This is a genomic window from Photorhabdus sp. RM323S, assembly GCF_042879375.1.
Taxonomy (GTDB): Bacteria; Pseudomonadota; Gammaproteobacteria; order Enterobacterales; family Enterobacteriaceae; genus Photorhabdus; species Photorhabdus tasmaniensis.
In genome coordinates this window covers 1-57,671 of sequence record NZ_JBHFKZ010000026.1, presented here as the reverse complement: position 1 = coordinate 57,671, position 57,671 = coordinate 1, and the positions used below count along the sequence as shown (strand labels likewise).

Below are 57,671 nucleotides of genomic sequence, written 5' to 3'. Positions count from 1 at the left end.
CATTGTACCGGTAGCTGGGGAAGGCTTTGGCTACCCAATGCTAAAGGATTAAAAACAGGGCAAGTATTACAGGTAGGGTAATATGATGAAATTGATTCAGAAAACGGTTTTTCATTGTTTCCTGGTATTGGATGTTAAATTTTTATTTTTTAAACCATTTGGTTTATGAATAACGATTAATGAATGTTTTCATTAATGATTTTATTTGCATTATTTTATCATAGAGGGTTTTTCCGGTATTTTATCGGAATGGTTTATAGAATTACGGTTTCGTATACATCATGATTGCCACTTTTAATAGTAAAAAAGTGGCATGATGCATTTTCATATTATACTTTATATTAATGTTTTCTATATTTAATATTTTAATTCTACTGACTCGGTTTATTATTGATTTTATTTTTTACTGATTCCTGTTTTAGGTTACTTTACTTCCTATTAGGCTATCGGGAAAAGTAATTTAATAAAGGGCTTTTCTGATCGTTCAGCCAGGCCATAAAGCTTTTTACTTTAATAAATATAATTTAAGTTCTATAGAGTTCTTTCTAAAAGAATAAGAAGATAAATGCAGATTTATTTACCGTATTCCGTGATATTCAATTTGTTAAAATAAAGGATTATTATATGAACTTAATGTTGGTATATTGTCTATAAATAAGTAGTACGCAGTTGTTTATATTTGTTTGATTGGTTTTAATGTATTGATTTATAAAGTTATTCATTAAATCCTACCACTCGTTGGTTGAGAGTAAGACAGGGGTTATGGTTATGAATCAAGGTCAATTCTGGCAACGGCCAGAAAGAAAAAAACGTTATTTTGCAGTAATTTTGGCTTCTTTGCTGATGCTTGCGGGCTGTGACCAGTCTGACAGCGCTGATAATAATAAAGCTGCTCAATCGCAGTCCACAGAAATTCAAAGCGAGAAAGCACCTCAACAATCAAATACTCCACCAAAATCAGTAAAACAGAAAGATGCGACATCATTGGCTGAACTGGCAAAACGTTATGCCGGTAAAGAGGTGACAATTCTGGATGCCTCGGAAGTTCAGCTTGATGGTGCCAGCGCGATGGTGGTGACATTTTCTGTTCCTTTAGATCCAAATCAGAATTTTGCTCAAAATGTTCGTTTGGTAGATGTAAAACAGGGCAAGCTTGATGGTGCGTGGGAATTGTCAGATAACATGATGGAACTTCGCCTGCGCCATCTGCCGCCATCTCGTAAACTGCAACTGACCGTGGATAAAGGCGTTAAAGGCATTAATGAGCGTCAACTTGAAACGGCGTATGAGAAAATCCTGACAACTGAGACGATTTCTCCGTCTGTTGGTTTTGCCAGCAAGGGCTCTTTGTTGCCAAGTAAAGTCGCCGAAGGTTTGCCAGTGTTAGCACTCAATGTGAATAGTATTGATGTTAATTTTTTCAGGATAAAAGAGACGGCGTTACCCTCTTTTATTGCTCAGTGGCAATATCGCAATAATCTGAACTCCTGGGAATCTGAAGATATTCTCAAAGATGCGGAATTGGTTTATACCGGTCGTTTCGATCTTAATCCAACGCTAAATACTCGCGAAAAATTATTGTTGCCATTAAATAACATTAAAACATTGCAGCAAGACGGCGTTTATATGGCTGTCATGCAGCAGGCGGGTAAATATACCTCTACTAATCCGGCGACAATGTTCACACTAAGTGATATTGGTGTCTCTATGCACAGCTATCTGGATAAGATGGATGTGTTTACCCAATCTCTGGAACAAGGCGACAGCCTGAAAGGGGTCGAAATTCGTCTGCTGGATGAGAAAGGGCAATTATTGTCAAAAGCAATGACAGACGCTAATGGACACGCCAGCCTGGAGAAAAATACGAAAGCCAAATTATTGCTCGCTACCCGTGACAACCAAACCAGTATGGTTGATTTGGTATCACCGGCGCTGGATCTGTCTGAGTTTGATATCGCCGGTCCACAAGGATACAGCAAGCTGTTTTTTGTTTTCGGGCCGCGTGATCTCTATCGCCCCGGAGAGACGTTGATTGTGAATGGGCTATTGCGTGATGGTGACGGCCGTGCAATCAAAAGCCAGCCAGTCAAAGTGGATGTATTAAAAACAGATGGTCAGGTTGTCCGTAGTTTTGTTTGGCAATCTGAAAACGGGTTGTATCAGTATCGCTACACTATTCCTCAGTCAGCGGCTACCGGACTCTGGTCGTTACGTTTTGATCTGGGCGATAACAAACCTCGTTATTACAAGTTCAATGTAGAAGATTTTATGCCGGAGCGTATGGCGCTGGAAATTAGCAGTGAGTCGCAACCAGTGATGAAAAATCACAGTGTCGATTTTGCTATCAAAGGCCGTTACCTGTATGGCGCACCCGCTGCGGATAATCGCCTGCAAGGGCAACTATTCTTGCGCCCAGACCGTGATGCAGTCGCCAAATTACCGGGTTATGAGTTTGGGGCTGCCACTGAAGAAAATCTCAGTCGTACATTGGATGAATTTGATTTGACGCTAAACAGTGGTGGTGAAGCGGCGCTGAATGTCAGTGCAGACAACTGGAGTTCAGTCTCTTCGCCGGTAAAAGTGGTTGTTCAGGCCAGTCTGCTTGAATCTGGTGGCCGCCCGGTGACACGTCGGGTTGAACAAGCGGTTTGGCCGGCAGAAAAACTGGTTGGTATTCGTCCGCTGTTTAAGCAGAAAGCGGTTTATGACTATCGTACGGGTCGTGACCAAAGCCGTTACAATGTGGATGAAAATTCACTGGCTGAATTTGAGCTGGTCTATGCGGATGCCAATGGCAAAAAATATGCCGCGAAAGATCTGACCGCCCGTCTAGTTTATGAACGCCGCGATTACTACTGGCGCTGGTCGGATGGTGAAGGTTGGCAGTCAGGCTATGATCAGAAAGATCTGGTGATGGCGGATGAACATATCCAGATTGCACAGGATGGTACTGTAAAGGTCAGTTTCCCGGTTGATTGGGGTTCGTACCGTATTGAGGTTGTCAATCCAGAGAATCAACTGGTTACCAGCGTTAATTTCTGGGCTGGTTATTCATGGCAGGATAATACCGGTGGCACCGGTGCCGTTCGTCCTGATCAGGTGAAACTGTCTCTGGATAAACCGGCTTATCGAGTGGGTGAGAAAGTCAAACTACATATGGCCGCACCACAGGCAGGTAAAGGTTATCTGTTGGTGGAATCCAGTGAAGGGCCGCTCTGGTGGCAAGAGATTAATGTACCGGCACAAGGTCTGGATGTGGAAGTTCCGGTTAATAAAGAGTGGCGCCGTCATGACCTTTATTTGACTGCCGTAGTTGTACGTCCGGGTGATAAGTCCCGTCAGGCGACACCAAAGCGTGCCATTGGGGTGTTGCATCTGCCGTTGGCGGACGAAGGCCGTAAGTTGGATCTGACGTTATCCGCGCCGGAAAAAATGCGGCCAAATCAGAACCTGACAGTTAAAGTCAAGGTTACACCACAGCAAGGGCAGCAATTGCCTAAACAGATTAATGCGCTGCTTTCTGCGGTAGATACTGGCGTACTCAATGTCACTAACTTCAAAACCCCGGATCCCTATGAGGCTTTCTTTGGTCGTAAACGTTACAGCGTTGATCAATATGATGTGTATGGTCAGTTGATTGAGGGTGAAGGTCGTCTGGCAAATTTGCGCTTTGGTGGTGATGGTGATGAGAATGCACTTGATCGCGGTGGTAGAAAGCCATTGACCGAAGTAAAGATTATCGCTGAACAGGCACAACCCGTGACATTGAATGAAAAGGGGGAAGGGGAGATCATTTTGCCAATTCCTGATTTTAATGGTGAACTGAGGCTGATGGCTCAGGCGTGGAGTGAAGATGAGTTCGGTCATGGTGAAAGTAAAATTGTCATTGCCGCACCCGTGATTACTCAGATGGCGTTACCTCGCTTTATGGCGGGGGGGGATCGTTCATCGTTGTCGTTGGATCTGACCAACTTAACCGAACAGACGCAAAACTTGACCTTAAACTTTATGGCTAATGGACTGATTAAATTAGAAGATGCGGCCAATAAGGCAATAACCTTAGAAAAAGGTAAACGTACAACAGTGGAAATTCCGGTCACGGCTGATCAGGGTTTTGGTCAGGGAGAAGTTTCCCTGACAATTAATGGCCTGAATTTGCCCGGTGAAGCGCTGAAACCGTATAAAAATAGCTGGAAGATAGGGGTACGTCCGGCACAGCCAGCAGAAACCAGGCTGTTTGCTGAGGTTATCCGCCAGGGAGAAAATTGGCAGTTGCCGTTAGATGCCATATCGGGTTTAGCGCCAGCAACGCTTGAAGGCCAGTTGCTACTGACCAGTCGCCCGCCGTTACAGATTTCACGCTATATCCGTGAACTATACGCCTATCCGTATGGCTGCCTTGAGCAGACTATCAGCGGACTTTACCCGTCGCTCTATTCAAATGAAGCGGAGTTGAAAAAACTGGGTATCAAAACCGACAGTGATAGCAAACGCCGGACCAGTATTGATGAGGGGATTACTCACCTGTTGAGTATGCAACGTCATGACGGGGGTTTTGCCTTGTGGGACCGAACCGGTGATGAAGAGTACTGGCTGACGGCGTATTCCACAGATTTCTTGTTCCGTGCAAGCCAGCGAGGTTATAGCGTACCCAAGGAAGCGCTGAATTCTGCCAATAACCGTTTGCTGCGTTATTTACAGGATAAGAATGTCATTAACTATCGCTACAGCCAGAATCAGGAAGCTATGCGGTTCTCGACTCAGGCTTATGCTGGTCTGGTGCTTGCCAGCCAGCAGAAAGCGCCGCTGGGTGCTTTAAGACAAGTTTATGAGCGTCGTTCTCAGGCAGGAAATGGTTTGTCGCTGGTACAACTGGGGGTTGCATTGAAGCTTATGGGTGATAATACCAGAGCAGATGAAGCTATCCATTTGGGGATCAATAAAAACCGTAATGATGATGTTGGGTTGGGAGATTATGGCAGTTCCATCCGTGATAATGCACTGATTGTCGCGCTGTTGACGGAAAACAAGATGTTGCCAAAAGATCGTGATGAGAAATTACTGGCTCTATCTGATGAATTGATATCCCGTGATTATTTCTCAACTCAGGAGAGTAATTCACTCTATCTGGCTGGGCGTTTCTTTATTGATACCTCAGAACAACTGTGGGAAGCGGTGGTTAATCAGCAGGTTCCACCGTTGAGTCGTGACAAGTCATGGGATCAGGTGATGGATGCAGAACAGATTTTGCGAGGCGTTGGTATCAGCAACCGTGGCAACAATACGCTCTATTCTCGCCTGAATGTCGTGGGTTACCCGCTGCATTCGCCGAAACCTTACGCTAATGTGCTGAACATTCAGCGTAGCTATCTGGATATGAAGGGTAATCCGGTTTCCATTGACCGTCTGAGAAGTGGCGAAATGGTGGTGGTGAAGCTGGTGGTCAGCTCAGATAAATCGGTACCGGATGCGTTGGTGGTTGATTTACTGCCTGCCGGTTTAGAACTGGAAAATCAGAATCTGGCTAACAGCAGTGCCAGTTTGAGTGAGAGTGCCGCTAATCTCCAGGAATTGATCGGTGATATGCAACAGGCGACGATTCGCCATACAGAATATCGTGATGACCGATATGTGGCAGCAGTTGCGGTTGATCCATCTCGGCCTGTGACGTTGCTCTATCTGGCTCGTGCTGTGACACCGGGTGTCTACACTATTCCGGCTCCACAGGTTGAATCTATGTACGTGCCTTACTGGCGTGCAGTAGGTGCGACCCCTGAAAAACTGGAAGTTGTCCGCTAAACCCAGTCAGCCCTTATGCTAAGGCGTAAGGGCTGATTGCTCGTCAGGTATTCTTGCATGAAAACTTGCATGAAAAAAAGGCATCACCTTATTTGGCTGATTGTGCTGTTGCTGTTTCTGATCCCGGCGGGTTTATGGCTGGCAGATAAAATTTGGCCTCTGCCACTGCGTGAAGTCAAAATGGCGCGTATTGTCGTCGGTGAAGATGGGACTCCGCTTTGGCGTTTTGCCGATGATGAAGGGGTTTGGCGCTATCCGGTGACATTGGATCAAGTGTCACCGGAATATATTCAGGCATTGCTGACTTATGAAGATCGCTGGTTCTATAAGCATCCAGGGATTAATCCGATTTCGCTTGTCAGAGCGGCATGGCAGGATATCCGAGCCGGTAAAATTTTGTCCGGGGGGAGTACGCTTTCAATGCAGGTGGCTCGGTTGATTGATCCGCATTCACGTACTCTGGGCGGGAAGTTAAAACAGATTTGGCGCACTTTACAGCTTGAGTGGCACTATTCCAAAGATGAAATTCTCGGCATGTATCTCAACCGTGCGCCATTTGGTGGCACATTACAAGGTGTTGGTGCGGCGAGTTGGGCTTATCTGGGCAAACCGCCATCTGAACTTTCTGCGGGGGAAGCTGCTTTGTTGGCTATTTTGCCACAGGCACCCAGTCGTTTGAGACCGGACCGTTACCCTGAACGCGCACAGGCTGCCCGTGACAAAGTTATGCAACGGTTGGCGAAATACAAAATCTGGTCGGAAGAGAAAGTGGCTGATATTCGTCAAGAGACGCTGTGGCTGGCTCCCCGGCAGGTGCCACAACTTGCTCCGCTTCTTGCCAGGCGAATGGCTAAAGGTCAGCGTCAGGAAATTATCAACACAACCATTGACGTAGGATTACAGCGCCAGCTTGAGGATATGGCGGTGAATTGGAAATACCAGTTACCGGAGAAAACCTCGGTTGGGGTATTGGTGGTTGATCACACCGATATGGCGGTGAAAGCCTATATTGGCTCGCTGGATTTTCGGGATGACAGCCGTTTTGGTCATGTGGATATGATAAGTTCATGGCGTTCACCGGGATCAACTTTGAAGCCTTTTTTGTACGCAATGGCGTTGGATGATGGGTTGATTCATGGGGAATCACTGTTACAGGATGTGCCTCGTCGTTTTGATTATTACCGTCCGGGAAATTTTGACAGTGGCTTTAACGGGCCGGTCAGTGTCAGTGAAGCATTGGTTCGTTCCTTGAATTTACCCGCAGTGCAACTGCTCGAAGCATATGGTGCCAAGCGGTTTACAGCCAATATGCGTAATGTGGGAACAGTATCGCGTTTTCCTCCCGGCAGTGAACCCAATTTATCATTGATTCTTGGGGGGACGGCAACCCGGATGGATCAATTGGTGGCGGCTTACACCGCGTTTGCCCGTCAGGGGAAGGTTTCCCCCCTGAGATTTACACCGCAGCAGAAATTGCGGGACAGGCAGCTGTTTTCCCCTGGTGCCGCGTGGATAGTGAGGCGGATTATGGCTGGAGAAGGTCTTCCACAACCCGATGATATATTGCCGGCACAAGTACCACTGGCCTGGAAAACCGGTACCAGTTATGGCTATCGTGATGCTTGGGCTATTGGCTTAAATGCCCGCTATACTATCGGTGTTTGGGTTGGCAGGCCGGATGGAACGCCAGTTATCGGACAGTTTGGTTATGCCACGGCGGTGCCGATAATGTATCAGGTCAATAATCTATTGCTGGCAAATATGCGAAATGGGGCTCAACGTATCCCCTCTGATCCACGTCCGGCAAGTGTGAGTCAGGCAACCATTTGCTGGCCGGGAGGTCAGAGTCTGCCAAAGGGAGACAGTAATTGCCGCCAGCGTCGTCTGAGTTGGATCCTGGATAACACCATTCCGCCTACGTTGCCTTCGGTGGGGCAAGAAGGCATTTCGGGTATTAATGAACAGGTATGGCGGGATAAACAGGGGTTGCGTGTCGCGCCTGATTGTCCTGATGCTCAACCAGAAAATATTGCTTTATGGCCGATTAGCCTAGAATCATGGTTACCGGCGGAAGAGCGACGGGCACAACGCTTGCCTCGGGTTAACCCTCAGTGTCCACCGCTGAAATCAGATGAAGCTCCGCTGTTGATCGTCGGCATTCATAACGGAGATGTATTGAAACGGCTCCCCGGTCTTGGCAACCTTGATTTACGTATTACGACGCAGGGCGGTAGTGGTGGGCAACAATGGTGGTTTCTCAATGGAGAACAGATTATGACTACAGAAAATAATCAAAAGCTTGTCCAGACATTGACTCAACCGGGGAAATATCAGCTTAGTGTTTTGGATTTGGGTGGGCAGGTTGATTCTGTTAATTTTACCTTGAAGTAAACGATTCAGGTAAAAGTGTGATTTGTACGAAAAAATGGTAATTTTCGCTAAGAAAAATTTAATGGAATGTTATGTTTTCTGTAGGCAACTGCTATTCAGGCCCCTATAATCAACGCCTCTTTTATCCCCGCTAGGGTTGCGGGATAAGTATTAGCCGGTTAACTTATCGGGATAAAAAATTAAAATTATCAGTTGCTGAAAGAAGAACCAAGAGGTTATCCATGACGGTTGAACGTACTTTTTCGATTATTAAACCTAACGCAGTGAAGAAAAATGCCATCGGGTCTATTTATGCCCGTTTTGAAAGCGCCGGGTTTAACATTATTGCCGCCAAAATGCTTCACTTGACCCGTGAACAGGCTGAAGGCTTCTATGCAGAGCACAAAGGCCGCCCTTTCTTTGATGGTCTGGTGGAATTTATGACTTCTGGCCCCATCGTGGTTCAGGTATTGGAAGGCGAGAATGCAGTACAACGTCACCGTGACTTGATGGGTGCAACCAATCCTGATAACGCATTAGCAGGCACTCTGCGTGCTGATTACGCAGACAGTTTTACTGAAAATGCAGTCCACGGCTCTGATGCCGTTGAATCTGCTAACCGTGAAATTGCGTATTTCTTCACAGAAGATGAAATTTGCCCCCGTAATTGATTTGTCGTTACCCGTAGCATCATCGCATTAAAGTTTGTACAATGCCGCGCCCCGTTGTTAACTCAACGGGGCGCTTATTATTTGTCACTAGGCTAAACTGATAGTGATACCCGAATTGAAACTTCGTGCGTTGAATTCATCAACGCAGAGCCGAAAGTGTAACAACGAGGCGATATAAAAAAATGTCCCAACCAAATACTGTGGCACAATTTGCTGCTGCTGTCGTGTCTGAAACCCCAGAAAAGAAAAGCGGGAAAATTAACCTGTTTGATCTGAATCGCAAACAAATGCGTCAATTCTTCACCGATATGGGGGAAAAACCCTTCCGTGCCGATCAAGTGATGAAATGGATGTATCATTACTGCTATGACGATTTTGAGCAGATGACGGATATTAACAAAACCCTGCGGGCAAAATTGCAGCAGGTTGCTGAGATCTGTGCGCCTGAGGTAGCAGAGGAACAACGTTCAGCTGATGGCACGATTAAATGGGCTATCAATGTTGGCGATCAACAAGTTGAAACGGTTTATATTCCGGAAGATGATCGGGCTACGTTGTGTGTCTCTTCTCAGGTAGGCTGTGCACTGGAATGTAAATTCTGTTCTACCGCTCAACAAGGGTTTAACCGTAATTTACGGGTTTCTGAAATTATTGGTCAGGTTTGGCGGGCAGCGAAAATTATTGGCTCACTGAAATCCAGTGGTCGCCGCCCGATTACCAACGTGGTTATGATGGGAATGGGTGAACCTCTGCTTAACCTGAATAACGTGGTTCCTGCAATGGAAATCATGATGGATGATTTTGGTTTCGGTTTGTCCAAGCGCCGTGTAACGCTATCCACATCCGGTGTCGTGCCTGCGCTGGATAAACTTGGCGATATGATTGATGTCGCTTTGGCGATTTCCCTGCATGCGCCGACAGATGATGTACGTGATGATATCGTTCCTATCAACCGCAAATATAATATTGAGCAGTTCCTTGCGGGGGTGCGCCGTTATTTGACGAAATCTAATGCGAACCAGGGGCGTGTGACAGTGGAATATGTCATGCTTGATCATATTAATGATAGTGTGGAACAGGCGCATCAATTGGCTGAATGTCTGAAAGACACACCCAGTAAAATCAACCTGATCCCGTGGAATCCGTTTCCGGGCGCGCCATATGGCCGCAGCTCCAACAGCCGGATCGACCGTTTTTCCAAAGTGCTGATGGGATATGGTTTTACAACTATTGTCCGCAAAACCCGTGGTGATGATATTGATGCCGCATGTGGTCAGCTTGCGGGAGATGTGATTGATCGCACAAAACGGACATTGAAAAAACGTCAGGCAGGTGAACCTATCCAGGTAAGAACAGTCTGAATGTTGCTATGTCCTGTCATGCAGTAACTGAAATTATTGCGACAATTACGTATCCTTGATGAAGTGGGGATGGAATGATAAGGAAATCGTTATCGGGAATGCTTGTTGCCGCTGTATTATTGGCTGGATGTTCCAATCAACCGGTAAACGGAAATAAACAGCGAAAAGTCGCAGCAGAAACCCGGATCCAACTGGGGATGGCCTATTTGGCAGAAGGTCATTTACCGGCTGCCAGATATCATTTTGATAAGGTGTTACAGGCACAGCCAGACCATTATCAGGCTCAGTTGGGTATGGCGCTGTATGAACAATATTCCGGCCAGCCGGAAGCTGCTCGTCAGCGTTACAAAATGGCGATGCAGTATGCGCCAGGAAATGATACGGTATTGTATCATTACAGCGTTTTTCTCTGTGAGCAGGGGCAGTATGAAGAAGCCAAAATTCTGTTGACCGGGAATAATGCTGACAGGCGTATTTGTTATCAGTGATTTGCCGCTAGTAAAATAGCAAATCTATTTCGCCGCGCAGGCCATTGTATAATGTAAGGATTATAGCAAAGAGCCAGCGCGAAGTTTTTCACAACTTGGACAGTACCGCGTCTTCTTGCTAATGAATACTGAAACGACTCCAGAACAAGCTCATTTGACAGCAGGTCAGCTCCTGCGTCAGGCTCGTGAACAGCACGGGCTAACTCAACAGACGGTGGCTGATCGTCTGTGTCTGAAACTTTCCACTATCCGTGATATTGAAGAGGACAATATACCGGCCAACATGGTGCCCACTTTCCTGCGAGGTTATGTTCGCTCTTATGCTAAATTAGTACAAATTCCAGAAGCGGAAATTCTGGCGATTCTGGATAAGCATACCCCGGCAAAAACCGCGAAAGTTTCACCAATGCAGAGTTTTTCATTGGGTAAGAAACGTAAAAAACGTGAAAGTTGGTTGATGTGGATTACCTGGCTAATTATTCTGGTAGTGATTAGTCTGACGGGAGCATGGTGGTGGCAAAACCACACAGCTCAACAGAAAGAATTGATTTCGATGGCTGATCAGTCTGCGGCGCAGGTTGCTCAGAAGAAAGTCCATGTGGCGGATCTAGCCACCGGGAGCAACGATCAGGCGACACAGTTGCCGGCCAGTGAGCAGCCATTATCTGCTGCTTCAACCGAAAATGCGGTGAAAGCGAATAATGCGAACACGCATCATGTGAATAATAGTGGGGAAACGGTTCAGCCTGTAGCATCAGCTCAACATCAGGCGCTGGAAACACCTAAAATTCAGCCACAGACTGTGCCATTACCTGCGAATCAGCGTACAGCTCAAATATCGAGGGTTGTGGAAAATACAGCCCCGGCAGTGGCCGTTAGTGATAAATTGGTGATGAATTTCAAAGCATCCTGTTGGTTACAGGTTGCGGATGCTAATGGAAAAACGCTGTTTAGCGGAACTAAACATAAGGGTGATAGCCTGAACCTCTCTGGCTCATTACCTTACCAATTAACTATCGGTGCCCCGACAGCAGTGGATGTGCAGTTTCGGGGGCAAGCCGTTAATTTAAGCAGCTTTGTTAAAACGGGTCGTATTGCGCGTCTTAAAGTACCAGGAACACAATAAATGCCTTTGTAATACGGCATTGTTCTCATTTATAAGTAAGCACATGGAAGTATGGGAGAAACACCAGTATGCATAATGAATCGCCGATAAAAAGACGCAAATCTACGCGTATTTATGTAGGGAATGTGCCAGTCGGGGATGGCGCGCCAATTTCGGTGCAGTCAATGACAAATACACGCACTACAGATGTGGAAGCCACTGTTAAACAGATTAAAGCGCTTGAGCGTGTTGGGGTTGATATTGTCCGTGTATCAATACCAACGATGGACGCGGCAGAAGCGTTTAAATTGATTAAGCAGCAAGCTGGTATTCCCTTGGTTGCAGATATCCATTTTGATTACCGTATTGCACTTAAAGTTGCAGAGTATGGTGTCGATTGCCTGCGTATTAACCCCGGTAATATCGGTAATGAGGCGCGTATCCGTGAGGTTGTGGCGGCTGCCCGCGACAAAAATATCCCAATCCGTATTGGTGTGAATGGCGGATCACTGGAAAAGGACATTCAGGAAAAATATGGTGAGCCAACCCCGGAAGCACTGTTGGAATCGGCTATGCGCCATGTGGATATTCTTGAAAGACTTAATTTCGACCAGTTTAAAATCAGCGTAAAAGCGTCAGATGTCTTTCTGGCGGTTGGCGCTTACCGTTTGCTGGCCCAGAAGATTGATCAGCCATTACATCTTGGTATCACAGAGGCCGGTGGCGCTCGGGCCGGTTCTGTAAAATCAGCCATTGGTTTGGGTATTCTTCTGTCGGAAGGTATCGGTGATACCCTGCGTATTTCTTTGGCTGCCGATCCAGTCGAAGAAGTTAAAGTGGGTTTTGATATTCTGAAATCATTACGGATTCGTTCCCGTGGTATTAACTTTATCGCCTGTCCAACTTGTTCTCGTCAGGAATTTGATGTTATCGGCACCGTTAACGCATTGGAACAACGCTTGGAAGATTTACTCACCCCGATGGATGTTTCAATCATTGGTTGTGTGGTTAACGGCCCGGGTGAGGCGGAGGTTTCCACTTTGGGTGTCACTGGTGCCAGAACAAAAAGTGGTTTTTATCAAGACGGAGTACGGCAGAAAGAGCGTCTAGACAATGCTGATATGATTGATCAACTTGAGGCCAAGATCCGCGCTAAGGCATCCATGCTGGATGAAAATAAGCGTATCGACATAAGTCAACTGGATAAATAATATATCCGATACTGGTTCATCGTTATTGATGAGCCAGTATTGTTTTGGTTTGTTAATTGAAGCTCGTCCGTATTCGCTTCTATAATCAACATCATTTTTGAATTATTAACAGGATAAGACGTGGCAAAAAATATCCAGGCTATTCGTGGCATGAACGACTGCTTGCCGGCAGACACTGCGATTTGGCAGCGTATTGAAAGCGTTTTGAAACGCGTATTGGCGAGTTATGGTTATAGCGAGATCCGCACACCGATTGTAGAGCAGACCCCGTTATTTAAACGGGCTATCGGGGAAGTGACTGATGTGGTCGAAAAGGAAATGTACACCTTTGATGATCGCAATGGTGAAAATTTGACCCTGCGTCCTGAAAATACCGCAGGCTGTGTCCGTGCAGGTATTGAACATGGTCTGCTGTACAATCAGGAACAGCGCGTATGGTATTTCGGGCCTATGTTCCGTTATGAACGCCCACAAAAAGGCCGTTACCGCCAATTTTACCAGTTAGGGGCTGAAGTCTTTGGTCTTCAGGGACCTGATATTGATGCTGAACTTATTTTATTGACCGCCCGCTGGTGGCGTGAGCTCGGTATTGCTGAACATGTGACGCTTGAACTGAACTCAATTGGTTCATTGGCAGCGCGGGCCAGTTACCGCGAAGCGCTGGTTGCTTTCCTTGAGCAGCATAAAGATAAGCTGGATGAAGATTGCAAACGTCGCATGTACAGCAATCCATTGCGTGTTTTGGATTCAAAAAATTCGGAAGTTCAGCAACTTCTTAATGATGCACCGGAACTGTTTGACTATCTTGATGCCGAATCAAAGGAACATTTTGACAGCCTGTGTGCACTTCTTGATGCGGCTGGGATCAAATACCGGATGAATCAGCGTTTGGTTCGTGGTCTGGATTACTATAACCGCACGGTATTTGAATGGGTAACAACGGCTTTGGGGGCTCAGGGAACTGTCTGTGCCGGTGGTCGGTACGATGGATTGGTTGAGCAACTGGGTGGCCGTGCGACTCCGGCTGTGGGTTTTGCTATGGGCGTGGAGCGTCTGGTTTTGCTGGTGCAAGAAATGAACCCGGCATTTTTGGCGGAGCTATCAGTGGCGGAGGTTTATCTTGCTTCCTTCGGCGAAGGCAGTCAGCAGGCAGCATTGATTCTGGCTGAACAGATACGTGATGTCTTGCCGCAATTGCGCCTGGTGACTAACCACGGGGGAGGGAACTTTAAGAAGCAATTGGGGCGTGCAGATAAACAAGGCGCTAAAATTGCGCTGATTTTGGGTGAAGATGAAGTCCGTTCCGGTCAGGCAGCGATTAAAGATTTACGTACAGGCGAACAACAAACGTTGCCGCAAAGCGAAATTGCAGCTCGTTTGGCTGAATTGTTAGGTTAAGGAGAGACTCCGTGGAAGTCTATACCAATGAAAACGAACAAGTTGACGCGATCCGCCGCTTTTTCGCCGATAATGGCAAAGCGTTGGTTTTCGGGCTAGTGCTGGGCGCTGGCGCGCTGATTGGTTGGCGTTATTGGCAATCTCATCAGACAAATCAATTGCAAGGCAGTGCGGAAGCTTTTGAACAGGTAAATCGTGGATTAATTTCCGGTGCAAAAGAGAGTCATACTGCTGCTGAGAAGTTTGCCGCTGAAACTAACAATAGTTATGGCGTGATGGCTCATATGCATTTAGCTCAACTAGCTGTTGAAAAGAATGAGTTAGCAAAAGCGGATCAATTTTTATCTGCGGCTGTTGGTCAGACAAAAAATGAAGATTTACTGGCTCTGGCTAATATTCGTTTAGCCAGGGTTCAATTGGCGGAAGATAAGGCGGATGCCGCATTGAAAACACTGGAACAGGTGAAAGGTTCCGGTTGGGTTGCCGTGGCAGAAGATATCCGCGGCGATGCGCTATTGAAAAAAGGGGATATTGCGGGTGCCCGTGCAGCTTATACCAAAGGTCTGGGATCAGATTCACCGCAGGCGATCAAATCGATGTTAAATCTTAAATTGAATAATTTATCCAGCTAAGGGGATCCTTTCAATGCAGTTGCGTAAAACACTCTTGGTTGGTCTGATTGCTTCTGTTCTGCTAGCGGGTTGTTCAAATGAGCAGGACACAGTAACTATGTCACCGTTGCCACAGGTTGAGAATCAATTTAGCCCAAAGGTTGTCTGGGATAAATCTGTAGGTGATGGTGTTGGTCGCTATTACTCTCACTTGACACCAACCTGGCAGGGTTCTGTTGTCTATGTCGCTGATCGTCATGGTATCGTTAAGGCGCTGGACATTGATAGCGGTAAAGAGATGTGGTCGGTAAATCTGGCTGAAAAAGCCGGTTTTCTCTCTTCCCGTATCCCGGCGTTGCTTTCTGGTGGCCTGACTGTTTCTGGGAATCATTTATATGTCGGCACTGAACGTGCCAAAGTCATCGCGCTGAATACCGAAGACGGCCAGATTGCTTGGGGATCTGAAGTTGTCGGAGAAGCGTTGTCGCGTCCGGTGGTGACTGATGGCCTGGTACTGGTTCATACCAGCAACGGTATGTTGCAGGCATTGAATGAGTCAGATGGTAAAGTACAGTGGTCTGTTAATATGGATACCCCATCATTATCGTTGCGTGGTGAATCAGCTCCGGCTGTGGCTTACGGTGCTGCGATCGTGGGGGGAGATAATGGCCGTGTCAATGCTGTGCTGATTTCTCAGGGGCAACTGATTTGGCAGCAACGTATTTCTCAGGTAACCAGTTCTACAGAAATCGGTCGTCTTAATGATGTTGATACAACACCGGTTATTTCTGAAGGCGTAATATATGCGATAGCCTATAACGGTAATCTGGTGGCGCTTGATATGCGTTCAGGCCAGATCCTCTGGAAACGCGATTTGGGTTCAGTGAACGAGATGGTTGTTTCCGGCGATCGTATTTACATTGTTGATCAAAACGATCGGGTGATGAGTCTGCGTCAAAGCGATGGTGTAACACTGTGGACTCAGACAAAATTACAACACCGCAACTTGACAGCGCCTGAAATGTATAATGGCTATCTGGTTGTTGGTGATAGTGAAGGCTATTTGCACTGGCTGAATATGGATGACGGTAAGTTCGTTGCTCAACATAAAGTTGATAGCTCCGGCTTAATGAGCCGTCCGGTTGTTGCCAGTGATAAGCTGATGGTACAGGCGAAAGACGGTACGGTTTATCTGTTTACCCGTTGAGTACTTCTACACTGTCTGTTTATCGGAAATAGAGAATAAAGAGTTGTTATAATCCCACGGCTCCTGAAAAGAACAGGGGCCGTTTCGTCTTTTTAGTGTTTTGTTACGGCTAACGATGAGTAGCAAAATACTGATTTCAAATTTAGTCATGAGGCATCAACAAATGACACCTGTCGTCGCTCTGGTAGGGCGCCCAAATGTGGGTAAGTCCACGTTATTTAACCGTTTAACCCGTACAAGAGATGCGCTGGTAGCGGATTTTCCAGGTCTGACCCGCGATCGCAAATATGGTCGGGCCGAAGTCGAAGGACAGGAATTTATCATCATTGATACCGGTGGTATTGATGGCACCGAAGATGGTGTTGAAACCCACATGGCGGCACAATCTTTGATGGCAATTGAAGAAGCCGATATTGTTCTGTTTATGGTGGATGCCCGTGCCGGGCTGATGCCGGCAGACCACGCTATAGCAAAACACCTGCGCAGCCGTGAAAAAGCCACTTTTTTGGTGGCGAACAAAACCGACGGTATTGATATTGATACATCCGTTGCTGAATTTTATTCGCTCGGATTGGGAGATATATATTCTATCGCCGCTTCTCATGGACGTGGTGTAACCCAACTTATCGAACGGGCATTGCTGCCTTTTTCCGGTAAAGACAAGGAAGAAGAGGTTGAGCTAACAGAGGAAGAAGCCAACGCAGCCTATTGGGCTGAACAGGAACGAAATGAAGCTGAAATGGTGGAAGAAGAGGAAGAGGATTTTGATCCCTTAACGCTGCCATTAAAATTAGCCATTGTTGGCAGGCCAAACGTCGGTAAATCTACTTTGACGAACCGTATTTTGGGTGAACAAAGGGTTGTGGTTTATGACATGCCGGGTACCACCCGTGACAGCATTTATATTCCAATGGAACGTGATGGTCGCGAATATATCCTGATTGATACTGCGGGTGTACGTAAGCGGGGTAAGGTTACTGAAACAGTTGAAAAATTCTCAGTCATCAAAACCCTTCAGGCGATTGAAGATGCTAACGTTGTACTATTGGTGATCGATGCCCGTGAAGGTGTTTCCGATCAGGATTTGTCGTTGCTAGGTTTTATTCTTAATAGCGGGCGCTCATTGGTTATTGCGGTCAATAAATGGGATGGCATGTCACAGGAAGATAGAGAGCAAGTGAAAGAAATGCTTGATTATCGTCTTGGTTTTGTTGACTTTGCCAGAGTGCATTTTATCTCCGCTTTACATGGCAGTGGTGTGGGTAACTTGTTTGACTCGATTCTTGAGGCTTATGACTGTGCGACTCGCCGGGTAAATACCGCACTGTTAACCCGTATCATGCGTATGGCAGAAGAAGACCATCAACCACCGATGATCCGTGGGCGCAGGGTAAAAATGAAATATGCCCATGCTGGCGGGTATAACCCACCTATCGTAGTGATCCACGGTAATCAGGTAGCTGATTTGCCCGATGCTTATAAGCGTTATCTGATGAACTATTTCCGTCGGTCCTTGAAAGTGATGGGGACACCTATTCGGATTCAGTTTAAAGAAGGGGCAAATCCTTTTGCTGACAAACGTAATACGTTGACACCAAATCAGATGCGTAAACGTAAGCGTCTGATGGCTCATTTGAAAAAGCGTTAATTCTAATAAAAAAAGGGGGGTGATTAACCACCCTTTTTGCTGGCATCCCATATTTGAGTAATTATTTCTGGTGTATCTAACTCTGGAAATGTGAAGTGATACGCTTCATTTCCGGTAGCGATGCAGAGCAGATAATAATGTTGGTCAGGGTATGATGATAGTGGCATAGAATCAGAGAAACTCCGTTCTATAGTCTGAATAAATAGTTGTTTTTGGTGGGGAGACAGTGATTTTAAATTCACTGTTTTATCTTGACCAAGACCAGGTGTAGCAGCAAATCCTCCTTGCAGGGAAATAGTGATTTTACTATCAGTTGTGAGCTTGATGATTTTATTATTCATGATATACCAGTTTTATACGGTTATTTTCTACGTTTCTACAGTATAGCGTGAAATTCGGCGTTAACAATTTTAGCATCTTTCATTAGCTATCTTTTTTTATTAATAGGGGCTGCCAGATTAGGTATTATAAATAATAGAATATCGCTGGTATTAAACCAGCGATATGTTTATAGATTAAATTTTAGTTTCTCCCTTATCTTCTTTTTTATCTTCCTTTTTGTCTCCTTTCTTATCTTCTTCTTTCGTTTCCACTTTAATGCCCACTTCTTGCCAGCTGTCTATAGTGGCTTTTTCAACATCCTCATCAAATAAATCACGAGCATGTTTAACGGTTAACTTGGCGAAGGATAAGAAGGTAGTATCGCGTGCAAGATCTTTATCCAGCAATGTGCTGTACCATATCTTTCCTGCTTTTTCCCATGCATATCCACCTAATTTTATCGCGAGATTATAAAAGGCTTTATTAGGAATACCTGAGTTAACATGAACACCACCATTGTCTCTATAAATCGGATAGTCTTTAAAATTATCCATATGACCAGGCTGAGGATCTTTACCAAGAAGAGGATCATCATATGCCGTTCCGGGTTCTTTCATTGAACGGATCCCTACACCTTTAATACCTTTGACCAGTAATTCTTCCCCTACAACCCAGCTTGCTTCATCAGCTTTTTGTTTTAGATAATGTTGCCTTACCAGTGAGCCAAAGACATCGGCAATTGATTCATTCAATGCGCCGGACTGGAAGAAATAGATCAAATCAGCTGTTTTTTCGATAACACCATGAGATAATTCATGGCCAATTACATCGATAGATGTGGTGAAGTTATTGAAAACCTTACCGTCACCATCACCAAACACCATTTGCCCTCTGCCCCAATACGCATTCATGTATTCTTTGCCGTAATGCACGGTGGCAATCAATTTCATTCCTTTATCATCTAATGAATTGCGATTAAAAACTTCTTTGTAGAAATTGTAAGTTGCTTCCAGATATTTATATGCGTTATCAACGGCTACGTCGCCATTATCTGGATCACCTTCATCTCGTACTAAAGTTCCGGGTAATTTGGTTTCATTTTTTGCATCGTAAATACTACGATGTAGAGTATCGCTGACAACTTTATCATCAGTATTATCAATAGAGTCTGATGTTTTAATAACACTGTCCAACATTAAACTCTGGGTATGATTTAATGTCATTAATACGTTATCTTTTTCACTTTCACTGTTATTCTTATAAATATTTTGTAGAATATACGGTGGTATTAAACCTTTGTAGTTATTGTTTTGTATTTGCATAAAATATCTCCTGGAATAAATTATTAGTTATTAATTAGAGTACTCTTTAGGTACATTTTCATATTAAACACGTTTCCATCGGATAGTCATCAGGGCCAGCCTGCTTCTTTTATGTTAAAGGATTGTTAATAAATTGTTATATAATTTATGTGAGGGATTTCTGTATTGGCCGTATTAAAAATATAAATAGTTAGGAATAATTGTTTATAATATTCCTAACATGATAAAAAATCATATCCAGTTTTTTACTGGTAGAAAGTCAATATATAAAGCAGCTTCCGCAGACCCTGGTTCAGGGTGATAGTCATATTCCCAACGTACTAATGGTGGCATGGACATTAAGATAGACTCTGTTCGTCCACCACTTTGTAATCCAAATAAGGTTCCCCTGTCCCAAACTAGGTTAAATTCAACATAACGACCACGGCGATATAATTGAAACTGTCGTTCTCGTTCGCTCCATAATATGCTCTTCCTTTTTTCCACAATAGGCAAATAAGCAGAAAGAAAACCTTTTCCTATATCCTGAGTAAAGTGAAAACAGTGTTCAAAATCAGGAGTATTTAAATCATCAAAAAATAAGCCGCCAATTCCACGCGCTTCATTACGATGTTTAATATAGAAATAATTATCACACCATTTTTTATATTTTTGGTAGAGAGTTTCTCCATATGGTTGACATATATTTCTGGCGGTAGTGTGCCAGTGAATAGCATCTTCCTCAAAACCATAATAAGGTGTCAAATCAAAACCTCCACCGAACCACCATACTGGCGCTTCACCTTCTTTTTCCGCAATAAAAAACCGGACGTTAGCATGGCTGGTTGGGATATAGGGATTTGAAGGATGAATAACCAGAGAGACGCCCATGGCCTGATAATTACGTCCGGTCAATTCAGGGCGATGGGCTGTTGCTGATGAGGGAAGCATGGTTCCTGACACATGGGAAAAATTAGCGCCGGCTTGTTCGAATATAGCGCCTTCTTTCATAATTCGACTGCGGCCACCACCGCCATCTTCCCGTTGCCAGCATTGCTCAATAAATTTCCCTTTGCCATCTGCCTGTTCCAGTTGCTGGCAAATTTCATTCTGTAATGAAAGGAAAAAAGATTTAATCTTATTGACATTTGGTGTGTTCATGATTCTTTTCTCATTATAATGCAGTGATTGCCATATTATACCTATTGGTGATAGAGAACACATTTTCGTATTGATTCCGGTGCTAAAGCGAAGATAATGTAAAATAGTTATTTCAATAAAAACAGGTTGGTTAGGAATGGAAATTCGGGTATTTCGACAAGATGATTTTGAAGCAGTGATCACCTTATGGGAACGCTGCGATTTACTTAATCCTGGTGTTGATCCTGAAATGGATATTGAGCGTAAGCTGACCCATGATCCTGACCTGTTTTTAGTCGCGGAAGTGGCGGGTGAAGTGGTTGGGACTGTTATGGGTGGTTATGACGGTCACTTTGGTTCGGCTTATTATTTGGGTGTTCATCCTGAATTCCGAGGACGGGGAATTGCGAATGCATTAATTTCCCGGTTGGAAAAAAAGTTGATTGCCCGTGGCTGTCCGAAAATCATGTTTATTGTTCCTGAGGACAATGATGCCACGCTTTATATGTGTGAAAAACTGGAATACGAAGATTGTCATCAAGAAAGTGTTGTTTTCAGCAAGCGTTTGATTATTGATCAGGACTATTGATCTGAGGCATGTGGCTGAATGAGTCTCATTCAGCCACAAATCACTAGTGCAATTTAGTCACTTTTTTCACATCAACTGTTACAGAACTCCACTCTTTATCGACTTCACCTTCAAGGCGAACTTTATCCTGAGGTGTTATTGTTTGACCATTCCAGTATTTGTGATCAATTTCGACTTCAATAACGCCTGTGTTATCACGGAATATGAAGTGATCGCCACGGATACGGGATTCGATATTTCCCTCCAGCACGACCCAACTGTCATCCCACATATTTTTAACTTGTTCAGTGGTTGAAATTCTTACATTGTTATCGATAAAACCACCTAGTGGTGCTGTCTGGGCATGAGGTTGGGTAACATTTGGACCAGAAAAACCACCAGATTGCATATGTGTGGTTTGGGCTGTTAATGGTGCACTGAATAAAGCAATCAGGGCGACGGTTGCAAATGTTTTTTTCATCATATTGATCTCATTATGGTGACTTATTTTTAGAAAAACAGTATATCGACAAGCGATATTTAATCAATGTGATATTCACTCATTGTTAATAATTTAAACTGTTCTCTGAAACTAACAACCGTGGTGTGATGTCTCAGTACCTATTTCTGTATTTAATCAAAAGGAGCCAGTTATGCAGGAGTTTTCTTTAGCTAACATTTTGTCAGGATTACGTTTTGCCACAATAGGTTGTTCATTGTTACTGGCCGGTTGTGCGGGCTCATCTGGTCTTTCATGGTCGAGTTTGTCGCCTTTTAGCTGGTTTGGTGGCTCGTTAAAAATCTCCGCTCAAGGGGTTGGGGAAATAAATAGTCTGACAGCAATGAATAAGGACGCGATAGATAAAGGGTTAGATGGGAAGTACCACTTACGCAGCGGCATGGAAATGAAAAATGGTCAGTTGGTGACGGTATTTCAAGCGATGGAGGGTGATCAACTGAAAATAGAACTTTTTGGTCAGGCAGGTGGAAAAGTCAGCCGTATTGATGTGTTGGATAAAGATATTGAAACCGTCTGGGGGACAAAGATTGGTACACCATTCTCGGCGCTTTATAACCGGGCATTTGATGCTTGCCGAAATACGGTGAGTCAATCAGAAAAGAGGGCAGTTATCTGCGTCTCTCCGCAGAGCAAGAATGTCAGTTATCTGTTTACAGGCAACTGGAATGGCCCGGAAGGTTTGATGCCTTCTGATGATGCTCTGAAAAACTGGAAAGTGGAACGTATCGTTTGGAAGCGGTGAAAAGCCGTTTCTGAGTGAAAGTACAAACTGAGTCTGTTTAGTAAACTTGATGTGTTTCTTGCGGAGCCGTAACAGGCCCGCATTTTCAATTAAAAACCTTACTATTTTTGCCATCTTATTGCGTTTCATACTTTCTAATTGCAATTTGGTATATTAAACGGCGATAGTTATCTACCCTGTTATAAATAAACTGGATACATTAGTCACCAGAGCGTTATTTGATGAAATAACGGATAAGGTGAGAAATGAAAAAGTATTCAGTAAACAATAAAATACTAAACGGACTGGTAGCAGTAACTTTATTAGGCAGCAGTAATGCCTTTGCTGTAGCGTTGTTAAACAGCTCTTATGACGTTGCGCGTGAGCTATTTTCCGCACTTAATCCTGAATTTGAGAAACAGTGGAATGAGCAGCATCCACAGGACAAATTGATAATCAAGCAATCCCATGCAGGCTCCTCCAAACAAGCACTGGCAATTCTCCAGGGGTTGCGGGCTGATGTGGTGACTTACAATCAGGTGACGGATGTGCAAATTTTGCATGATCATGGCGATCTGATACCGGCTGATTGGCAGAGTCGTCTGCCAAATAGCAGCTCACCTTACTATTCCACAATGGCATTTTTGGTGCGTAAGGGTAATCCCAAAAATATCCGTAACTGGCATGATTTAGTCCGTAAGGATGTCAAATTAGTCTTCCCAAACCCTAAAACTTCTGGTAATGGCCGTTACACCTATCTGGCTGCTTGGGGAGTGATTCAACAGGAAAATGGTGGAGATCAGGGTAAAACCCGCGAATGGATGAAACGCTTCCTGAAAAATGTCACCGTGTTTGATATCGGAGGTCGCGGAGCAACGACTTCATTTATTGAACGTGGTTTGGGTGATGTGCTGATAAGTTTCGAATCTGAAGTAAACAATATCCGCAAACAATATGGTGACGACAAATATGAGGTGATTGTCCCGCCAATAGATATTCTGGCGGAGTTCCCTGTTGCTTGGGTTGATAAAAATATTGTGAGAAACGGCACTGAAGAAGTGGCGAAAGCTTATCTGAATTATCTCTATAGCCCACAGGCACAGCAGATCATCACTGACTTTAATTATCGTGTCTGTGATAAAAACGTGATGGAGCAGCAAAAAGCGCGTTTCCCAAAAACGAAATTGTTCCGACTGGAAGATCAGTTTGGTGGTTGGTCACAAGTGATGAAAACCCACTTCAATACAGATGGCACACTGGATCAATTGCTGGCGGAAGGGCATAAGTAATGTTTGCGGTATCCAGTAAGCGAATATTGCCTGGTTTTGGGCTGAGTTTAGGTAGCAGCTTGTTCTATACCTGCTTGATTTTATTATTGCCCCTGAGTGCATTGGTTGTGCAGCTTTCCAGTATGACCTGGGAACAGTATTGGCAGGTTATTGCTAATCCTCAGGTAGTGGCGGCTTACAAAGTGACATTACTGGCGGCAGCGGTTGCCAGTTTATTCAATGCGGTGTTCGGTATGCTGATGGCATGGGTCTTAACCCGCTATCGTTTCCCTGGCCGGAGCTTACTGGATGGCTTGATGGATCTCCCCTTTGCGTTGCCTACCGCAGTAGCTGGGTTGACACTGGCAACGCTGTTCTCTGCTACAGGTTGGTATGGTTCACTTCTTGGGCACTTTGATATGAAAGTGGTGAATACCTGGTTGGGCATTGCGGTGGCAATGGCGTTTACCAGTCTGCCATTTGTGGTGCGAACTATTCAGCCGGTACTTGAAGAGTTAGGGCCGGAGTATGAAGAAGCCGCTCAAACATTAGGCGCTAGCCGCTGGCAAACTTTCTGGCGTGTAATCATGCCTGAATTATCTCCGGCTTTAATTGCTGGTGCTGCACTCTCTTTTACCCGCAGCCTGGGGGAGTTTGGTGCCGTGATTTTTATTGCAGGTAACATCGCATGGCAGACAGAAGTGGTATCACTGATGATTTTCATTCGCTTGCAGGAGTTTGATTACCCAGCTGCCAGTGCCATTGCATCGGTCATATTGGCGATATCCCTGATATTACTGTTTAGTATTAATACCTTGCAAAGCCGCTTTGGTAAGCGGATTGGAGGGCGCTAATGGCAGAATTATCGCAATTTTCTGTTGCGCAACGACCGCCTGTCAATTGGGGGAAATGGGGGCTTATCACAACAGGAGTCCTGTTTTCAGTCTTGCTGTTAGTGATCCCAATTGTATGGATCTTTATGACCGCCTTTTCCAAAGGAATTGGGGTGGTCACTCAGAATCTTTTAGATCCTGACATGTTACATGCCATCTGGTTAACGGTACTGATTGCATTGATCACCGTTCCGGTAAACCTGATTTTTGGTGTGATGATTGCCTGGTTGGTGACACGTTTTCAGTTTCCGGGACGGCAATGTTTGCTGACGTTAATCGATATCCCGTTTGCTGTGTCGCCGGTTGTGGCGGGTTTGCTCTATCTGCTGTTTTATGGTTCGAATGGCTGGGCAGGAAATTTGCTGGAACCTTATGATATTCAACTGATGTTTTCCTGGCCGGGCATGGTGTTAGTCACGGTGTTTGTGACTTGCCCGTTTGTTGTCCGGGAGCTGGTGCCGATGATGCTTAGTCAGGGAAGCCAAGAAGATGAAGCGGCAATATTGTTGGGGGCGTCTGGTTGGAAAATGTTTTGGCGGGTGACATTACCCAATATCCGCTGGGCGTTATTATATGGTGTGGTTTTGACCAATGCCCGGGCAATTGGTGAATTTGGTGCTGTGTCAGTGGTATCCGGTGCGATTCGTGGTGAAACTTATACATTGCCGTTGCAGGTTGAATTATTGCATCAAGATTACAATACCGTAGGGGCATTTACTGCGGCGGCGTTACTGGCGTTGATGGCAATGATCACATTGGTTGTTAAAAGTGCTTTGCAGTGGCGGTTAAGTCGCCAGCATAGTTAAGGTAGGAGCACAATATGAGTATTGAAATTAATAATATCAGTAAATATTTTGGTCGGACTCAGGTTCTGAGCGATATCACTTTGAATATTTTTTCTGGGGAAATGGTCGCTCTGCTTGGCCCGTCAGGCTCTGGTAAAACAACATTGTTAAGGATTATTGCTGGTCTGGAACAACAGACTGCGGGGAAGCTGAGTTTCCACGGTCAGGATGTGAGTCGCGTACATGCCAAAGATCGTCAGGTTGGGTTTGTCTTTCAGCATTATGCGTTGTTCCGGCATATGACCGTATTCGATAACGTTGCTTTCGGATTGACCGTTCTGCCACGGCGTAAGCGTCCTGATATGGCGGCTATTCGCCGTAAAGTTATGGCGTTGCTGGAAATGGTGCAATTGACTCATCTTGCTGAACGCTATCCGTCACAGCTTTCGGGTGGGCAAAAACAGCGGGTAGCGCTGGCGAGGGCATTGGCTGTTGAACCACAAATTCTGTTACTGGATGAGCCATTTGGTGCACTGGATGCTCAGGTAAGGATGGAACTACGCCGCTGGTTACGCAGGCTTCATGAAGAACTGAAATTTACCAGTGTCTTTGTGACTCATGATCAGGAAGAAGCGATGGAAGTGGCTGATCGGGTTGTTGTTATGAGCCAGGGGAATATTGAACAGGTAGGCACGCCACAAGAGGTATGGCGTTATCCGGCCAGCCGTTTTGTGATGGAATTCCTTGGTGAGGTTAACCATCTTCGTGGTGAGATTAAAGGATCCCAGCTTTTGATTGGCGGGCAACATCTGCCTCTTAAGGTAACACCAATCCATCAGGGGAATGTTGATGTATTCCTGCGACCGTGGGAGGTCATGATTAATTCGCAACCTACACCATCCAGTCCACTGCCTGTACAGGTGACTGAGGTTAGTCCTCGTGGGCATTTCTGGCAGCTTTCCGTCCAGCCACTGGGCTGGCATCAAGAGCCAGTTGCTATTGTTTGGTTTGATGAAACGTCAGTACCGACAAGAGGCAGCCGTTATTTTATTGGTGGTACTGAAGCCCGTTTATATGCGGGTGATAAACAACTGCAAACCCTTAGTTTAGCTCAGACCGCCTGACAATGATTTAAAATTTTGGTTGGTACCGATTTGCTCATCTTCTTACCGTCTGGAGATGGGCATTTTTTATTTAAAGTCTTGCGATATATTTCTGAATATGGTTATTTCGCTGTTCTATTAAATAAAAATAGGTAATAGCTGTGGCAAGCTTGGAACATTTTATAGGCAACACTCCGCTGGTAAAACTACAACGAATGACCGATAAGCTGGGTGTGGAAATATGGGTAAAACTTGAAGGTAATAATCCGGCAGGTTCAATAAAAGACAGGACAGCGCTGTCAATGATTCAGCAGGCTGAATTGCGGGGTGAAATTTTTCCCGGTGACGTATTGATTGAAGCCACCAGCGGAAATACCGGTATTGCGTTGGCAATGATTGCCGCAGTAAAAGGTTATCACCTTAAATTACTGATGCCTGATAATATGAGCCTTGAACGTCAGGCTTCTATGCGCGCTTATGGCGCGGAGCTTATTTTGGTGAGTAGAAACGTGGGTATGGAAGGCGCACGTGATTTAGCTCAACAAATGGCGCGTAATGGTGAAGGTAAAGTTCTTGATCAATTCAATAACCCGGATAACCCCTTAGCTCACTTTACGACGACCGGGCCGGAAATTTGGCAGCAAACACAAGGACGCATTACGCATTTTATTTCCAGTATGGGAACGACGGGAACAATTACTGGTGTTAGCCGCTATTTAAAAAGCCAGAATAACGGTGTTCAGGTTATTGGTTTACAACCAGCTGAGAACAGCCATATTCCAGGTATTCGCCGTTGGTCGCCAGCTTATCTGCCCGGCATTTTTCGAAAGGAACTGGTGGATCAAGTGTTGGATATCAAGCAGGAAGACGCTGAAAAAACTATGCGTTTGTTAGCTCACAAAGAGGGGATTTTTTGTGGGGTTAGTTCCGGTGGCGCTGTTGCCGGAGCATTAAGCGTTGCGGCACAGAATCCGGGTTCTGTCATTGTTGCAATTATCTGTGATCGGGGTGACAGATATCTTTCTACGGGGGTATTTAATTAATCTGATTATCAATGCCAGCCAGTATTGTAATGAAGGGCAGATATCAAAAGCAGTCATTTAGAGTGAGTAGAACAAAGTAGCGGTAAGTTCTGCTCACACTACCCGATTTCTGAATGTAAAGGTGATGTAAATCGAATACCGGAATAAAATAAAAAAACAGCCGGTATTGTCGGCCGTTTTTTTAATACAAAAAGGGTATTGTGGTAGTTAAAATATGGCTACTTTTTGATACGCATAATGGGCGTTTCACCAACAGTGACAGAACCACTCAGTTTGGACAATTCTTTAATTTCATCCATATTGGAAATAACAACAGGTGTCAGTATTGATTTCGCTCTTTCTTCAAGGAATTGAAGATCAAACTCCAAAACTAAATCACCTTTCTGTACACGCTGACCTTCTTCAGCAATGCGCTTAAAGCCTTCTCCTTTAAGCTCAACCGTATCAATACCAAAGTGGACAAATAGCTCAATACCGCTGTCCGATTCGATAGAAAACGCATGGTTGGTTTCAAATATTTTACCGATCGTCCCATCAACTGGTGCAACTATCTTACTGCCGGTAGGTTTTATAGCGATACCATCGCCAACAATTTTTTCGGCGAAAACAACATCTGGAACATCTTCAATATTGACAATCTCACCAGATAAGGGTGCGATAATTTCAATAGTGCCGCTGTTTTTTTTATCATCTGAAACCAGAGATTTCAGTTTATCAAACAGACCCATGAATCTTCTCCTAATTGTTTATACTGGACCGCGTTTTAACCGATATTGTTAGCACAGTGTTTTTTCTTTGATAAATGTATCAACCAACTCCATCACCCCCTGAGCGGTAGACTGAGAAAGGGATTGCTCAGCCAGCGCTTTTGCATCTTCGTAACGCGTATTACGAATGATTTTCTTGATGCGGGGAATAGAAATCGCACTCATACTAAACTCATCCAGCCCCATACCTAATAACAACAGTGTAGCACGTTCATCACCTGCAAGCTCGCCACACATCCCCGTCCATTTACCTTCAGCGTGTGAAGCGTCAATGGTTTGCTTAATCAGGCTCAACACTGCTGGTAGCATCGGGTTATAAAGATGAGAAATCAATTCGTTACCGCGGTCTACAGCAAGAGTATACTGAGTTAGATCGTTTGTCCCAATACTGAAAAAATCAACTTCTTTTGCCAAGTGACGAGCAATGACTGCTGAAGCGGGTGTTTCTATCATCACACCTACTTCAATTGCTTCATCGAATTTTTTACCTTCTTCGCGAAGTTGGCCCTTCAGCAATTCAAGTTCTGCTTTCAGTTGTAGTACTTCCTCAACAGAAATAATCATTGGAAACATAATACGTAATTTACCAAAAGCAGATGCACGTAAAATAGCACGTAACTGAGAATGTAAGATCTCTTTTCGATCAAGGCAAATACGAATTGCACGCCAACCAAGGAATGGATTCTCTTCTTTCGGTAGATTCATATAGGGCAGATTTTTATCACCGCCGATATCCATCGTACGTATAATAACCGCCTGGCTGCCCATTGCTTCAGCAACGGCTTTATAAGCCTGGAATTGCTCTTCCTCTGTTGGCAGTGTATCACGATCCATAAATAGAAATTCTGTACGGTATAAACCGACACCCTCGGCACCATTGCGTTCAGCACCAGTAACATCCCGGACGGTACCGATGTTGGCACAGACTTCAACCTGATGACCATCAAGAGTCATTGCAGGCAAATCTTTCAGTTTTGCAAGTTCAGCTTTTTCTGCCAGATATTCGTTCTTGGTTTTTTTTAGCTGTTCAATTTTTGTATCAGATGGATTGATATAAATATGGTTATTTACCGCGTCCAGGATCAGGTAATCACCGTTTTGGATTACGGCTGTCGAATTAGTGGTACCGACGATCGCTGGAAGTTCAAGAGAACGGGCCATGATTGAGGTATGGGAAGTACGGCCACCTAAATCAGTAATGAAACCAAGAATTTTTTCCAGATTGAGTTGCGCTGTTTCAGATGGGGTCAAATCGTTGGCGATCAGAATAACTTCTTCTGAAATTGAGCCCAGATCGACAATGGACATACCCAGAATGTTTTTCAGCAAGCGTTTACCGATATCACGCACGTCGGGGGCACGTTCTTTCAGGTATTCATCATCCAATTTTTCGAGGGCTTGGGCCTGAGTCTCAATCACGGAATAAACTGCGGCATCCGCAGCTTTGAAATCGTTTTTAATTAACGAAATAATTTCTTGCTCAAGTTCTTCATCTTCCAACAGCATGATATGTCCTTCGAAGATTTCAGCTTTTTCTTTTCCGAGGTTTTTTGCTGCTATATTTTTGATTATTTCTAACTGAGATGAGGCTTTTTCACGACCTTGCTTGAAATAGGAAATTTCCTGTTCGACTTGTTCTTGACTGATTTTTTTCTGATTGATAATAATTGGATCTTCTTTCAGTAATAATGCCTTACCGAAAGCAATGCCTGGTGATACTAATATGCCTGAAATCATGATGTTACCTAACTACTAATAATTATTCTTTAAAGAGCCAGCCCGCAGATAGTTTGCTGTTTTAGGAAATGCATTTAAACTGACATCCCCGGATAAGAATGTCTCCGGGGATGAGGAACGGCTAAGTGAATATCAGTTTATTCACAATCTCTGAATCTTGACTGGCGTTGTGATCAACGGGAGATTATTCCAATTCTGCCATCAATTTAACCAGATGTTCAATTGCTGTTTGCTCATCTTCGCCTTCAGCCGAGATAGTCACAACAGTTCCTTGAGTGAGTCCTAACGTTTGTAGCTTAAACAAGCTTTTCGCACTGGCCGTTTTGCCACCGGACGTCAGTGTAATGTCGGAGGAGAAACTTTTTGCTTCTTTAACAAACTGGGCTGCGGGGCGGGTGTGTAGGCCATTTGGCGCAGTAATAGTGACTTCTTGTTGGAACATGATGTTTCCTCAATAACTTAGATTTTTGCTATGTAAGTTAAAAAATTGTAGTAAACAAATCTTAACTTGAGTATTCATTAACTGCCTATCCCAGTAGAGCGATTTTATTTGCCTAAAGTGCGAGCTCGACAATGTTCTGTATTCACTGCCCTTTCACAAGAACGGCCCGCATCAATTGAACCTACTGGGATAGATTCTAAGATTGATAATGTAATAAAAGATTTTATCGATTATCAAAAAAATTATTCTTCTCGATGCTTCTGATTGATAGTTTGAAGTAAAGATAGATCGCAGGACTACTTAACCGAAACTACTACTTCTGTTAATTAATTTCGAGCATCGAAATAATTATTATTGGTTAAATACTAAACCCAATGTAAGAAATCATCTGGTAAAGTGTAAAAGTTTGATCTACTGCACAGAAAAAGCACCCTTTAGGTGCTTTTTTATCAATAAAACTAAGTAACCTACTTAAATACTTTTATTCATCAGATAAGTCAGCAAACAATGCACTGCTCAAATAACGTTCACCTGATGAAGCCAGAACGACGACGATATTTTTATCTTTATACTCCGATTCCTGAGAAAGTTTCACCGCAGCAGCAACGGTGGCACCGGAGGAGATACCCGCCAGAATGCCTTCTTTCACCATAATTTCACGCGCGGTTTTAATTGCCTCGTCATTACTGATTTTAAAAACACGATCAACCAGTTTCAGATCAAGGTTATCTGGAATAAAACCCGCACCAATGCCTTGAATCTTATGTGGGCCGGGTTTCACTTCTTCACCGGCCAGAGTCTGGCTGATTACCGGTGAGTCTTCGGGTTCTACTGCAACCACAGTGATGTTTTTACCTTTGGTGTTTTTCAGGTACCGGGCAACGCCTGTTAGTGTACCGCCAGTACCTACGCCGGTAACAAATGCGTCTACTTCACCATCGGTATCTTCCCAGATTTCCGGGCCAGTGGTTTTTTCGTGGATTTCCGGGTTTGCCGGATTGCTGAACTGTTGCAGGATGATATAGCGATCGGGGTCACTGGCCTGAATTTCATTGGCTTTCTCAATGGCTCCTTTCATACCTTTAGCGCCTTCAGTTAGCACGAGATTTGCCCCCAGTGCTTTTAGCAGTTTGCGACGCTCAATACTCATCGTTTCTGGCATAGTCAGCGTTAATTTATAGCCACGGGATGCTGCAACGTAAGCAAGAGCAATCCCGGTATTACCACTGGTTGGCTCTACCAACTCTTTTCCTGGCTGTAGGATACCGCGTTTTTCAGCATCCCAAATCATGTTAGAACCAATGCGGCATTTTACACTAAAGCTTGGGTTACGAGACTCTACTTTTGCTAGAATACGTCCATTGCCAAAGTGTTTTAAGCGAATTAACGGGGTACGGCCAATTGTTAAAGAATTGTCTTCGTAAATTTTACTCATACTCGTCTTTCAACTCCCTTTAGTGATATCTGGTCAACGATACGCCAACAATCAGGTTATGGAAATATAGTTTGAATATATTCTTATCGTCTTAAAGAATAACATTTGAGTGAATTTATTTTATAAGATGAAACCCATGTTGATCCCGATAGCGATCTACCCACATTGCAGTAGCAGCGCATACTGCGATAGGCATAATCACCAAATTGACAATAGGTATCATTGTTAAAATACTCACCAGCGCACCAAATTGCAGGTTATTCATTTTGTTTTGACGAAGGGCGCTACGCATTGTTGGAAAACTGACTTTGTGGTTATCAAATGGATAATCACAGTATTGAATCGATAGCATCCAGGCACTGAAAATAAACCAGAGCACAGGTGCGACAGTTTGCCCGATAACAGGAATAAAATAGAGAAGCAGTAAAACCAGGGCGCGTGGAATATAGTAGAGCAGTTTTACCAATTCTCGTTTCAGGATGCGTGGAACATCTTTCACCAGTTCCTTAACCCCGGTATCCGGCGCAGAGGTTCCCGTTAAATCAGCTTCCAGTTTTTCCGCCAGTAATCCATTGAACGGAGCGGCTATGAAGTTCGCTATCGTGCTGAATAAATAAGTAAAAATCAGCAAAATAGAAATCATTGCGAGTGGCCATAGAATGTAACTAAGCCATTGCATCCAATCTGGTACTTTGTTCAATATCAAGGAGATCCAGTTTTCCAGTTGCTGGTAGAGCCACCAAAATGAACCACCGAGTAACAAAATATTTGCCAATAAGGGCAATAGAACAAATCTTTTAATACCTGGGCGAGTAATTAATCTGCAACCTTGCACCAAATACTGAAAGCCGCTCAAATTTTTTGGTGATTTTGTCAAATTAAGCATACTTCCTATTCTCTCCTGTATGATTGAAACGTTATCATATAGGCAGGATTTTCGACTGGCTAGTCTTGTTCTGTATGAAAAAAAAGCAAAAAGTGCTTGTCAGGCATATTTATGATAAGAAAAGTGTGTATAAGCTTGCACTTGTGTTATTTGACAAATACAGTTAATACAGAAAATGTTCCGCCGTGGTGGCATATTAATTAAACAACAGAGATAGCAATGATGCAGGATTTGCGTCTGATATTAATCATTGTTGGTGCGATAGCAATAATAGCTTTGCTGTTACATGGGTTGTGGACCAGCCGTAAAGAGCGTTCTTCGCTTTTTCGTGATCGCCCAGTTAAACGTCATAAACATGATCGTCAGGAGAGTTTCGTCGATGACAGTGATAATGAGGCGTTTGACAATCAACAAAAGACTTACACCCATAAGCAGGTAAAACCTCATCAGGAATATAAAGCTGAACCGGCTATTGAGCGCGGTCAGCCGAAGTTGACTGAAATGGATGTTGCAACGCTTGAGGAAAGTAGTGATCCGTTGCTGACGGGCCATCAGCCTGAGACCACAACCAGAAAAGCAGTAACAGAAATAGAAGAGCAGGAACCCCAGCTTGGTTTGTTTGAATCCGAAGGACAGGATGAGCCTGAGAAAAATAGGCCTCAGACGGAAGAAAAGTCTCAGAATATGGCAAAAGAGGGGGATGGTGAGAAGGAAGTGCAGGCCAAAGCAGCAAAAGAAATCGTTTTGGTTCTTCATGTGGCAGCACACCACGGTCAGGCACTGAATGGTGAGCTCTTGCTGCAAAGTATCCTGCAATCTGGCTTCCAATTTGGAGAAATGCAGATTTTCCACCGCCATTTGAATCCATCAGGCAGCGGCCCGGTATTATTCAGCCTTGCCAATATGGTGAAGCCGGGTTCATTTAATCTTGAAACAATGGCTGATTTTACCACTCCAGGGATCTCCATGTTTATGATGGTACCTTCTTATGGAGACGCTAATCAGAATTTTAAGCTGATGTTGCAAGCGGCTCAACGCATTGCTTCTGATGTTGGGGGAGTGGTGCTTGATGATGAGCGTAAAATGCTGACACCGCAAAAAATCGAATTGTATAAAGCGCGCATTCGCAGCACACTTGATGTTCAGGTATAATCAATTCATCGAATGTTCAAGCCTCCGCCAGCCGGGGGCTTTTTATCGCTGGTTATAAGTCATGAAATCAACAGCTCAACAAATAGAAAATCTCAGAATAACACTGCGTCATCATGAATATCTGTATCACATCATGGATGCCCCAGAGATCCCTGATGCAGAATATGATCGGCTAATGCAGGAATTAAAGACTCTTGAGGAACAATACCCGGAGCTGATTACATCTGATTCACCGACACAGCGGGTTGGAGCTGTTCCCCTGACTGCTTTTAAGCAAGTCCGCCATGAAATTCCTATGCTATCACTGGATAACGTATTCGATGAAGAGAGTTATTTGGCGTTTGATAAGCGAGTGCGTGACCGCCTGAAAGATGATCAGGATTTAGTGGTGTGCTGTGAGCTGAAACTGGATGGTCTGGCTGTCAGTCTGTTATATGAAAATGGTGAATTGGTTCAGGCGGCAACCCGTGGTGATGGTACAACAGGGGAAAACATTACCTCAAATGTACGGACTATCTACGCAATTCCACTGCGCCTGATCGGAGAGAATATTCCTGCTCGTGTTGAAATTCGTGGTGAAGTTTTTATACCCCAAAAAGGGTTTGAGAAGCTCAATGAGGAAGCACGCCGCACTGGTGCAAAAGTATTTGCCAATCCACGTAATGCAGCGGCTGGTTCTCTGCGTCAACTTGATCCCCGTATTACCGCTAAACGGCCACTGACCTTCTTTTGTCATGGTGTTGGTGTACTGGAAGGGGGAGAACTGCCGGCCAGTCACTACGAGCGATTGATACAGTTTAAGAAATGGGGATTGCCGGTCAGCGATAAAATTAAAGTTTGTACTGATAGTCAACAGGTTATTGATTTTTATCACGATATTGAAAACCAGCGTTCAACATTAGGGTTTGATATTGATGGTGTTGTTATCAAAGTGAATTCGCTGGAATTACAGAAAACGTTAGGCTTTGTCGCCCGCGCGCCACGCTGGGCAACAGCATTCAAATTTCCTGCTCAGGAGCAGATGACGATTGTTCGCGATGTTGAATTTCAGGTTGGTCGTACTGGTGCTATCACACCGGTAGCGCGTCTGGAGCCGGTGCAGGTCTCTGGTGTAACTGTTAGTAATGCAACATTGCACAATGCGGATGAGATTGAACGTTTAGGTTTGCGTATTGGCGATACTGTTGTTATCCGTCGTGCTGGTGATGTTATTCCAAAGGTCGTGGGTGTTGTGGAGGACAGAAGGCCACAGGACAGTGATGAAGTTGTTTTTCCTGAACATTGTCCGGTATGTGGGGCGGATGTCGAGCGGATTGAAGGAGAGGCTGTTGCGCGCTGTACTGGTGGTTTAGTCTGTGGTGCTCAACGTAAAGAAGCACTGAGACACTTTGTTTCCCGGCGGGCGATGGATGTTGACGGTATGGGAGAAAAGATTATCGATCAACTGGTGGATAAAGAGTATGTCGAAACCCCGGCAGATCTTTTCAGGCTTACTGCGGGTAAATTGACTGGGCTTGATCGTATGGGGCCGAAATCCGCGCAAAATGTGGTAGATGCGTTGGAAAAAGCGAAAAAAACTACGTTTGCGCGTTTCCTTTATGCGTTGGGGATCCGTGAAGTTGGGGAAACAACCGCTGCTAATCTGGCTGCTCACTTTGGCTGCATGGATAAATTACGTGCCGCTGATGAAGACGCTCTAAAAGAGGTCCAGGATGTTGGTGAAGTAGTGGCAAAACACGTGGTTAACTTCTTCAGTGAACCTCATAATCAAAAAGTTATCGATGATCTGATTGATAATACCGGTATCAACTGGGAACAAGTTGTCGTCACAAAGGCTGAGAAGATTGACAGCCCATTCGCAGGCAAAACAATTGTGCTTACTGGCTCATTACATCAGTTATCCAGAGATGAAGCCAAAGATAAACTTATTGCGCTTGGGGCAAAAGTGACAGGCAGTGTTTCTAAGAAAACAGATTTGGTGATTGCGGGTGAAGCCGCTGGTTCGAAACTGGTTAAAGCTAATGAGTTAAATATTCCAATTATTGATGAAGAAGAAATGATCCGTTTATTGGGCGAATAGCTTTTTGTTTGCATTTTGGGTACTGATTATTGAGGAGTTTCTCAATAATCAGTCATATTTGATAATATGTTTTTGAATTTGGTTTTATACGATTCAGCTAAAAATGTGATCAAATCCATTAAATAAAGATTTAGAGAAAGAACTATTTCAGTCTAATGTGACATCTATCCCATTTAATCGCCTTTTATCACATAGAATGCATTTATATTCTGTTGTGTTTGGAGTGTAATATGTCTCAAATCCTGCACTTCCTTTTGGCTCTGATTGTCATTGGCAGCCTTGCTATTCTGGCGAGCAGTAACCGTAAAGGTATTCGTCCTCGTTATATTATTCAGTTGCTTGTTATTGAACTTGTCCTGGCGTGGTTTTTCCTGAATTCGGGTGTTGGTCAGGAATTTGTTATGGGATTTGCCGGCTTGTTTGAGCATTTACTGAAATTTGCGGGGGAAGGGACGGAATTCATTTTTGGCGGCATGATGGGAGCAAAACTGGCATTCTTCTTTCTGAATGTATTGTGTCCGATTATCTTTATTTCCGCACTGATTGGTATTTTGCAGCATATCAAAGTATTGCCAATCGTCATCCGGGTTATTGGTACTCTGCTGTCTAAGGTCAACGGCATGGGGAAATTGGAATCATTCAATGCAGTCAGTTCTTTGATACTGGGTCAGTCTGAAAACTTTATCGCTTATAAAGATGTGCTGGGAAAAATGTCTGAGCGCCGAATGTACACGATGGCCGCAACTGCAATGTCAACAGTTTCCATGTCGATCGTCGGTGCTTACATGACCATTTTGGCGCCTAAATATGTTGTGGCGGCATTGGTGCTCAATATGTTCAGTACCTTTATCATCCTGTCACTGATTAATCCATATGCTGTTGACAGCGAAGAAGACATTCAGATGAGCAATCTTCACGAAGGCCAAAGTTTCTTCGAAATGTTGGGTGAATATATTCTGGCTGGTTTTAAAGTCGCCCTGATTGTTGCTGCTATGCTGATTGGTTTCATTGCCCTGATTGCGGCTATTAATGCGCTGTTTAGCCTAATTTTTGATAAGAGCTTCCAGGAAATGCTGGGCTATGTGTTCTATCCATTTGCTTGGGTAATTGGCATTCCTGCTGATGAAGCGTTGCAGGTTGGTAGTATTATGGCAACCAAATTGGTTTCTAACGAATTTGTTGCGATGCATAGCTTGCAATCAATGGCGACAGAACTTTCTCCGCGTTCACAAGGTATTTTGTCAGTATTTCTGGTTTCTTTTGCTAATTTCTCTTCAATTGGAATTGTTGCTGGTGCGATTAAGGGCTTGAATGAGAAACAGGGTAACGTCGTTTCCCGTTTTGGCTTGAAGCTACTGTTTGGTTCAACCCTTGTCAGTTTCTTGTCTGCGGCTATTGCAGGCTTGGTGCTGTAAAAAGATAAAGTGTTATAGTGGAATATTGCATCATGGATGATACAGCTTTCTGCTTTCCTTTAGTCTATTTTTCCCATACTCCGTAAACTGGAGTTATCCTTTTTAATCAATATAAATGCACATTATGGAAAAAGAAAACCTGATAGAAATTGCTAATACTGTTATGCCATTCGGTAAATACAAGGGGCGTATGCTGATTGACTTACCAGAAGAGTATTTATTGTGGTTCGCTCGTAAAGGGGAATTTCCACAAGGTAAATTGGGCATGCTGATGGAGATGACTTTAGCAATAAAAATAGAAGGATTGGATTCGTTGGTGAAACCATTGAAGAAGAATTAGCAGGGATGGACGCTATCACAATATATAGTCAAAAGGCCCTGAAAGCGTGGCTTTCAGGGCCTGATAATTTTGGTGGAGCTAAGCGGGATCGAACCGCTGACCTCTTGCATGCCATGCAAGCGCTCTCCCAGCTGAGCTATAGCCCCACGAGTGTGGCTTTTCCTAATTTTATTGCCAAACACTTTACTCTGGTAAAAGTATTTGGTGGAGCTAAGCGGGATCGAACCGCTGACCTCTTGCATGCCATGCAAGCGCTCTCCCAGCTGAGCTATAGCCCCAATCAAAATTGGTGGAACGGGGCGCATAATATGAAACCTTGCAAATACTGTCAACGGCTAACTTATCATTATCAGAGCAAGCGTTGAAAAAGCCATCAGTTCTGTGATGGATCGACAAAATAAAGGCTGAACAATGGGTTGAAATGAGATAGAAAGCGTTTAGAGAAGTTACAACACGGTATTCATTAAATGAGATTTTTTTGAAAATAGAAGGCACCACATTGAATCGGTGATGCCTTTGTCGCATTAATTACTGCTGAGTTTCACGTTGAGCAATAAATGCCAGAGCCTGATTGATACGGGCCAGAGTACGGGTTTGCCCGATAGCATGAATAGTCACATCTACTCCTGGAGATTGACCTGCTCCAGTAGCAGCAACACGCAGTGGCATACCGACTTTACCCATACCAACTTCTAGCTCATCAGCTGTAGATTGAATAGCATGATGAACATTTTCAGGTGTCCAATCAGTAATTGAAGCCAGCTTTGTACGAACAACTTCAAGAGGCTGACGGGCAACTGGACGTAAATGTTTCTTTGCTGCATCTGCATCAAACTCAGCAAAATCCTCATAGAAGTAGCGGCAGGACTCGGCCATTTCTTTCAGCGTCTTGCAGCGTTCACCCAGTAATTTAATCAGATCGGCCAATTGTGGCCCATTACGGGTATCAATGCCTTGTTGCTCAATGTGCCATGCCAGATGAACGGACACTTTCTCTGGAGGCAGGGTATTAATATAGTGATGGTTCAGCCATTGTAGTTTTTCTGTATTGAATGCACTGGCAGATTTATTGATAGCATCCAGGCCGAAGAATTCAGTCATCTCTTCAACACTGAAAATTTCCTGATCACCATGTGACCAACCCAGACGAACCAGATAATTCAACAGTGCTTCTGGCAGATAACCATCATCACGGTATTGCATAACACTCACTGCACCGTGACGTTTAGACAGTTTTTTACCATCATCACCCAAGATCATCGAAACGTGTGCATATTCTGGAACTGGGGCACCCAGTGCTTTCAGAATATTAATTTGACGTGGTGTATTATTGATATGGTCTTCACCGCGAATGACATGGGTGATTTCCATATCCCAGTCATCAATGACAACACAGAAGTTATAGGTTGGAGAGCCATCGGTACGGCGGATAATCAGATCATCAAGTTCCTGATTACTGAATTCAATTGGGCCACGGATACTATCATTAAAAATAACAGAACCTTCTTGTGGATTGCGGAAACGGACAACATGGGGTTGATCCGGATTATGCTGACATTGATTATCACGGCAACGGCCGTCATAACGAGGCTTCTCACCCTTTGCCATTTGAGTTTCACGCAATTCTTCCAGACGTTCTTTAGAACAATAGCAATGATAAGCAGTCCCTTGCTCCAGCATTTGATCAATAGCCTGATTATAGCGATCAAAACGTTTAGTCTGATAATAAGGACCTTCATCCCAATTCAGATTTAACCAGTTCATACCGTCCATAATGGCATCAATGGCTTCCTGAGTTGAGCGTTCAAGGTCAGTATCTTCAATACGCAATACAAATTCGCCTTTGTTATGGCGGCTATATAACCAGGAATAAAGTGCGGTACGTGCACCGCCAACATGGAGATAGCCAGTTGGGCTTGGTGCAAAACGGGTTTTAATTTTACTCATTGGGGATTGCCTTAATTACGTTTCACTTTTCAATGAACGTTATTGGTGATTTAAAGTAATAAAAGTGGGGGTTATTTTATCACTGGACTTTAATTCCTCAATGCTGTTAGCGGGATGTTATTGAGAAAAGTCAGCATATCTGCTTAAACCGTACCCTGAGTGATGATAATTATCTCACCTTTGTTTAATTTTGAGACGAACGATATTTTTCCCTAGAAAAAGCGTTGACTCATCCTGAACTATCCCTATAATGCGACTCCATCACGACGGGGCGATTAGCTCAGTTGGTAGAGCATCTCCCTTACAAGGAGGGGGTCATCAGTTCGAATCTGGTATCGCCCACCACTCGTTGTGATAAAAATGAATTTATGATTGGGCGATTAGCTCAGTTGGTAGAGCATCTCCCTTACAAGGAGGGGGTCATCAGTTCGAATCTGGTATCGCCCACCAATCATAAATTCAGTGGTATAGACGCAGTGATAGTCATCATGAAGTGGGCGATTAGCTCAGTTGGTAGAGCATCTCCCTTACAAGGAGGGGGTCATCAGTTCGAATCTGGTATCGCCCACCACTTCATTAGATTATTTCAGCAGTATCGCACCGTTTTTGGAATGGGTCGTTAGCTCAGTCGGTAGAGCAGTTGACTTTTAATCAATTGGTCGCAGGTTCGAATCCTGCACGACCCACCATTCAAAAAGACGTAGTTAGAGTAGTTCTCCTATAGATGGGTCGTTAGCTCAGTCGGTAGAGCAGTTGACTTTTAATCAATTGGTCGCAGGTTCGAATCCTGCACGACCCACCATCTTAAAGCTTCATCCAAAAACGAATTCCTAGATATATTATTAGCTCAGTCGGTAGAGCTGTAGACTTTTAGTCAATTAGTTGCAAGGTTCTAGCCTGGCAAATCATCTTTAGTATGTGATATCCCGATGGTACAAGCTATTCGTGCCCAAACTCCCTATACCAATAATGTCAGATGAGATAAGCTTTACATAATTATTGTACTAGCTAATTATTAGGATATAAAAATGAATCTCTACGGACTAGTGGCTGATATTGGTGGTACGAATGCCAGATTAGCACTTTGCAATTTGAAAGATGGGGCTCTTGACCAGATTAAAACATATAGTGCAAAACAATACGCTGGGTTGGAGTCTATTATCAGCGACTATTTGGCGGAGCAAAAAGTAATAATAACTTATGCTTGTATCGCTATTGCCTGCCCGATAAAGGGTGATTGGGTGGAAATGACTAACCACCAATGGGCATTTTCTATTAGCGAACTGAAACAGGCACTTGGGCTAGAAAAATTAGAGGTTATTAATGACTTCACTGCCGTATCTATGGCTATCCCTATGCTGACAGAAGAACACAAAGTTCAACTGGGAGGGGGAAAAGCAGTTAAAGATAAACCAATTGCTGTTTATGGGGCGGGAACTGGCCTTGGTGTGGCTCATTTAATAAAAGCAGGCAAGCAATGGATAAGTTTACCTGGTGAAGGTGGTCATGTAGATTTTGCAGCGAATAGTGAAGAACAAGATGCAATATTAGCTATTTTACGTCGTAAACTGGGGCATGTTTCGGTAGAAAAAATCTTGTCCGGTAGTGGATTAGTGAATCTCTATCAAGCCATTGCAATTTTGGATCAGAGTCAGCCGGAAGAGTTAGAACCAGAAATAGTGACGCAACGGGCATTGGATGAAAGTTGTCAATATTGTTATCGTGCCCTGACACTATTTTGTGAAATTATGGGGCGATTTGGTGGGAATTTAGCTTTAAATATGGCAACTTTTGGAGGTGTATATATCGCTGGTGGTATAGTGCCGCGGTTTTTTGATTTCTTTAAGCAATCGAATTTCCTTTATGGATTTGAGGATAAAGGGCGCTTTAAAACATTAGTACAACAGATTCCTGTTTATCTGATTACTCATCCGCAACCTGGATTATTAGGCTCAGGGACATATTTACGGCAACAACTCTCATTGATTGATTAAGTTATAAAGACAGATATATACATATTGAAACTAGTGATTGTATATATCTGACTAAAATCCATGAAAATATAAATATATTTGATAGATTCACATAATAAATGCAACAGCGTTAATCCAAAAGGATATGAGATGATATTAAAACATTTAACAGGATTAACCACATGCTTAAATAAACGACTTTATATGGTAGTAAAAAATTTACGAAAAATCAAAGAAAACCATTATAACCCGGTATAAACAATATATACCGGGTTATTAAACCAACATTAAATTATTCTATATTTCTTAATATATCAGTATTACAGTGCCTCCCCATCACAATGCATTGTCAACGCCCTATTCAAAGCCTGAGCTAAAACCGTTTTATTTTCATTATCTTCCAATAAACTAAAATGGTTACCTGGAACGGCAATCAACTGTAGTGAAGAGTCCGATATTATCTGCGTCCAGCCTAGCGACGGTTCTATATTTAACGACTCCGGTTTTTCATCTGTAATGAAAGCAATAGCGGGAGAAGGCTCTACCGCATAAAACTGATGCAGCGTTACCGCTAATGCCTGCGGTTCATACTCTCTGACTATTTGCGCATAACGCGCTATCTGCTCCCAACGTTTGGCAATTAAATCAGGACTCAGATTGGCGGGATATAACGCCAATTCCTGTGCCGCTTCAATAAATTGCACCAAATTCAGCTCATCAATTCGCCGGTACAATGCTGCAACTTCTTCTGAGCGTTCCTCCCCTGACTGCCTGACCAGCTCAGTCAAGAACTGATGTTTGGGTTGCTCAGGTTGCTCCCCGAAATAATGAGGAGCCGGAGTATCAATCAGCCCCAGGAAGTTCACCGTCTCACCGGCATGCAAAAGCCGCTGGACAATGGCGTAAGCCAATATACCGCCAGAAGAGTAACCACTTATCCGGTATGGGCCTGTCGGTTGAACCGCTTTCATCAAGCTGATCATTCTGACCGCCTGCTCTTCCATCGTTGACATCGGTTCTTCACTGATGGATGGCCAAGGCAGCGCATAAATCGGATAACCTGACCGGATATGTTGAGCCAGCCCAAAGACATAGGAATAGTCACTCATCCCACTGGGCACAAAGAACAGTGGCAGACCTGTTCCGGCAGGTCGCACTGTGATGGCAACACATTGCGGCTGAGACAGTAAATCTGAGGTGATTTTCGCTGCCAATTCGGCCAGCACCGGAAATTGGAACAAGGCATTCAATGTGCAAATCAAACCCCGGCCTACGGCAAGATTGGTCATTCGCATGGCGAGCAGTGAGTGCCCCCCCAGCGCGAAGAAATTGTCATGTCGGCTGACCTGCTCAACCCCCAGCAATTCACACCAAATCGCCGCCAATACGGTTTCTGTTTCCCCTTGTGGCGCTGCATAAGCCTGACGGACAAACGCCTCTTCGTCCGGTGCAGGTAATGCCTGACGGTCCAGTTTGCCGTTTGGCGTCAATGGAAAGTCATCCAAACGCACAAAAGCCGACGGCACCATATAGTCAGGTAAAATAGCACTTAAGTGTTCACGCAAACGGGCTGCCAATCCATCACTCTTTTCTGCCTTTTCCACCACTACATAAGCGACCAGATGCTTGTCCTGCCCATCTTCCCGCACCAGTACTGCCGCCTCTTGTACCGCCGGGTGTTCCACCAGCCGGGTTTCAATTTCCCCCAGTTCAATACGGAAGCCGCGGATTTTCACCTGATGGTCATTACGGCCGAGGAATTCCAGGTTACCGTCCGGTAGATAGCGGGCCAAATCCCCCGTGCGATACATCCGCGCACCAGATACCGGACTAAAAGGATCAGGTATAAAACGCTCTGCACTCAATTCCGGCTGGTTAAGATAACCGCGTGCTACACCGACACCACCAATATACATTTCACCAATACAGCCTAATGGCACGGGTTGACCGTCTCTGTCCAACAGGTAGACGCAGGTATTTTTAACCGGCCGGCCAATAGAACTATCATCCACAGGGGATAACACCGCCTTACAGGTTGCAGTCACAGTATTTTCCGTCGGGCCATAAGCATTCAATAATCGGGGTCGATGGGTTTCCTGCGTAAACCAGTCCTGAATAGCGCTCTTTTTCACCTCCTCACCACCAATGATGATGAGCCTGAGGCAATCCGGCAGCGGTGATGGATTGTCTCTGGCAATCAATTCGGACCAAAATAACGCAGGCAGAGATATCACCGTAATCTGGTTTTGCCAGGCTAAAGTAATAAACTCCTGTGCAGAGGCCAGCCAACTGTCATCACGCATCACCAGCGTGGCACCATTACATAATGACGAGAACAGTTCTTCCACTGAAACATCAAAAGCAAAAGAGGCGAATTGCAGCACCCGGTCTTGCGCCGTGACAGCATAGAGATCATTAAAACCCAGATGACGTTGATATACCGACTGATGTTCTACCATCACCCCTTTCGGCTGCCCGGTTGAACCAGAGGTATAGATAACATAAATCAGATGCTGTGGCGTCAACGCAGGAACCTGCGGGTTGCTGTCCGGCTGGTCAGGCAGGGTATTTGGATCAAGTACCGTCAGCCCGGCCAGCGCTTCTTCGCCCAACGCCGCCCGTCCGGTTTCATCAACCAATACCACTGCCGGAGCCGTATCATTCAGAATATACGCCAGGCGTTCTTCCGGATAGGTTGGATCCAGTGGTACATAAGCCCCGCCAGCTTTCAGCACCGCCAGCAGCGCCACCACTATCGCCGGGGAGCGAGCGACGCAAATCGCCACCCGCTGATCCGGTACGACGCCCAGCGCAATCAATTGATGGGCCAGACGGTTGGCGCGGGCATTTAATTCAGCATAACTGAGGATCTGCTGCTGATACACCAGTGCCGTCGCCTGCGGGGTTTGCTCTGCCTGTTGTTCAAACAACTGATGAATGCATAACGCGTCAGGATACGGGGTTTCCGTGGCGTTCCAGGTTTCCAGCAATAATGTACGTTCCGTTTCCGGCAGGATATTCAGTGACCGTACCGGCGTTTCCGGAGCTTGTTCAAGCGCCTCGATCAAACTTTCCAGCGCCTGCTGCATATAACCGCATATCCGGTCCGGATCAAACGGTTGCACCACCAGAGCAGTCAGCCCCAAAGTAGAGCCGTCGTCTTCCACCGACAATCCTAATGGGTAGTTAGTCCGCTCCTGTGTGTCTAGGAATTCAATCCCCTCCATCGTTTCATCCGGAGTCGCTGGCTGATAATTATGTCGATAGTTGAACAAAGTACTAAAAAGTGACGTGCCGCTGGCAACCCCACTGCACCGCTGGGCCAGCGCCAGTGAAGCATGCTCATGCCCCAATAATCCGGCCAGCCGGCTATGAGCTGCCTGTACACTGTCCCGTACCGGGGTATCATCGATATCCAAGCGTAATGGCAGCGTATTGATAAACAACCCCATACCATTGTCGGCACCTTCACCTGCCTGCATCCGCCCAAACAACACGGTACCGAACACCACTTTCTCCTGCCCACTGGTGTGCGACAACACCTGCGCCCAAGCCAGATGACACAACGCCGCCAAACTGATGCCCAAACGCCGGGCCTGACTACGCAAGCGATCATTTAACCCAGTGGTCAGCATCCTATGGGCTTCCGTCATCTGAGATCCATCACGATATACCTCCGTCAGCCCGAACGGCAACGTTGGCTCATCCACCTCCGTCAACATGTCAGTAAAGAAGCGGGTATGGGCGGCTTGACTCACTCCCAGCCGGGCCTCCGCCACCAGATTGCGGAACGGCACCGGGTCAGGCAGATGGCCCTCCTGCCCGGAAAAACAGGCCTGAACCTCACGGTTCATCACTTCCATCGTTTCATGGTCGCCGATCAAGTGATGCTGCAATTCCAGTAAAAACCAGCGACCATCCGTTTCCTGAGCGATAACAACATGCAGGAGCGGAGCCTGACTCAGGTCGAGACGATGGTGACCGGGATCAAAACGCCGGGTTAACTGGTCAATGACCGGACCGTCAGCCGGGTCTAGTGTCAGTTCAGTTACCGGCAAAGTCGCTTGACGCCAAACCACTTGAGCCGGCGCAGATAATCCTTCCCAGATGAAAGCCGTACGCAGGATATCATGGCGATCAATCGCCTGTTGCACCGCCGCCAGATAACGGTCCAGCAGAGCACGGTTAGCAAAGACTACCGGATAGAGCAGCAGGTACGGATCGCCTTCTTTTTCCAACAGATGGTGGAACAGAATACCGTCCTGTAACGGCGACAGCGCATAGATATCCTGAATATTAGCGATCCCGCCCGGCACCTGCCCAACAATGCGATCAATCTCAGGCTGAGTCAGATCAATCAGCGGCAACATCGCCGGCGTAAGTTTCGTTGTCGCTGGCGTAATGATATTGGGCGGTACCCTTATAGCCTGATGCCGCCCCAACGTTTGGGCCAATTCTGACAGCACCGGCAACTGAAACAAATCACGCGCCACCAATGTCAACCCTTGGTGACGCAGACGTTCAATCATCCGCACAGCGAGCAGTGAATGTCCCCCCAACGCAAAGAAACTGTCATGCCGACTTATCTGCTCAATGCCCAGTAACTCACACCAAATGGTCGCCAGAGCGATCTCAACCTCCCCTTGTGGCGCTTGGTAAACCTGACGGGCAAAATCATCCTCCCCCGGTGCCGGTAATGCCCGGCGATCCAACTTGCCATTCGGGGTCTCAGGGAAAGTATCCAGACGTACAAAGACCGCTGGTACCATATAGTCAGGTAAAATTGCGCTCAAATGCTCGCGCAAATGGGCTGCCAATCCCTCCTTTTCCTCCGCTGCCACATAGGCCACCAGCCGTTTACTCTGCCCGTCATCCAGTGCCAACACTGCCGCCTCTTGCACCTCTGGGTGTTCCACCAACCGGGTTTCAATTTCCCCCAGCTCAACCCGAAAACCGCGGATTTTAACCTGCTGATCGTTGCGACCCAGGAATTCCAGATCACCGTCCGGCAAGTAGCGAGCCAAATCCCCGGAACGATACATGTACGCACCGGAGACCGGGCTAAAGGGATCCGGTATAAAACGCTCTGCACTCAATTCTGGCCGGTTCAGATAACCCCGTGCCACCCCGACGCCACCAATATACATTTCACCCACACAGCCTAATGGTACCGGTTGGTTATATTGATCCAGCAGGTAAATACGGGAATTTTTAGCTGGCCGACCAATAGAATGCGTATCGGCTGGGGATAACACCTCTTTATAGGTCACCGTCACGGTATTTTCCGTCGGGCCATAACCGTTCAACAGCCGGGGCCGGTGGCCTTCCTGCCTGAACCAGTCCTGAATAGCACTCTTTTTGACCGCCTCACCGCCAATGATGATGAGCCGGAGGCAATCCGGCAGCGGTAACCCCGTCTCTCTGGCCGCCAGTTCAGACCAGAATAAAGTCGGCAGCGATACCACTGTAATACGATATTGCCGGGTTAAGGCAATAAATTCCGGCATCGAAGCCAGCCAGCTATCATCGCGAAGAACTAACGTCGCGCCATTGCATAATGACGAGAAAAAATCTTCCACTGAAACATCAAACGCAAAAGCGGCAAATTGCAACACCCGGTCTTGCGCGGTGACGGCATAGGTCTCATTAAAACCCAGATACCGTTGATAAATCGCCTGATGCTCTACCATCACCCCTTTCGGCTGCCCGGTTGAGCCGGAGGTGTAAATCACATACGCCAGATGCTGAGGCGTCAACGCCGGGAGCTGCGGGTTGCTGTCCGGCTGGTCAGGCAGAATATTCGGGTCAAGTACTGCCAATCCCGCCAACGCCTCCTCGCCCAGCACCGCCCAGCCGGTGGCATCAGCCAGGACCACTGCCGGAGCCGTATCATTCAGGATATACGCCAGACGTTCCCCCGGGTAGGTTGAATCCAGCGGCACATAAGCGCCACCGGCTTTCAACACGGCTAATAACGCCACCACCATCGCTGGGGAGCGAGCCACGCAAATGGCTACCGGCTGGTCGGGTATGACACCCAACGCAATCAGTTGATGGGCCAGACGATTGGCACGGGCATTTAATTCCTCATAACTGAGCGTCTGCTCTTGATACACCAGTGCCGTCGCCTGTGGAATACGCTCCACCTGTTGCTCAAACAACTGATGAATACATAACGCCTCAGGATAGACGGTTTCCGTGGCATTCCAGGTTTCCAGCAACAGCGTGCGTTCCGTTTCCGGCAGGATATTCAGCGCCCGTACTGGTGTTTCGGGAGCTTGTTCAAGTGTCTCCACCAAACTCTCCAACGCCTGCTGCATATAACCACATATCCTTTCCGGATCAAACGGTTGCACCACATTAGCCGTCAGCCCTAACGTGGTGCCCCCATCCTCCACCGACAGTGCAAATGGATAGTTGGTCTGCTCCTGTTCACCCAGGAATTCAATCCCGGCCATCGTTTCATCCAGTGGATCCGGCTGATAATTATGCCGATAGTTCAACAGGGCACTAAAGAGCGGCGTACCACTGGCAACCCCGCTGCACCGCTGGGCCAGCGCCAGTGACGCATGTTCATGCTCCAGCAACCCGGCCAGTCGCAGATGTACCGCCCGCACGCTGTCCCGTACTGGGGTTTCATCAATATCCAAGCGTAACGGCAGGGTATTAATAAACAGCCCCATGCCACTATCAGCCCCTTCCCCCACCGCCATACGGCCAAACAGCACGGTACCAAACACCACTTTCTCCTGTCCGCTGGTACGCGACAATACCTGCGCCCAAGCCAGATGACACAACGCTGCCAGACTGACACCCAAGCGCCGGGCCAAATTGCGCAGACGGTCATTCAACTCAGTCGTCAGCATCCGATAAGAACCTACCTCTTGAGATCCATCAAGATGCACATCCGCCAACCCAAACGGCAGCGTGGGTTCATCCACCTGCGCCAACATGTCGGTAAAGAAACGGGTATGCGCTTCCTGACTCACCCCCAGCCGGGCCTCCGCTACCAGATTGCGGAATGGAACCGGGTCAGGCAGACGATCCCCCTGTCCGGAAAAATGCGCCTGCACTTCGCGGTTCATCACTTCCATTGTTTCGTGGTCGCCGATTAAGTGATGCAGCAGCTCCAATAAGAACCAGCGTCCATCGGTTTCCCGGGCGATAACAAAACGCAATAGTGGGGCCTGACTCAGGTCAAAACGGTGCTGACTTGGGTCAAAACGCTGGGTTAACTGGTCAATGACCGGGCCGTCAGCCGAGTCCAGCGTCAGTTCAGTCACTGACAACTGAGCCCGGCGCCAAACCACCTGCGCCGGTATTGACAATCCTTCCCAGAGAAAAGAAGTGCGCAGGATGTCATGGCGATCAACCGCCTGTTGCACCGCGTCCAGATAGCGGTCCAACAGAGCACGGTTAGCAAAGGCCACCGGATAGAGCAATAAGTATGGATCGCCTTCCTTTGTCAACAAATGATGGAACAGGATACCGTCCTGCAATGGCGACAACCCATAGATATCCTGAATATTTTCCATCCCGCCCGGTACCTGCCCGACAATATGATCAATATCAGCCTGAGTCAGATCAATCAGCGGCAACATCTCCGGCGTGAGTATCGTCGTCGCTGGCGTAATAACATTAGCAGGTACCATCATGGCCTGGTGTTGCCCCAACTTTTGCGCCAATTCTGACAATACCGGCGACTGGAACAGATCACGCGCTGCCAGTGTCAGCCCCTGATGGCGCAGGCGTTCAATCATCTGCACGCCAAGCAGTGAATGGCCGCCCAATGCAAAGAAGCTGTCATGCCGGCTTATCTGCTGAATGCCCAATAACTCACGCCAAAGGGCGGCAAGGGTGATCTCTGCTTCCCCTTGTGGCGCTTCGTAAATCTGACGGGCAAAATCGTCCTCTCCCGGTGCCGGTAATGCCCGGCGATCCAGCTTACCACTTGGAGTCTGCGGGAAGGACTCAAGGCGCACAAAGGCCGCCGGGACCATATAGTCAGGTAAAACGGCACTCAGATGTTCACGCAAACTGGCAGCCAACCCCTCCTGCGCTTGTGCTGCCACATAGGCGACCAACCGTTTATTCTGCCCGTTATCCAATGCTAATACCGCCGCCTCTTGCACTGCCGGGTGTTCCATTAGCCGGGTTTCAATCTCCCCCGGTTCAATCCGGAAGCCACGGATTTTAACCTGCTCGTCGTTACGGCCCAGGAATTCCAGATCACCGTCCGGCAAGTAACGGGCCAAATCCCCGGTGCGATACATCCGCGCACCGGAGACTGGACTAAAGGGATCCTCTATAAAACATTCCGCGCTCAATTCCGGACGGTTAAGATAACCCCGAGCCACCCCGACTCCGCCAATATACATTTCACCAATGCAGCCTAATGGGACCGGTTGACCATATCTGTCCAGCAGGTAGACGCAGGTATTTTTAACCGGCCGGCCGATAGAATTATCATCTGCCTGGGATAATATTTCCTTACAAGTCGCCGTCACGGTATTTTCCGTCGGGCCATAAGCGTTCAATAGTTGGGGTCGATGGATTTCCCGCGTAAACCAATTCTGAATAGCGCTCTTTTTGACCGCCTCACCCCCAATGATGATAAGCCGGAGGCAATCCGGCAGCGATAATTCATGGCCTCTGGCGATCAGTTCTGACCAGAACAACGCAGGCAGAGACATCACCGTGATACGGCTTTGCCGGGCTAAGGCAATAAATTCCGGCACCGAAGCCAGCCAGCTATCATCTCGCATGACCAGTGTGGCACCGTTGCATAATGACGAAAATAATTCTTCTATTGAAACATCAAAAGCAAAAGAGGCAAATTGCAACACCCGGTCTTGCTCTGTAACAGCAAAGAGATCATTAAAACCCAGATGACGCAGATACATTGCCTGATGCTCTACCATCACGCCTTTCGGCTGCCCGGTTGAGCCGGAAGTGTAGATGACGTAAGCCAGATGCTGAGGTGTCAACGCCGGGACCTGCGGATTACTGTCCGGCTGGTCCGGCAGGGTATTCGGGTCAAGTACCGTCAATTTTGCCAGCGCCTCTTCACCCAGTGCCGCCCGGCCAGTCGCATCAGCCAGGACCACTGGCGGCGCTGTATCATTCAGGATATACGCCAGACGTTCCCCCGGGTAGGTTGGGTCCAGCGGCACATAAGCGCCTCCCGCTTTCAACACCGCCAATAATCCCACCACCATCGCTGGGGAGCGAGCCACACAAATCGCCACCCGTTGATCTGGTGTTACACCTAACATAATCAGTTGATGAGCTAACCGGTTGGCATGAGCATTCAGCTCCGCATAACTGAGGGGGTATTCTTGATACACCAGCGCCGTCGCCTGCGGGGTTTGCTCTGCCTGCTGCTCAAACAACTGATGAATACATAACGGGTCAGGATACGGGGTTTCCGTGATGTTCCAGGTTTCCAACAACAATGTACGTTCAGCCTCAGGCAGTAAATTCAGTTGCCAAACAGGGATTTCATCACCCTGCTTTTTTGACGATACCAACATCCGTAAGTGCTCACCCATTCGCTGAACCACTTCCCCGCTCAGACGGTTTGCATCGTATATCCAGCGAAAACCGCCCTGTGCATTCACCTGGAGGGTCAGCAATTCGCCAAACGCCTCCTGATCACCATCCCTGTCATCCTGTATCACAGAGACTGCTATCTGCCACGGCAGGCGGGTTGCCAACTCCGGAATAGCCTGTAATGAAGGAACACGGGCGAGGAGATCACAACTAAATGTCCGGTGCTGCGCCAACCGGGTAAGCTCGTCATCAACCCAGTCAGCTATCGCCCCCCACGGCTTATCAAACATCACCTCGATGATCATAGGCACCACCGATGCCAAATCTGCTGATTTACCTTTGACCTCACCCACGCACCAACCGATTTGGAATTCAGTCTGCTGAGTCAAGCGCGCAAGATAGATCACAAATGCCTGCAACAGTGTCCGCAATGAGTCCTCTTCGCTATTTTTTGGTAACGGGAGCTGCCAAAGACTCATTGCCCATCTGGGTTCCGCTTGTTCTCCTGCGGTTTCGAAAGGTAACTGGAATGGTTGCAAAGCAGTAAGACGCTCATACCAGAATAATTCACTGGGTGTGAGGGTCTGGAGGATATTCTTTGTATTTTGAGTCTGTGGTGACGCATAATTTGAGTCGATTATGTTTTCTGGCTTCTGAGAAAGTAATTCAGATTTAAGAACATTTCCCACTTTAGCAAAGTTATCTTTCATCTATCATATACCTCAACGAATCTGTTAGATTTTTGAAAACTGTCATTTCTGACAGTCATCACCAATGTTTTTGCCCCCAAGAAATAGAAGCCGATATTTCTGACATTAATTCAAAACTATCAGATGCGGTATGCCATAGCCCGGCTAATAACCCTATAATCAGCAATTCTTCGACGCTAATTTCCCTGATAATGGAATAAATAATTCATCTTATGAATCGGAATAAAACATCCCATTTTTGCCCCTGTTTTTAGATAAATTTGATTAATTTTATGCAATTTTTATTGTCTGACACTGAACTCCATAATTTAAAATGGAACCATCAACTACATCAATTATGCATAAATACCAAATCAATGTTATATTTCATCCATTTCCTATTAATACCAAATTAAAATAATTTCAAAAAATTAAATGCTCACAAAAACAAATCATGAAATAAATTTAATATTATCAATTAGTTAAGCAAGTAGCCACCTAAAAATCAGCTCCTTCAATCTAATAATGAACGTATATTTCAACACCAAATTAGACTTATTCAATATTTACAAAAAAATTATTCATATTAAATTATACAAAAATATAACATCAAATTAAAATAATTTATAACACATTATTTTTCAATAGTAAAAAATGCCAATAACGTAAATACCAAAAAATAGGAAAAAAATCAAAAATAACTCGATTAAATATTACCTTGTAATAATAAGAATATGATAAAATATTAATATCATTATATCACATACCGCAGCAAAACAATTTTTAATTTAAATAACTTCATTGTTGATTATTTTTAAACAATAAATAATGTGATTTATCCGATATTTATGGACATTTAATTATTCATAGTGTAAATAAGCGATTCATTTAACATTTATTAATTAAAAAATACCTAAAAATATATAAACGATTATATTAACCTGTTTTTCATACTTATTAACATTCATTATACCAATGAAAATAAGATATTATTGAATCAAGATAAATTAAATATATTACTATCAATAAATACATTGCTATTATAACACCTGGTAAATTTATTTTTATGAAAACATCCATTAATTAGTGTCAATATAATGTGGGTAATTAAATGTAAAAATATTAAATCAGATTAAAAGCAATTCATTACATATTATTTTATAGCAGAAAATAATACTGTTAATATAAATGCAAAAAATATCAATGCAAATTTAAACTAATATTAAATCCTATATCAGCAAGCATACTATTACAGACCATTATTGTAAATAGAAAATAGGCAATTAATATACTGTTATGTATTTAGATGATATTCAAAACGTTATCACCGACTAAAAAAAATTCTCATAAATGTTTCATTAATGTAATGGTTTTAATTTGCACTATACATGCTGCACTCTCCCATTTTTCATTTAACTAATTGTATTTAAAAATAAAATTACAAAACAAATTTTTTAATTAAAATGTATTTTCAGACTTGTCTTATTCTTTATAAATTACTATTAGCAATAATAATCTGACTAATCAGAAAAAATAAAAAATAGGTGGATTTAAAAAATCAATTTCCATCACCCTGTAGCGATATTTCTTCAAGTCATTTAAACATCATTTAACTAAATATGTGTAAATGCAGTTAAATGAAAATATAAAATCACATGACGAGCCTATTTTAATGAAATCAAGATAAAAAGCGTAAAAAAAGATATCCTAAATGTAAAATAAATCTCTTTTTAAAAATTTAAAAACTTTTTATTTAAATCTGTGCCTTGAATAATTAAAAATCCGTAAAATTTTTCAGACTTTTATAACGCCGGATAACAGCCAAACACAGGTACAACATCAGGGTCATGTGCCGGTTGTCAATATCGCCACCCCGAATAACGCCGGGATATCCCACAACACCTATCAAGAGTTTAACGTCGCTACTCAAGGTGCCGTACTCAATAACGCCACTCAGGCGGTGCAATCACAACTGGCCGGGCAACTTAACGCCAACCCGAACCTCAAAGGCCAAGCGGCGGAACTGATTATCAATGAAGTCACCGGCAGCGGACGCTCTGTGCTGCAAGGTCAGTTGGAAATTGTCGGCAATAAAGCCAACGTGATGATTGCCAGCCCCAACGGCATCACCTGTGATGGCTGTAGTTTTATCAATACTGCCGGTGCCACCCTGACCACCGGGAAACCCCAGTTTGACAAACAGGGGGCGTTGGAAGCACTCGAAGTGCAGCAAGGCCAGATTACCATTGGCGGCAAAGGACTGGACGGCAAGGCGACGGATTACGTCGATATCATCAGCTGGGCGACGGCGTTGAATGGAAAAATTCAGGCGAATAACCTGTCGCTGACGCAAGGCGCTAACCGCATCAATTTAAAAGACGGCACGGTTCCCCCTCTCGCCGGAGAAGGCACTAAACCACAATTAGCGATTGATACCAAAGCCTTAGGCGGTATGTATGCCCATAAAATCCGGTTGGTGAGTACCGAACCGGGTAAGACGGTCAATCTGACTAACCTGACCGCAACCCAAGGCGACATCAATGTGACCGCCGAGGGTCCTGTCTCTTAATCACATCTCCAGATCAACTGACTTGGCAAGCAAGTAACCGTCCATCAGCGTTTGTAGCAGGAACCCGCCTTCCCAGAGTCTTTCCCAGCCTACCCGCCCAGTACGTTTAGAATCAGACCAACCGGCCAATTTACCCAAACTGATATACGCCCAATGCAGACTCGGCGCTTTCTTTGGCAGACGCCGTTTCTCCTGCTTTGACCACAAGAGCTTCCAGGCCAGTGGGCTGAGTATCTCTTCACAACTTTGCTTTTCTGCCTCTTCTTTGTTCAGACCCTTAAAACGAAGCTGATGTATCCGCACCGCAATAAAGGCTAGGATCACAATTATGCGTTCCAGATTGTCTTTGCTTTGCATCCGCAGGGCTTCAACCTGCGTACCTCCACTTTTCCAGGCCTTGTGAAATTCTTCTATCAACCAACGCCGTTCATAATAACCGAATATTCGATGGGCATCGGCTTCACTGTTAACCGGCTCTGAGGTGAGAAGATGCCAGCTTAGTCCGTTTTCTGTGCCTTTTTCATGGCAACCCACGTAAAACACGCGAATGCTCTCCCCTTGTTTTCCTTTCGGCACTTTCAGACTCACTTCCGTATAGCAAACCTCACAGTGCGCCCCGCGGGCCTGGCGTCCGCCTTTCTGCCTGACCTGAACCCGCCGCTCTCCGGCCCTTTTTAATGTCTCAATAAAATCATAAAGTTTATCCTGGCTCTCCTCTATACGCCGACTTTGCATTGAACGGACGACAAAATGGTGATTTTCGGCCATCTTATAGGTCAGATACTCAATGAGGTCAGTTTCACGGTCACAAACCGAAATAATTTTCGGCATTTGCCCGCCCAGTCGGTTTGCCATTGCCCGTGACGCCTGTTCCCATTTATAGCTTTCTTTTTCTTCATAAGGACGCGTGTCACTTTGCCGGCTTTTGCCATACGTCTGAACATCGCGTGTCCAGCGATGCTGTTCAACCAGCCCGACCACCTGATGTTCCTGGGGCGCAAACAGCAAAATCGAATGGGCAAAGAGTCCCCGGGATTTCGGGTTTGAGGTGGTGTGACCCCGTTCATCCGCCACGGTGTGATGGGAAAACGACAGGGAAGTGGTGTCTTCTAAGGCCAGCAGGCAATCATAGGCATTGGCGTGTGCCACGGTGGCCGCGAAACCCGCTTCAGCAATGGCCTGAGGGGAAACAGACTGATTACGGGTGAAACGGTAAGCCGCTTCAATATCGGCAGGGGAATTTAAGGATTGCACGAGGGATTGTCCTGTCTGGTTGGCGAGTGAACCGGTGAGCTGAACCAGGCGCTTTGTGCGTCGTTTATCGCCTAATTCAGCGTGTTGAAAAGTGTCTTTTGCCCATTGCTCGGTGTTGGCTGAAAACATATCGGTTAGCTTATCTGTGGTTTTTTGTTGAGATCGATGAATGGAACAAGAGTTCAACAAGAATGCAGGAAAATATCAAAATATTTGTGTAGAAGAGACAGGGCTGAAACAGGTCGGAGGGTGGGAAAGTGCCGGGGATATAGTGATCTCGGCGGGTCACACCCTGCAAATTCAGGGCCTTACCCTCAATGCCGGTCAATCCGTCAGTCTGAATAGTGGACAAGATATCAATTTATCCCCCCGTGCGCTGAATCAAGACGATGATAACGCCTTTAAAACGCAACGCCGCCCAGAAATGCGCACACAACTGCTTGCCAGTCACCACCTCACATTAAATGCCGCGCGGGATATCCACTTGCAAGGCGCCAACCTTCGAGCCAAAAATCAGGCAACTGTTCTGGCCGGTCGGAATATGACACTGGGGGCAGTACCGTATTCCGCTCTCGCCAACCCGTCGGAGGAACATCAGGATGAACGCCATCAGGGGACCGACCTCCGGGGAGAAAAGGGGCTGACGCTGGTCGCGAATGGCACCTTGACCACCCAAGGGAGCACGCTGAACTCAGCCGGTCATATCATGCTCACCAGCGGGGGCAATATGCGCGTTGAATCGGTACGTCACCATACGAGCGGAAGCGGAACCGAACGTTACACCCAGCAAGGCACCGAGATAAACAGTGGCGGTCATCTGACGATATTTTCCGTCGAGGCTGCTAACGGGATCAACGCGGATATCAAAGCCCAAAAGGGGCAATCGTTACAAAATGTTGTCTCTGTCTTCGGTAATACCCCGGAAACCGCCTGGTTGAAAGGACTGAGTGAACGTCAAGATGTGCAATGGAGCTTAGTCAACGATGCGTATGACAGCTGGGATTATAAAAGCCAGCACCTGAACCCGGTGGTTTCGGCGGTGATAGCGATTGCCGTGGCTACCGTGACGGCAGGTGCAGGCATAACAGCTTCTGTGGCCGGATCAGCCGCAGGCACGGCAGGTTCAGCGGCGACGGCTGCGGGGGCTACTGCCAGCACTGCCGCTACTGTGAGCTCAATGGCTTACGGTGCGACAGCTTCCGGCATGGCGGAGCTGGCCTCTCAGGCGGCGGTCGCCTTGGTAGATAATCAGGGTGACCTGTCCAAAACCTTAAAGGCCATGGACAGCAGCGATACGGTTAAATCTACCTTCACGTCCATGGCAATGGGCGGCGCACTGGCGGGTTTTGACACGGTGATGGGATGGGACAGCACGACGAATGGCGCGAAGATTGATCCATCAAAGGCAACATTACCTTCCCTGAGCAACGGCGACTGGAGCAAAGTGGCTCAACGGGTTGCAGGCCAGTCCATTATCGGTGCCAGTCTGGACACAACGATTAATGGCGGCAGCTTTAAAGACAATTTCACCACGGCTTTGCTGTCTAATATTGGCAGCCAGATTAACGCCGAAGGGGCCGGGCTGATTGGTGATAATGGTCAGGTGTTAGGTTTACCCGGAAAAACGATCAGCCATGCGATTGTTACAGGTATCAGTGCTGAAATTAGTCGTGGTAATACAAAAGGGGCAATAGCTGGAGCTTTAGCTGCTGAACTACGGTGCAATAATGGGAGATAATCTCATTGAGGCTGAAAAATGGCAAAAAACATCAGAACAACAAGCACAAATTGTTCGGGCTTTCGGTGGTATTGCTGGTGCTGTATTCACCGGCAAAGCAAATGGCGCTTACAGCGGAGCAAACAGTGCTGAAAATACTTTCCGGTACAATTATCTCGCACAT

37 protein-coding genes, 7 tRNA genes and 1 pseudogene (1 of these 45 running past the window's edge) are annotated in these 57,671 nt (G+C 45.5%); 31 read left to right on the top strand and 14 right to left on the bottom strand.

All coding sequences use genetic code 11. The features are described 5' to 3' along the window. The 12 genes from ACGF7G_RS12420 to der all read left to right on the top strand — a co-directional run. Positions 1 to 81, top strand: partial view of an MBL fold metallo-hydrolase gene (locus tag ACGF7G_RS12420; RefSeq protein WP_133814961.1) — the end only. Its footprint begins 720 nt before the window's first position; the window shows 81 of its 801 coding nt (coding positions 721-801); its start codon lies off the left edge, out of view; the stop codon is at positions 79 to 81. Between the two features lie 687 nt (positions 82 to 768). Then, a complete protein-coding gene (locus ACGF7G_RS12415) occupies positions 769 to 5,799 on the top strand; it encodes an alpha-2-macroglobulin (RefSeq protein ID WP_387465845.1) in 5,031 nt (1,676 codons plus the stop codon). Positions 5,800 to 5,868: 69 nt separating this feature from the next. Then, on the top strand, positions 5,869 to 8,190 hold the full coding sequence (pbpC, locus tag ACGF7G_RS12410) for a peptidoglycan glycosyltransferase PbpC (protein WP_387465844.1): 2,322 nt from the start codon (positions 5,869 to 5,871) through the stop codon (positions 8,188 to 8,190). A gap of 221 nt (positions 8,191 to 8,411) precedes the next feature. After that, entirely contained in the window at positions 8,412 to 8,840 is a 429-nt protein-coding gene (gene ndk / locus ACGF7G_RS12405) for a nucleoside-diphosphate kinase (protein ID WP_036843153.1), read from the top strand. A 182-nt stretch (positions 8,841 to 9,022) separates the two neighbouring features. Further along, the gene (locus tag ACGF7G_RS12400; RefSeq protein ID WP_387465842.1) at positions 9,023 to 10,201 is read left to right on the top strand and encodes a bifunctional tRNA (adenosine(37)-C2)-methyltransferase TrmG/ribosomal RNA large subunit methyltransferase RlmN; all 1,179 of its coding nucleotides are present in this window, start codon (positions 9,023 to 9,025) and stop codon (positions 10,199 to 10,201) included. A 74-nt stretch (positions 10,202 to 10,275) separates the two neighbouring features. Further along, complete coding sequence (locus tag ACGF7G_RS12395; RefSeq protein WP_207627113.1) at positions 10,276 to 10,689, top strand: tetratricopeptide repeat protein; 414 nt, start codon at positions 10,276 to 10,278, stop codon at positions 10,687 to 10,689. 121 nt (positions 10,690 to 10,810) lie between these two features. Then, positions 10,811 to 11,815 (top strand): cytoskeleton protein RodZ, encoded by a 1,005-nt coding sequence (gene rodZ, locus ACGF7G_RS12390; RefSeq protein ID WP_133814956.1) that lies wholly within the window; start codon positions 10,811 to 10,813, stop codon positions 11,813 to 11,815. Between the two features lie 68 nt (positions 11,816 to 11,883). Then, positions 11,884 to 13,005 (top strand): flavodoxin-dependent (E)-4-hydroxy-3-methylbut-2-enyl-diphosphate synthase, encoded by a 1,122-nt coding sequence (gene ispG, locus ACGF7G_RS12385; protein ID WP_133814955.1) that lies wholly within the window; start codon positions 11,884 to 11,886, stop codon positions 13,003 to 13,005. A 120-nt stretch (positions 13,006 to 13,125) separates the two neighbouring features. Continuing rightward, a complete protein-coding gene (gene hisS, locus ACGF7G_RS12380) occupies positions 13,126 to 14,403 on the top strand; it encodes a histidine--tRNA ligase (protein WP_387465839.1) in 1,278 nt (425 codons plus the stop codon). A gap of 11 nt (positions 14,404 to 14,414) precedes the next feature. Continuing rightward, a complete protein-coding gene (locus tag ACGF7G_RS12375) occupies positions 14,415 to 15,035 on the top strand; it encodes a YfgM family protein (protein ID WP_387465837.1) in 621 nt (206 codons plus the stop codon). A gap of 13 nt (positions 15,036 to 15,048) precedes the next feature. After that, positions 15,049 to 16,221, top strand: coding sequence for an outer membrane protein assembly factor BamB (gene bamB, locus ACGF7G_RS12370; RefSeq protein ID WP_387465835.1), 1,173 nt, complete (start codon positions 15,049 to 15,051; stop codon positions 16,219 to 16,221). Between the two features lie 163 nt (positions 16,222 to 16,384). After that, positions 16,385 to 17,869 (top strand): ribosome biogenesis GTPase Der, encoded by a 1,485-nt coding sequence (gene der, locus ACGF7G_RS12365; protein WP_387465833.1) that lies wholly within the window; start codon positions 16,385 to 16,387, stop codon positions 17,867 to 17,869. Positions 17,870 to 17,892: 23 nt separating this feature from the next. Here der and ACGF7G_RS12360 read toward each other — a convergent pair whose 3' ends face one another. The 3 genes from ACGF7G_RS12360 to hemF form a co-directional block, all read right to left on the bottom strand. Next, entirely contained in the window at positions 17,893 to 18,210 is a 318-nt protein-coding gene (locus ACGF7G_RS12360) for a protealysin inhibitor emfourin (protein WP_133814950.1), read from the bottom strand. 174 nt (positions 18,211 to 18,384) lie between these two features. Next, on the bottom strand, positions 18,385 to 19,512 hold the full coding sequence (prtS, locus tag ACGF7G_RS12355) for a metalloprotease PrtS (RefSeq protein ID WP_387465831.1): 1,128 nt from the start codon (positions 19,510 to 19,512) through the stop codon (positions 18,385 to 18,387). A gap of 231 nt (positions 19,513 to 19,743) precedes the next feature. Next, complete coding sequence (gene hemF, locus ACGF7G_RS12350) at positions 19,744 to 20,652, bottom strand: oxygen-dependent coproporphyrinogen oxidase (RefSeq protein WP_387465829.1); 909 nt, start codon at positions 20,650 to 20,652, stop codon at positions 19,744 to 19,746. Between the two features lie 136 nt (positions 20,653 to 20,788). On the opposite strand from hemF, the gene ACGF7G_RS12345 reads away from it, so the two are divergent. Next, positions 20,789 to 21,220 (top strand): GNAT family acetyltransferase, encoded by a 432-nt coding sequence (locus tag ACGF7G_RS12345; protein ID WP_133814947.1) that lies wholly within the window; start codon positions 20,789 to 20,791, stop codon positions 21,218 to 21,220. Positions 21,221 to 21,263: 43 nt separating this feature from the next. Here the strand turns inward: ACGF7G_RS12345 and ACGF7G_RS12340 are convergent, their stop codons facing one another. After that, positions 21,264 to 21,683 carry a YgiW/YdeI family stress tolerance OB fold protein gene (locus tag ACGF7G_RS12340; RefSeq protein WP_387465827.1) on the bottom strand — a complete coding sequence of 140 codons (420 nt, stop codon included), beginning with the start codon at positions 21,681 to 21,683 and terminating at the stop codon, positions 21,264 to 21,266. Between the two features lie 169 nt (positions 21,684 to 21,852). Between ACGF7G_RS12340 and ACGF7G_RS12335 the strand changes: the two genes are divergently transcribed. The 6 genes from ACGF7G_RS12335 (at position 21,853) to cysM (ending at position 27,532) form a co-directional block, all read left to right on the top strand. Further along, on the top strand, positions 21,853 to 22,461 hold the full coding sequence (locus ACGF7G_RS12335) for an RpoE-regulated lipoprotein (RefSeq protein ID WP_387465825.1): 609 nt from the start codon (positions 21,853 to 21,855) through the stop codon (positions 22,459 to 22,461). 245 nt (positions 22,462 to 22,706) lie between these two features. Then, a complete protein-coding gene (locus tag ACGF7G_RS12330; RefSeq protein WP_387465824.1) occupies positions 22,707 to 23,729 on the top strand; it encodes a sulfate ABC transporter substrate-binding protein in 1,023 nt (340 codons plus the stop codon). Continuing rightward, positions 23,729 to 24,562, top strand: coding sequence for a sulfate/thiosulfate ABC transporter permease CysT (gene cysT, locus ACGF7G_RS12325; protein ID WP_387465822.1), 834 nt, complete (start codon positions 23,729 to 23,731; stop codon positions 24,560 to 24,562). The genes ACGF7G_RS12330 and cysT overlap by 1 nt, the downstream gene beginning before the upstream one ends. Further along, positions 24,562 to 25,407, top strand: coding sequence for a sulfate/thiosulfate ABC transporter permease CysW (gene cysW, locus ACGF7G_RS12320; protein ID WP_387465820.1), 846 nt, complete (start codon positions 24,562 to 24,564; stop codon positions 25,405 to 25,407). Before cysT ends, cysW begins: the two co-directional genes overlap by 1 nt. 14 nt (positions 25,408 to 25,421) lie before the next feature. Continuing rightward, positions 25,422 to 26,510: a sulfate/thiosulfate ABC transporter ATP-binding protein CysA gene (cysA, locus tag ACGF7G_RS12315; RefSeq protein WP_387465819.1), complete on the top strand. Its 1,089-nt coding sequence runs from the start codon at positions 25,422 to 25,424 to the stop codon at positions 26,508 to 26,510. A gap of 140 nt (positions 26,511 to 26,650) precedes the next feature. Then, positions 26,651 to 27,532 (top strand): cysteine synthase CysM, encoded by an 882-nt coding sequence (gene cysM, locus ACGF7G_RS12310; RefSeq protein ID WP_387465817.1) that lies wholly within the window; start codon positions 26,651 to 26,653, stop codon positions 27,530 to 27,532. A 218-nt stretch (positions 27,533 to 27,750) separates the two neighbouring features. Here the strand turns inward: cysM and crr are convergent, their stop codons facing one another. The 5 genes from crr to cysZ all read right to left on the bottom strand — a co-directional run bounded on the left by crr (position 27,751) and on the right by cysZ (position 32,799). Next, positions 27,751 to 28,260 carry a PTS glucose transporter subunit IIA gene (gene crr, locus ACGF7G_RS12305; protein ID WP_133814940.1) on the bottom strand — a complete coding sequence of 170 codons (510 nt, stop codon included), beginning with the start codon at positions 28,258 to 28,260 and terminating at the stop codon, positions 27,751 to 27,753. Positions 28,261 to 28,308: 48 nt separating this feature from the next. After that, positions 28,309 to 30,036 (bottom strand): phosphoenolpyruvate-protein phosphotransferase PtsI, encoded by a 1,728-nt coding sequence (ptsI, locus tag ACGF7G_RS12300; protein ID WP_387465814.1) that lies wholly within the window; start codon positions 30,034 to 30,036, stop codon positions 28,309 to 28,311. Between the two features lie 184 nt (positions 30,037 to 30,220). Continuing rightward, entirely contained in the window at positions 30,221 to 30,478 is a 258-nt protein-coding gene (gene ptsH / locus ACGF7G_RS12295; RefSeq protein WP_133814938.1) for a phosphocarrier protein Hpr, read from the bottom strand. 481 nt (positions 30,479 to 30,959) lie between these two features. Continuing rightward, positions 30,960 to 31,913 (bottom strand): cysteine synthase A, encoded by a 954-nt coding sequence (gene cysK / locus ACGF7G_RS12290; protein ID WP_387465812.1) that lies wholly within the window; start codon positions 31,911 to 31,913, stop codon positions 30,960 to 30,962. Between the two features lie 115 nt (positions 31,914 to 32,028). After that, positions 32,029 to 32,799 (bottom strand): sulfate transporter CysZ, encoded by a 771-nt coding sequence (gene cysZ, locus ACGF7G_RS12285; protein ID WP_133814936.1) that lies wholly within the window; start codon positions 32,797 to 32,799, stop codon positions 32,029 to 32,031. 219 nt (positions 32,800 to 33,018) lie between these two features. Between cysZ and zipA the strand changes: the two genes are divergently transcribed. The 4 genes from zipA to ACGF7G_RS12265 all read left to right on the top strand — a co-directional run bounded on the left by zipA (position 33,019) and on the right by ACGF7G_RS12265 (position 37,786). Then, positions 33,019 to 33,951: a cell division protein ZipA gene (zipA, locus tag ACGF7G_RS12280; protein WP_133814935.1), complete on the top strand. Its 933-nt coding sequence runs from the start codon at positions 33,019 to 33,021 to the stop codon at positions 33,949 to 33,951. Between the two features lie 61 nt (positions 33,952 to 34,012). Then, positions 34,013 to 36,031: an NAD-dependent DNA ligase LigA gene (ligA, locus tag ACGF7G_RS12275; protein WP_387465809.1), complete on the top strand. Its 2,019-nt coding sequence runs from the start codon at positions 34,013 to 34,015 to the stop codon at positions 36,029 to 36,031. Between the two features lie 230 nt (positions 36,032 to 36,261). Beyond that, entirely contained in the window at positions 36,262 to 37,446 is a 1,185-nt protein-coding gene (locus tag ACGF7G_RS12270) for a NupC/NupG family nucleoside CNT transporter (protein WP_133814933.1), read from the top strand. A 124-nt stretch (positions 37,447 to 37,570) separates the two neighbouring features. Next, positions 37,571 to 37,786 carry a DUF3820 family protein gene (locus ACGF7G_RS12265; protein WP_021323870.1) on the top strand — a complete coding sequence of 72 codons (216 nt, stop codon included), beginning with the start codon at positions 37,571 to 37,573 and terminating at the stop codon, positions 37,784 to 37,786. A 70-nt stretch (positions 37,787 to 37,856) separates the two neighbouring features. Here the strand turns inward: ACGF7G_RS12265 and ACGF7G_RS12260 are convergent. From ACGF7G_RS12260 to gltX, 3 genes are all read right to left on the bottom strand, one after another. Beyond that, a tRNA-Ala gene (locus tag ACGF7G_RS12260) sits at positions 37,857 to 37,932 on the bottom strand. A 56-nt stretch (positions 37,933 to 37,988) separates the two neighbouring features. Continuing rightward, positions 37,989 to 38,064 (bottom strand) — tRNA-Ala (locus ACGF7G_RS12255). Between the two features lie 250 nt (positions 38,065 to 38,314). Then, on the bottom strand, positions 38,315 to 39,733 hold the full coding sequence (gene gltX / locus ACGF7G_RS12250; protein WP_387465807.1) for a glutamate--tRNA ligase: 1,419 nt from the start codon (positions 39,731 to 39,733) through the stop codon (positions 38,315 to 38,317). Between the two features lie 269 nt (positions 39,734 to 40,002). Between gltX and ACGF7G_RS12245 the strand changes: the two genes are divergently transcribed. The 6 genes from ACGF7G_RS12245 (at position 40,003) to glk (ending at position 41,727) form a co-directional block, all read left to right on the top strand. Beyond that, a tRNA-Val gene (locus ACGF7G_RS12245) sits at positions 40,003 to 40,078 on the top strand. A gap of 29 nt (positions 40,079 to 40,107) precedes the next feature. Further along, a tRNA-Val gene (locus ACGF7G_RS12240) sits at positions 40,108 to 40,183 on the top strand. Between the two features lie 45 nt (positions 40,184 to 40,228). Further along, positions 40,229 to 40,304 (top strand) — tRNA-Val (locus ACGF7G_RS12235). 42 nt (positions 40,305 to 40,346) lie between these two features. Beyond that, positions 40,347 to 40,422 (top strand) — tRNA-Lys (locus ACGF7G_RS12230). Positions 40,423 to 40,459: 37 nt separating this feature from the next. Then, positions 40,460 to 40,535, top strand: a tRNA-Lys gene (locus ACGF7G_RS12225). Positions 40,536 to 40,761: 226 nt separating this feature from the next. Then, the gene (glk, locus tag ACGF7G_RS12220) at positions 40,762 to 41,727 is read left to right on the top strand and encodes a glucokinase (RefSeq protein ID WP_387465805.1); all 966 of its coding nucleotides are present in this window, start codon (positions 40,762 to 40,764) and stop codon (positions 41,725 to 41,727) included. 299 nt (positions 41,728 to 42,026) lie between these two features. Here glk and ACGF7G_RS12215 read toward each other — a convergent pair whose 3' ends face one another. After that, complete coding sequence (locus tag ACGF7G_RS12215) at positions 42,027 to 51,968, bottom strand: amino acid adenylation domain-containing protein (protein WP_387465803.1); 9,942 nt, start codon at positions 51,966 to 51,968, stop codon at positions 42,027 to 42,029. 1,783 nt (positions 51,969 to 53,751) lie between these two features. Here ACGF7G_RS12215 and ACGF7G_RS12210 point away from each other — a divergent pair. Continuing rightward, positions 53,752 to 54,510: pseudogene (locus tag ACGF7G_RS12210) on the top strand (filamentous hemagglutinin N-terminal domain-containing protein); the annotation flags it as partial. A gap of 6 nt (positions 54,511 to 54,516) precedes the next feature. On the opposite strand, the gene ACGF7G_RS12205 reads toward ACGF7G_RS12210, so the two are convergent. Further along, positions 54,517 to 55,899, bottom strand: a complete 1,383-nt coding sequence (locus tag ACGF7G_RS12205) for an IS4 family transposase (RefSeq protein ID WP_387465801.1) — start codon at positions 55,897 to 55,899, stop codon at positions 54,517 to 54,519. 40 nt (positions 55,900 to 55,939) lie between these two features. Between ACGF7G_RS12205 and ACGF7G_RS12200 the strand changes: the two genes are divergently transcribed. Then, positions 55,940 to 57,508 carry a DUF637 domain-containing protein gene (locus ACGF7G_RS12200; RefSeq protein ID WP_387465799.1) on the top strand — a complete coding sequence of 523 codons (1,569 nt, stop codon included), beginning with the start codon at positions 55,940 to 55,942 and terminating at the stop codon, positions 57,506 to 57,508. The last annotated feature ends 163 nt before the right edge of the window (positions 57,509 to 57,671 follow it).

Excerpts from the sequence above, each read along its gene's own strand:
- ACGF7G_RS12415 (WP_387465845.1), top strand. The coding sequence starts at position 769 with ATGAATCAAGGTCAATTCTGGCAACGGCCAGAAAGAAAAAAACGTTAT.
- pbpC (WP_387465844.1), top strand. The coding sequence starts at position 5,869 with ATGAAAAAAAGGCATCACCTTATTTGGCTGATTGTGCTGTTGCTGTTT.
- ndk (WP_036843153.1), top strand. The coding sequence starts at position 8,412 with ATGACGGTTGAACGTACTTTTTCGATTATTAAACCTAACGCAGTGAAG.
- ACGF7G_RS12400 (WP_387465842.1), top strand. The coding sequence starts at position 9,023 with ATGTCCCAACCAAATACTGTGGCACAATTTGCTGCTGCTGTCGTGTCT.
- ACGF7G_RS12395 (WP_207627113.1), top strand. The coding sequence starts at position 10,276 with ATGATAAGGAAATCGTTATCGGGAATGCTTGTTGCCGCTGTATTATTG.
- rodZ (WP_133814956.1), top strand. The coding sequence starts at position 10,811 with ATGAATACTGAAACGACTCCAGAACAAGCTCATTTGACAGCAGGTCAG.
- ispG (WP_133814955.1), top strand. The coding sequence starts at position 11,884 with ATGCATAATGAATCGCCGATAAAAAGACGCAAATCTACGCGTATTTAT.
- bamB (WP_387465835.1), top strand. The coding sequence starts at position 15,049 with ATGCAGTTGCGTAAAACACTCTTGGTTGGTCTGATTGCTTCTGTTCTG.
- der (WP_387465833.1), top strand. The coding sequence starts at position 16,385 with ATGACACCTGTCGTCGCTCTGGTAGGGCGCCCAAATGTGGGTAAGTCC.
- ACGF7G_RS12360 (WP_133814950.1), bottom strand. The coding sequence starts at position 18,210 with ATGAATAATAAAATCATCAAGCTCACAACTGATAGTAAAATCACTATT.
- prtS (WP_387465831.1), bottom strand. The coding sequence starts at position 19,512 with ATGCAAATACAAAACAATAACTACAAAGGTTTAATACCACCGTATATT.
- hemF (WP_387465829.1), bottom strand. The coding sequence starts at position 20,652 with ATGAACACACCAAATGTCAATAAGATTAAATCTTTTTTCCTTTCATTA.
- ACGF7G_RS12345 (WP_133814947.1), top strand. The coding sequence starts at position 20,789 with ATGGAAATTCGGGTATTTCGACAAGATGATTTTGAAGCAGTGATCACC.
- ACGF7G_RS12340 (WP_387465827.1), bottom strand. The coding sequence starts at position 21,683 with ATGATGAAAAAAACATTTGCAACCGTCGCCCTGATTGCTTTATTCAGT.
- ACGF7G_RS12335 (WP_387465825.1), top strand. The coding sequence starts at position 21,853 with ATGCAGGAGTTTTCTTTAGCTAACATTTTGTCAGGATTACGTTTTGCC.
- ACGF7G_RS12330 (WP_387465824.1), top strand. The coding sequence starts at position 22,707 with ATGAAAAAGTATTCAGTAAACAATAAAATACTAAACGGACTGGTAGCA.
- cysT (WP_387465822.1), top strand. The coding sequence starts at position 23,729 with ATGTTTGCGGTATCCAGTAAGCGAATATTGCCTGGTTTTGGGCTGAGT.
- cysW (WP_387465820.1), top strand. The coding sequence starts at position 24,562 with ATGGCAGAATTATCGCAATTTTCTGTTGCGCAACGACCGCCTGTCAAT.
- cysA (WP_387465819.1), top strand. The coding sequence starts at position 25,422 with ATGAGTATTGAAATTAATAATATCAGTAAATATTTTGGTCGGACTCAG.
- crr (WP_133814940.1), bottom strand. The coding sequence starts at position 28,260 with ATGGGTCTGTTTGATAAACTGAAATCTCTGGTTTCAGATGATAAAAAA.
- ptsI (WP_387465814.1), bottom strand. The coding sequence starts at position 30,036 with ATGATTTCAGGCATATTAGTATCACCAGGCATTGCTTTCGGTAAGGCA.
- ptsH (WP_133814938.1), bottom strand. The coding sequence starts at position 30,478 with ATGTTCCAACAAGAAGTCACTATTACTGCGCCAAATGGCCTACACACC.
- cysK (WP_387465812.1), bottom strand. The coding sequence starts at position 31,913 with ATGAGTAAAATTTACGAAGACAATTCTTTAACAATTGGCCGTACCCCG.
- cysZ (WP_133814936.1), bottom strand. The coding sequence starts at position 32,799 with ATGCTTAATTTGACAAAATCACCAAAAAATTTGAGCGGCTTTCAGTAT.
- zipA (WP_133814935.1), top strand. The coding sequence starts at position 33,019 with ATGATGCAGGATTTGCGTCTGATATTAATCATTGTTGGTGCGATAGCA.
- ligA (WP_387465809.1), top strand. The coding sequence starts at position 34,013 with ATGAAATCAACAGCTCAACAAATAGAAAATCTCAGAATAACACTGCGT.
- ACGF7G_RS12270 (WP_133814933.1), top strand. The coding sequence starts at position 36,262 with ATGTCTCAAATCCTGCACTTCCTTTTGGCTCTGATTGTCATTGGCAGC.
- ACGF7G_RS12265 (WP_021323870.1), top strand. The coding sequence starts at position 37,571 with ATGGAAAAAGAAAACCTGATAGAAATTGCTAATACTGTTATGCCATTC.
- gltX (WP_387465807.1), bottom strand. The coding sequence starts at position 39,733 with ATGAGTAAAATTAAAACCCGTTTTGCACCAAGCCCAACTGGCTATCTC.
- glk (WP_387465805.1), top strand. The coding sequence starts at position 40,762 with ATGAATCTCTACGGACTAGTGGCTGATATTGGTGGTACGAATGCCAGA.
- ACGF7G_RS12215 (WP_387465803.1), bottom strand. The coding sequence starts at position 51,968 with ATGAAAGATAACTTTGCTAAAGTGGGAAATGTTCTTAAATCTGAATTA.
- ACGF7G_RS12205 (WP_387465801.1), bottom strand. The coding sequence starts at position 55,899 with ATGTTTTCAGCCAACACCGAGCAATGGGCAAAAGACACTTTTCAACAC.
- ACGF7G_RS12200 (WP_387465799.1), top strand. The coding sequence starts at position 55,940 with ATGGAACAAGAGTTCAACAAGAATGCAGGAAAATATCAAAATATTTGT.